General features: G+C 57.3%; 64 protein-coding genes (1 of these 64 running past the window's edge). 15 read left to right on the top strand and 49 right to left on the bottom strand.

The genetic code is table 11. From position 1 onward, the window contains the following. A protein-coding gene (locus A3H92_02925) for a fumarate hydratase (GenBank protein ID OHC75753.1) crosses the window boundary here: on the top strand, nucleotides 1-925 show its 3' portion. 707 nt of this gene lie to the left of the window's left edge; only the last 925 of its 1632 coding nucleotides appear in the window; its start codon lies beyond the left edge, outside the window; its stop codon occupies nucleotides 923-925. A 312-nt stretch (nucleotides 926-1237) separates the two neighbouring features. Beyond that, nucleotides 1238-1567 (top strand): Fis family transcriptional regulator, encoded by a 330-nt coding sequence (locus A3H92_02920; GenBank protein OHC75640.1) that lies wholly within the window; start codon nucleotides 1238-1240, stop codon nucleotides 1565-1567. 293 nt (nucleotides 1568-1860) lie between these two features. Here the strand turns inward: A3H92_02920 and A3H92_02915 are convergent, their stop codons facing one another. The 35 genes from A3H92_02915 to A3H92_02745 all read right to left on the bottom strand — a co-directional run bounded on the left by A3H92_02915 (nucleotide 1861) and on the right by A3H92_02745 (nucleotide 34904). Next, on the bottom strand, nucleotides 1861-2049 hold the full coding sequence (locus A3H92_02915; protein OHC75639.1) for a hypothetical protein: 189 nt from the start codon (nucleotides 2047-2049) through the stop codon (nucleotides 1861-1863). Between the two features lie 10 nt (nucleotides 2050-2059). Then, complete coding sequence (locus A3H92_02910; GenBank protein ID OHC75752.1) at nucleotides 2060-3106, bottom strand: N-acetyl-gamma-glutamyl-phosphate reductase; 1047 nt, start codon at nucleotides 3104-3106, stop codon at nucleotides 2060-2062. A gap of 91 nt (nucleotides 3107-3197) precedes the next feature. After that, on the bottom strand, nucleotides 3198-3716 hold the full coding sequence (locus A3H92_02905; GenBank protein OHC75638.1) for a 30S ribosomal protein S9: 519 nt from the start codon (nucleotides 3714-3716) through the stop codon (nucleotides 3198-3200). Between the two features lie 3 nt (nucleotides 3717-3719). Further along, the gene (locus tag A3H92_02900; protein OHC75637.1) at nucleotides 3720-4184 is read right to left on the bottom strand and encodes a 50S ribosomal protein L13; all 465 of its coding nucleotides are present in this window, start codon (nucleotides 4182-4184) and stop codon (nucleotides 3720-3722) included. Between the two features lie 106 nt (nucleotides 4185-4290). Then, complete coding sequence (locus A3H92_02895) at nucleotides 4291-5676, bottom strand: protoporphyrinogen oxidase (GenBank protein OHC75636.1); 1386 nt, start codon at nucleotides 5674-5676, stop codon at nucleotides 4291-4293. Beyond that, on the bottom strand, nucleotides 5666-6952 hold the full coding sequence (locus tag A3H92_02890; protein ID OHC75635.1) for a hypothetical protein: 1287 nt from the start codon (nucleotides 6950-6952) through the stop codon (nucleotides 5666-5668). The genes A3H92_02895 and A3H92_02890 overlap by 11 nt, the downstream gene beginning before the upstream one ends. After that, complete coding sequence (locus tag A3H92_02885; GenBank protein ID OHC75634.1) at nucleotides 6949-8409, bottom strand: hypothetical protein; 1461 nt, start codon at nucleotides 8407-8409, stop codon at nucleotides 6949-6951. The genes A3H92_02890 and A3H92_02885 overlap by 4 nt, the downstream gene beginning before the upstream one ends. Nucleotides 8410-8411: 2 nt before the next feature. Then, a complete protein-coding gene (locus tag A3H92_02880; protein ID OHC75633.1) occupies nucleotides 8412-9935 on the bottom strand; it encodes a hypothetical protein in 1524 nt (507 codons plus the stop codon). Between the two features lie 37 nt (nucleotides 9936-9972). Next, nucleotides 9973-10737: a hypothetical protein gene (locus A3H92_02875; GenBank protein ID OHC75632.1), complete on the bottom strand. Its 765-nt coding sequence runs from the start codon at nucleotides 10735-10737 to the stop codon at nucleotides 9973-9975. Between the two features lie 13 nt (nucleotides 10738-10750). Next, complete coding sequence (locus A3H92_02870; GenBank protein OHC75631.1) at nucleotides 10751-11566, bottom strand: hypothetical protein; 816 nt, start codon at nucleotides 11564-11566, stop codon at nucleotides 10751-10753. A gap of 4 nt (nucleotides 11567-11570) precedes the next feature. Continuing rightward, complete coding sequence (locus tag A3H92_02865; protein ID OHC75630.1) at nucleotides 11571-13490, bottom strand: hypothetical protein; 1920 nt, start codon at nucleotides 13488-13490, stop codon at nucleotides 11571-11573. A 525-nt stretch (nucleotides 13491-14015) separates the two neighbouring features. Then, nucleotides 14016-14387: a hypothetical protein gene (locus A3H92_02860; protein ID OHC75629.1), complete on the bottom strand. Its 372-nt coding sequence runs from the start codon at nucleotides 14385-14387 to the stop codon at nucleotides 14016-14018. 14 nt (nucleotides 14388-14401) lie between these two features. Continuing rightward, the gene (locus A3H92_02855) at nucleotides 14402-15022 is read right to left on the bottom strand and encodes a hypothetical protein (protein OHC75628.1); all 621 of its coding nucleotides are present in this window, start codon (nucleotides 15020-15022) and stop codon (nucleotides 14402-14404) included. Between the two features lie 332 nt (nucleotides 15023-15354). Next, nucleotides 15355-16524 carry a hypothetical protein gene (locus A3H92_02850; GenBank protein ID OHC75627.1) on the bottom strand — a complete coding sequence of 390 codons (1170 nt, stop codon included), beginning with the start codon at nucleotides 16522-16524 and terminating at the stop codon, nucleotides 15355-15357. 8 nt (nucleotides 16525-16532) lie between these two features. After that, nucleotides 16533-17834, bottom strand: a complete 1302-nt coding sequence (locus A3H92_02845) for a hypothetical protein (protein ID OHC75626.1) — start codon at nucleotides 17832-17834, stop codon at nucleotides 16533-16535. Between the two features lie 13 nt (nucleotides 17835-17847). Further along, the gene (locus tag A3H92_02840; GenBank protein OHC75625.1) at nucleotides 17848-18810 is read right to left on the bottom strand and encodes a hypothetical protein; all 963 of its coding nucleotides are present in this window, start codon (nucleotides 18808-18810) and stop codon (nucleotides 17848-17850) included. Beyond that, on the bottom strand, nucleotides 18798-20420 hold the full coding sequence (locus tag A3H92_02835; GenBank protein OHC75624.1) for a hypothetical protein: 1623 nt from the start codon (nucleotides 20418-20420) through the stop codon (nucleotides 18798-18800). The genes A3H92_02840 and A3H92_02835 overlap by 13 nt, the downstream gene beginning before the upstream one ends. Beyond that, entirely contained in the window at nucleotides 20417-21196 is a 780-nt protein-coding gene (locus tag A3H92_02830) for a hypothetical protein (GenBank protein OHC75623.1), read from the bottom strand. The genes A3H92_02835 and A3H92_02830 overlap by 4 nt, the downstream gene beginning before the upstream one ends. A 2-nt stretch (nucleotides 21197-21198) precedes the next feature. After that, the gene (locus tag A3H92_02825) at nucleotides 21199-22131 is read right to left on the bottom strand and encodes an MFS transporter (protein OHC75622.1); all 933 of its coding nucleotides are present in this window, start codon (nucleotides 22129-22131) and stop codon (nucleotides 21199-21201) included. Continuing rightward, nucleotides 22128-22694 (bottom strand): hypothetical protein, encoded by a 567-nt coding sequence (locus tag A3H92_02820; GenBank protein OHC75621.1) that lies wholly within the window; start codon nucleotides 22692-22694, stop codon nucleotides 22128-22130. Before A3H92_02820 ends, A3H92_02825 begins: the two co-directional genes overlap by 4 nt. A 354-nt stretch (nucleotides 22695-23048) precedes the next feature. Next, nucleotides 23049-23978, bottom strand: a complete 930-nt coding sequence (locus A3H92_02815) for a hypothetical protein (GenBank protein ID OHC75620.1) — start codon at nucleotides 23976-23978, stop codon at nucleotides 23049-23051. A gap of 60 nt (nucleotides 23979-24038) precedes the next feature. Continuing rightward, on the bottom strand, nucleotides 24039-25031 hold the full coding sequence (locus A3H92_02810) for a hypothetical protein (GenBank protein OHC75619.1): 993 nt from the start codon (nucleotides 25029-25031) through the stop codon (nucleotides 24039-24041). Next, a complete protein-coding gene (locus tag A3H92_02805) occupies nucleotides 25028-26254 on the bottom strand; it encodes a hypothetical protein (protein OHC75618.1) in 1227 nt (408 codons plus the stop codon). The genes A3H92_02810 and A3H92_02805 overlap by 4 nt, the downstream gene beginning before the upstream one ends. A gap of 19 nt (nucleotides 26255-26273) precedes the next feature. Further along, a complete protein-coding gene (locus tag A3H92_02800; protein ID OHC75617.1) occupies nucleotides 26274-26948 on the bottom strand; it encodes a hypothetical protein in 675 nt (224 codons plus the stop codon). 20 nt (nucleotides 26949-26968) lie between these two features. Then, nucleotides 26969-27601, bottom strand: a complete 633-nt coding sequence (locus A3H92_02795; protein ID OHC75616.1) for a hypothetical protein — start codon at nucleotides 27599-27601, stop codon at nucleotides 26969-26971. A 3-nt stretch (nucleotides 27602-27604) separates the two neighbouring features. After that, nucleotides 27605-28120 (bottom strand): hypothetical protein, encoded by a 516-nt coding sequence (locus tag A3H92_02790; GenBank protein OHC75615.1) that lies wholly within the window; start codon nucleotides 28118-28120, stop codon nucleotides 27605-27607. Nucleotides 28121-28216: 96 nt separating this feature from the next. Then, on the bottom strand, nucleotides 28217-29998 hold the full coding sequence (locus tag A3H92_02785; protein ID OHC75614.1) for a hypothetical protein: 1782 nt from the start codon (nucleotides 29996-29998) through the stop codon (nucleotides 28217-28219). 395 nt (nucleotides 29999-30393) lie between these two features. Continuing rightward, entirely contained in the window at nucleotides 30394-30597 is a 204-nt protein-coding gene (locus A3H92_02780) for a hypothetical protein (protein OHC75613.1), read from the bottom strand. Further along, nucleotides 30598-31302, bottom strand: coding sequence for a hypothetical protein (locus A3H92_02775; GenBank protein OHC75612.1), 705 nt, complete (start codon nucleotides 31300-31302; stop codon nucleotides 30598-30600). Continuing rightward, a complete protein-coding gene (locus tag A3H92_02770; GenBank protein ID OHC75611.1) occupies nucleotides 31302-31820 on the bottom strand; it encodes a hypothetical protein in 519 nt (172 codons plus the stop codon). The genes A3H92_02775 and A3H92_02770 overlap by 1 nt, the downstream gene beginning before the upstream one ends. Beyond that, nucleotides 31795-32316 (bottom strand): hypothetical protein, encoded by a 522-nt coding sequence (locus A3H92_02765; GenBank protein ID OHC75610.1) that lies wholly within the window; start codon nucleotides 32314-32316, stop codon nucleotides 31795-31797. The genes A3H92_02770 and A3H92_02765 overlap by 26 nt, the downstream gene beginning before the upstream one ends. After that, entirely contained in the window at nucleotides 32313-32807 is a 495-nt protein-coding gene (locus A3H92_02760) for a hypothetical protein (protein OHC75609.1), read from the bottom strand. The genes A3H92_02765 and A3H92_02760 overlap by 4 nt, the downstream gene beginning before the upstream one ends. After that, the gene (locus tag A3H92_02755; GenBank protein OHC75608.1) at nucleotides 32804-33622 is read right to left on the bottom strand and encodes a hypothetical protein; all 819 of its coding nucleotides are present in this window, start codon (nucleotides 33620-33622) and stop codon (nucleotides 32804-32806) included. The genes A3H92_02760 and A3H92_02755 overlap by 4 nt, the downstream gene beginning before the upstream one ends. 41 nt (nucleotides 33623-33663) lie before the next feature. Continuing rightward, on the bottom strand, nucleotides 33664-34098 hold the full coding sequence (locus A3H92_02750; protein OHC75607.1) for a hypothetical protein: 435 nt from the start codon (nucleotides 34096-34098) through the stop codon (nucleotides 33664-33666). Then, entirely contained in the window at nucleotides 34095-34904 is an 810-nt protein-coding gene (locus A3H92_02745; GenBank protein OHC75606.1) for a hypothetical protein, read from the bottom strand. Before A3H92_02745 ends, A3H92_02750 begins: the two co-directional genes overlap by 4 nt. A 296-nt stretch (nucleotides 34905-35200) precedes the next feature. Here A3H92_02745 and A3H92_02740 point away from each other — a divergent pair, with 296 nt between their 5' ends. The 3 genes from A3H92_02740 to A3H92_02730 are packed head-to-tail and all read left to right on the top strand — an operon-like array spanning nucleotide 35201 to nucleotide 36845. Next, nucleotides 35201-35803 carry a hypothetical protein gene (locus tag A3H92_02740; GenBank protein ID OHC75605.1) on the top strand — a complete coding sequence of 201 codons (603 nt, stop codon included), beginning with the start codon at nucleotides 35201-35203 and terminating at the stop codon, nucleotides 35801-35803. Between the two features lie 16 nt (nucleotides 35804-35819). Beyond that, a complete protein-coding gene (locus A3H92_02735; GenBank protein ID OHC75604.1) occupies nucleotides 35820-36335 on the top strand; it encodes a hypothetical protein in 516 nt (171 codons plus the stop codon). A 36-nt stretch (nucleotides 36336-36371) separates the two neighbouring features. Next, on the top strand, nucleotides 36372-36845 hold the full coding sequence (locus A3H92_02730; protein OHC75603.1) for a hypothetical protein: 474 nt from the start codon (nucleotides 36372-36374) through the stop codon (nucleotides 36843-36845). A 716-nt stretch (nucleotides 36846-37561) separates the two neighbouring features. On the opposite strand, the gene A3H92_02725 is transcribed toward A3H92_02730, so the two are convergent. From A3H92_02725 to A3H92_02695, 7 genes are read right to left on the bottom strand one after another with little or no spacing between them, the layout of a single operon-like run. Next, nucleotides 37562-37921 (bottom strand): histidine triad nucleotide-binding protein, encoded by a 360-nt coding sequence (locus tag A3H92_02725; GenBank protein ID OHC75602.1) that lies wholly within the window; start codon nucleotides 37919-37921, stop codon nucleotides 37562-37564. Nucleotides 37922-37935: 14 nt separating this feature from the next. Further along, nucleotides 37936-38283, bottom strand: a complete 348-nt coding sequence (locus A3H92_02720) for a phosphoribosyl-ATP diphosphatase (protein ID OHC75601.1) — start codon at nucleotides 38281-38283, stop codon at nucleotides 37936-37938. A gap of 3 nt (nucleotides 38284-38286) precedes the next feature. Further along, nucleotides 38287-39057, bottom strand: coding sequence for an imidazole glycerol phosphate synthase subunit HisF (locus A3H92_02715; protein OHC75600.1), 771 nt, complete (start codon nucleotides 39055-39057; stop codon nucleotides 38287-38289). Beyond that, nucleotides 39051-39779 carry a 1-(5-phosphoribosyl)-5-[(5-phosphoribosylamino)methylideneamino]imidazole-4-carboxamide isomerase gene (locus A3H92_02710; protein ID OHC75751.1) on the bottom strand — a complete coding sequence of 243 codons (729 nt, stop codon included), beginning with the start codon at nucleotides 39777-39779 and terminating at the stop codon, nucleotides 39051-39053. The genes A3H92_02715 and A3H92_02710 overlap by 7 nt, the downstream gene beginning before the upstream one ends. Next, the gene (locus tag A3H92_02705) at nucleotides 39779-40420 is read right to left on the bottom strand and encodes an imidazole glycerol phosphate synthase, glutamine amidotransferase subunit (GenBank protein ID OHC75599.1); all 642 of its coding nucleotides are present in this window, start codon (nucleotides 40418-40420) and stop codon (nucleotides 39779-39781) included. Before A3H92_02705 ends, A3H92_02710 begins: the two co-directional genes overlap by 1 nt. Then, nucleotides 40417-40815, bottom strand: a complete 399-nt coding sequence (locus tag A3H92_02700) for a hypothetical protein (GenBank protein ID OHC75598.1) — start codon at nucleotides 40813-40815, stop codon at nucleotides 40417-40419. Before A3H92_02700 ends, A3H92_02705 begins: the two co-directional genes overlap by 4 nt. Before the next feature lie 7 nt (nucleotides 40816-40822). After that, the gene (locus A3H92_02695; GenBank protein OHC75597.1) at nucleotides 40823-41422 is read right to left on the bottom strand and encodes an imidazoleglycerol-phosphate dehydratase; all 600 of its coding nucleotides are present in this window, start codon (nucleotides 41420-41422) and stop codon (nucleotides 40823-40825) included. Between the two features lie 79 nt (nucleotides 41423-41501). Here A3H92_02695 and A3H92_02690 point away from each other — a divergent pair, with 79 nt between their 5' ends. The 3 genes from A3H92_02690 to A3H92_02680 all read left to right on the top strand — a co-directional run bounded on the left by A3H92_02690 (nucleotide 41502) and on the right by A3H92_02680 (nucleotide 44030). Beyond that, nucleotides 41502-42050 (top strand): HslU--HslV peptidase proteolytic subunit, encoded by a 549-nt coding sequence (locus A3H92_02690; GenBank protein ID OHC75596.1) that lies wholly within the window; start codon nucleotides 41502-41504, stop codon nucleotides 42048-42050. Further along, complete coding sequence (locus A3H92_02685) at nucleotides 42047-43381, top strand: HslU--HslV peptidase ATPase subunit (protein ID OHC75595.1); 1335 nt, start codon at nucleotides 42047-42049, stop codon at nucleotides 43379-43381. The genes A3H92_02690 and A3H92_02685 overlap by 4 nt, the downstream gene beginning before the upstream one ends. A gap of 373 nt (nucleotides 43382-43754) precedes the next feature. Then, on the top strand, nucleotides 43755-44030 hold the full coding sequence (locus tag A3H92_02680) for a prevent-host-death protein (protein OHC75750.1): 276 nt from the start codon (nucleotides 43755-43757) through the stop codon (nucleotides 44028-44030). 146 nt (nucleotides 44031-44176) lie between these two features. On the opposite strand, the gene A3H92_02675 is transcribed toward A3H92_02680, so the two are convergent. The 3 genes from A3H92_02675 to A3H92_02665 are packed head-to-tail and all read right to left on the bottom strand — an operon-like array spanning nucleotide 44177 to nucleotide 46528. Then, a complete protein-coding gene (locus A3H92_02675) occupies nucleotides 44177-44710 on the bottom strand; it encodes a hypothetical protein (protein OHC75594.1) in 534 nt (177 codons plus the stop codon). Further along, nucleotides 44707-45795, bottom strand: a complete 1089-nt coding sequence (locus tag A3H92_02670) for a murein transglycosylase (protein ID OHC75749.1) — start codon at nucleotides 45793-45795, stop codon at nucleotides 44707-44709. The genes A3H92_02675 and A3H92_02670 overlap by 4 nt, the downstream gene beginning before the upstream one ends. After that, on the bottom strand, nucleotides 45791-46528 hold the full coding sequence (locus A3H92_02665; protein OHC75748.1) for a hypothetical protein: 738 nt from the start codon (nucleotides 46526-46528) through the stop codon (nucleotides 45791-45793). Before A3H92_02665 ends, A3H92_02670 begins: the two co-directional genes overlap by 5 nt. Before the next feature lie 164 nt (nucleotides 46529-46692). Between A3H92_02665 and A3H92_02660 the strand changes: the two genes are divergently transcribed. The 3 genes from A3H92_02660 (at nucleotide 46693) to A3H92_02650 (ending at nucleotide 47976) form a co-directional block, all read left to right on the top strand. Next, on the top strand, nucleotides 46693-46938 hold the full coding sequence (locus A3H92_02660; GenBank protein ID OHC75593.1) for a prevent-host-death family protein: 246 nt from the start codon (nucleotides 46693-46695) through the stop codon (nucleotides 46936-46938). After that, nucleotides 46938-47336: a twitching motility protein PilT gene (locus A3H92_02655; protein ID OHC75592.1), complete on the top strand. Its 399-nt coding sequence runs from the start codon at nucleotides 46938-46940 to the stop codon at nucleotides 47334-47336. Before A3H92_02660 ends, A3H92_02655 begins: the two co-directional genes overlap by 1 nt. 205 nt (nucleotides 47337-47541) lie before the next feature. Next, nucleotides 47542-47976 carry a protein-export chaperone SecB gene (locus tag A3H92_02650; GenBank protein ID OHC75747.1) on the top strand — a complete coding sequence of 145 codons (435 nt, stop codon included), beginning with the start codon at nucleotides 47542-47544 and terminating at the stop codon, nucleotides 47974-47976. Between the two features lie 266 nt (nucleotides 47977-48242). Here A3H92_02650 and A3H92_02645 read toward each other — a convergent pair whose 3' ends face one another. The 4 genes from A3H92_02645 to A3H92_02630 are packed head-to-tail and all read right to left on the bottom strand — an operon-like array spanning nucleotide 48243 to nucleotide 51186. Then, nucleotides 48243-48911: a DNA polymerase III subunit epsilon gene (locus tag A3H92_02645; GenBank protein ID OHC75591.1), complete on the bottom strand. Its 669-nt coding sequence runs from the start codon at nucleotides 48909-48911 to the stop codon at nucleotides 48243-48245. Continuing rightward, nucleotides 48904-49533, bottom strand: a complete 630-nt coding sequence (locus A3H92_02640) for a dephospho-CoA kinase (GenBank protein OHC75590.1) — start codon at nucleotides 49531-49533, stop codon at nucleotides 48904-48906. Before A3H92_02640 ends, A3H92_02645 begins: the two co-directional genes overlap by 8 nt. Then, nucleotides 49533-50372 (bottom strand): shikimate dehydrogenase, encoded by an 840-nt coding sequence (locus A3H92_02635; GenBank protein OHC75589.1) that lies wholly within the window; start codon nucleotides 50370-50372, stop codon nucleotides 49533-49535. Before A3H92_02635 ends, A3H92_02640 begins: the two co-directional genes overlap by 1 nt. Continuing rightward, nucleotides 50365-51186: a phosphoenolpyruvate synthase regulatory protein gene (locus A3H92_02630; GenBank protein ID OHC75588.1), complete on the bottom strand. Its 822-nt coding sequence runs from the start codon at nucleotides 51184-51186 to the stop codon at nucleotides 50365-50367. Before A3H92_02630 ends, A3H92_02635 begins: the two co-directional genes overlap by 8 nt. 399 nt (nucleotides 51187-51585) lie before the next feature. Here A3H92_02630 and A3H92_02625 point away from each other — a divergent pair, with 399 nt between their 5' ends. The 4 genes from A3H92_02625 to A3H92_02610 all read left to right on the top strand — a co-directional run bounded on the left by A3H92_02625 (nucleotide 51586) and on the right by A3H92_02610 (nucleotide 55983). Further along, a complete protein-coding gene (locus A3H92_02625; protein ID OHC75587.1) occupies nucleotides 51586-52656 on the top strand; it encodes a uroporphyrinogen decarboxylase in 1071 nt (356 codons plus the stop codon). Between the two features lie 4 nt (nucleotides 52657-52660). Continuing rightward, nucleotides 52661-53689: a ferrochelatase gene (locus A3H92_02620; GenBank protein OHC75586.1), complete on the top strand. Its 1029-nt coding sequence runs from the start codon at nucleotides 52661-52663 to the stop codon at nucleotides 53687-53689. A 413-nt stretch (nucleotides 53690-54102) separates the two neighbouring features. After that, the gene (locus A3H92_02615) at nucleotides 54103-54549 is read left to right on the top strand and encodes a TIGR00701 family protein (protein OHC75585.1); all 447 of its coding nucleotides are present in this window, start codon (nucleotides 54103-54105) and stop codon (nucleotides 54547-54549) included. A 177-nt stretch (nucleotides 54550-54726) separates the two neighbouring features. Further along, nucleotides 54727-55983 (top strand): transcription termination factor Rho, encoded by a 1257-nt coding sequence (locus A3H92_02610; protein OHC75584.1) that lies wholly within the window; start codon nucleotides 54727-54729, stop codon nucleotides 55981-55983. Nucleotides 55984-56099 lie beyond the last annotated feature (116 nt).

The following is a 56099-nucleotide window of genomic DNA, read 5'->3' as shown; positions in this document are numbered from 1 at the left end:
GGAAATGACCCTGAAAACGGTCAAGCTGGCCAGCGCCCGCTGTCTGGACGGCCTGCCGACCGACGGCGACAAGCATGGTCGGGCCTTCCGCGACCCGGAAATGGAGCAGGCGGTGCTGAAGCTGACCCAGGATATGGGCATCGGCGCCCAGTTCGGCGGCAAGTACTTCTGCCTTGATGTCCGCGTCATCCGCCTGCCCCGGCACGGCGCCTCGTGTCCGGTGGGGATCGGCGTTTCATGTTCGGCGGATCGCCAGATTATGGGCAAGATCACCGCCGAGGGCGTTTTCCTGGAACAGTTGGAAACCGACCCGGCCAAACACATGCCGGATATCAGCGGCAAACAACTGAGCGGCGCGGCGGTCAGCATCGACCTCGGCCGCCCGATGGCCGAGATTCTGGCCGCTCTTTCCAAACACCCGATCAAGACGCGACTCAGCCTGAACGGGCCGCTGATCGTCGCCCGCGACATCGCTCACGCCAAGCTGAAGGAACGCCTCGACGCCGGCCGGGGCCTGCCCCAATACTTCAAGGACCACGCCGTTTACTACGCCGGTCCGGCCAAGACGCCCAAAGGCTATGCCTCAGGCTCCTTCGGGCCGACCACGGCGGGGCGCATGGATTCCTATGTCGATCTGTTCCAGCAGGCCGGAGGCTCCATGGTGATGCTGGCCAAGGGCAATCGCTCCGCCGCCGTCACCCGCGCCTGCAAGAAACACGGCGGATTTTATTTAGGGTCAATCGGCGGCCCGGCGGCGAAACTGGCCAGGGACTGCATCAGGAAAGTGGAATGCGTCGAATACGAAGAACTGGGCATGGAAGCGGTGTGGAAAATCGAGGTCGAGAACTTCCCCGCCTTCATCGTCGTCGATGACAAGGGCAACGACTTCTTCCTGGAATTCGCCGCCCCCATCCATAACGGGTGAAGGGCGAGGACTTATTGCGTCATAAGCGCGTTAAATGACGTTTTAACCACGTTAAATGATGTTTTAATCACGTTTATAGCGGTCTTAACCATGGCGAATCGGCCTTAACCCATTGATATTAAACAAAACCACCCCTAAAAAAGCCGTAAAATGTTATTGGGGTTAATCACCACAGAGGCGCAGAGGCGCAGAGAAGATTTAAGTGCGCTTCCTACAATTTAAAAATTTATTCTTTCTCTTTCTTCTCTGTGCCTCTGTGGTCCAAAAAACCATGTTTTCCAAGTCAATGCGCCGGAAGAAGGAGATTGGATAATGACAAAGGCAAAACAGAAAACAAAAACCGCCGCCAAAGGCAAGGTCGGCTCCTCCTTTGAGGGCTTTCTCAAGAATGAAGGAACCTACGAAGAAACCACCTCATTAGCTATCAAGCGGGTTCTGGCGTGGCAGATCGAACAGGCCATGAGCGATCAGGGCGTAACCAAGGCAAAAATGGCCGCCCGCATGAAAACCAGCCTAAGCCAGCTCGACCGCCTGCTCGACCCCTGTAACGACAAGGTTCAGCTTGATACCCTGCACCGGGCGGCGCTGGCGCTCGGCAAACGGATGATGATCAGTCTGGAGGATGCCGGCAATGTCCGGTAGGTTTATGGAATTAAATACTGCGTCCCTTTAATTCTCCTTCGTAATAAAAAGGAGATATGGGGATGCAAGGGAGATAAGGGGGGCAGGGGAATTTTTTTGTCGGCGTTAACCGCAGAGGCACAGAGAAGATTTAAATGCGCTTCTTACAATTCAAAAACTTATTTTTCCCTTTCTTCTCTGTGTCTCTGCGTCTCTGTTGTCCAAAAACAATTCCCGACACGACGACAGCCGGACGTTTTTTGGCGGCAAATCTGTCTGAAAACGGGAAAGGAACGACCACCACGTCGAACGGTTCATAGGTCACGCCAGGCTTCCTCATCCTCAGGGTCGGTCCATTCGGTCAGCGTGGCGTGAACGGCCCTGACGTAATCGTCGCCCGACGTCACCTTGCGCAGGGAGACCCGGTCCCCCTCGACATCCACGGCGACTACGTCGCCGGCCGACAAGTGAATCGCTTCGCGAACTTTCTTCGGGATCGTCATCTGCCCCCCCTCACGGGAACAGCGGTTGTTGTTCCAGGCCCATGGTTTCCGGCAGGCCGAACATGATGTTCATGTTCTGCACCGCCTGGCCGGAGGCTCCCTTAACCAGATTGTCGATGACGGAGACGATCACGGCCCGCCCCGCCGGCCGGTCGGCGAAGACGCCGATCAGGCAGTAGTTGGAACCGCGAACATGACGGGTGGAGGGGATAACGCCCATAGCCGTAATCCGCACGAAAGGCTCGCCCCGGTAGCATTCGACCAGAGCGTCCCGCAGGTCGGAGGCCTCCTTGCCCTTGGCCATCTTGACATAGATGGTGGAAAGGATGCCCCGGTTCATCGGCGTCAGATGGGGAGTAAAACTGATCGCCACCGGCCTTCCCCGCGCCCGCCCCAGGCCCTGTTCGATCTCGGGAATATGCCGATGGCCGGCGATGCCGTAGGCGCTGATGCCCTCCGCCGCCTCGGCATATAACGAAGTCTCCTTGAGCGCCCGGCCCGCGCCGCTGACGCCCGACTTGGCGTCGATAATAATGTCGTCGGCGTCGATCAGGCCGGCCTTTACAAGCGGAATCAGCGGCAACTGAGCCGAAGTCGGATAGCAGCCGGGACAGGCCACCAGCCGCGCCCCGGCGATCTCGGCGCGGGCCAGTTCGCTCAACCCGTACACCGCTTCTTTCTGCAATTTCATGGCCTTGTGTTTTGCGCCGTACCATTGGGCGTACAGGTCCCCGTCGGCGAGACGGAAATCCGCCGAAAGGTCGATCACCCTGACCCGCTCCGGCAGGGCGGCGATAATCTCTTGCGAGGCGCCGTGAGGCAGGCAACAAAAGGCCGCGTCAACCCCGGTCCAGTCCACCCGGTCAAGCGAAACCAGATCGGGAACAGCCGCCCCGGCAAGGTGAGGAAACGCCTCGCCGAAGGCCGTCCCCGCCTTGCGGTCGGCGGTCGCGGCGACGATCCGGACGGCGCCGTGCCCGGCCAGAATCCGCGCCAGTTCGGCGCCGGTGTAACCGCTGGCGCCGACAATAACCGCCTTGATGACTTTTTTGGATATGCTCATGGCCGGTGACTCCGCATGGCTGAAATGAAAAGGGCGCCCCGCAAGGGACGCCCTATCATAAAACAGAAGCGGCTTCTTGCGAAGTTTATCGCTTGGAGAACTGGAAGCTGCGGCGGGCCTTGCGCTTGCCGTACTTCTTGCGCTCGACGACGCGGGAGTCGCGGGTCAGGAAGCCGCCGGCCTTCAACGGCGGGCGCAATCCCGGCTCGAACAGGGTCAACGCCTTGCTGATGCCCTGACGAACGGCGCCGGCCTGACCGGACAAACCGCCGCCCTTGACCGTGCAAAACACGTCAAACTGGCCTTCGCGGCCGGCGCAGGCGAACGGCTGGTTGATCAGCATCCGCAGCACCGGGCGGGCGAAATAACTTTTAGAGTCCCGTCCGTTCACCGTGATCTTGCCGGGTCCGGGCTTGATCCATACGCGGGCGACGGCGTTTTTGCGCTTTCCGGTCGCCCGTGAGCGGCCCTGGGCGTCTTTTACCGGCTCTTTGCGCGCCGCCGCAGGTTCTTCCGCCGCAGCGACGACGCCCTTGGCGACAACGGGAGTAACGAGAGTCTTAAGGCCCTTAAGATCACCCAAGGTTTTTGTTCCCTCAGCCATGCCTTATGCGCTCCTTTTATTTTTCGGGTTCATCGCCGCCACGTCGAGAACTTCCGGACTTTGCGCCGTGTGCGGATGCTCGCTCCCGGCGTAGACATGCAATTTGCGCATCTGCCGGCGGCCGAGAGGTATGCGCGAGATCATCCGTTCGACGGCCTTGATCACCACTCTTTCCGGATGCTTGCCGCCGAGGATCGTTTCCACGCGACGTTCCTTGATGCCGCCGGGATATCCGGTATGCCAGTGGAACACCTTGTCCTTGCGCTTGTTTCCGGTCAACTTGACCTTTTCGGCGTTGATCACGATGACATTGTCGCCGCAATCAATGTGCGGCGTGTAAATGGTTTTGTCCTTGCCGCGCAGGCGTGCGGCGATAACGGCGGAAAGACGCCCGAGAACGACATCCTCGGCATCAATAACGTACCATTTTCTCACAACTTCGGAAGGCTTGGCGGAATAGGTCTTCATCGCGCATCATATCCTGATTCATCTTCGCGGGGGGCGGAGTATGCCACAGAATATCTGCAAGTCAACGTGAAATACCACAGGATTATCGCGCCTTGCCGGAGCGGTATTATAATACCGCGCTCCGGTCGGCGGGCCGGATTTCGTCAAGAAAGCCGTGAACGCCGGAGGCGGTTTCCCTCGACATGGCCAAACAGGAGGCGACCGAGGGGCCGTGAAAATAATTTCCGGTAACGAACAGGCCGGGCCGGCGCTGACCGGCATTTTTCAGACAAGTCGTGCGCTCCTGGTGGCCGATCCTGTATTGCGGCAGGCCCAGCGGCCAGTGCCGCACCTGGGCAACCACAGGCTCTCCCTTGACGCCGATCAGCTTGCGGAAATCTTCGAGCGCCAGATCGAGCAGTTCCTCTCTCGGCAGTCTCGCCAGTTCCGGCGACCTGGCGCCGCCGAGATATCCGGCGACGCCGACATGTCCCTCCGGGGCGCGTCCGGGAAACATGGTGGAGCAAAATTGAGCGCCGCTCAACGAGCGCCCTTCCTTGCGGGACGTCAGGAAGCCGAGGCCGTCAAGCGGATGATCCACCTGCCGGCGTTCAAAGCCGAAAAAGGCTACGGCCAACGGCGGCGCGTCAATTTCTCCGGCGGCGCAGGCGGCGTCATTGTCGACGCCTTCCAGCAGCCGCGCCGCCACATGAGGCTGGGTGGCGATAATCACCGACCTTGCGGCGAACGCCCCCGCCGGACCCGCATCCACCTTGAATCCGCCGGAAACCGCCTGAAGCCCGCGCACCGTGATCCCGGCGCGCACCGCCTCGCCGAGGTCGGCGGCGAGGGCGCGGGGAAGAGAAGCAATGCCGTCCTGCCAGGAAAACAGACGGCTGCTCGGCATCCTGACGCCGCGCTTGTGACGGCGCAGCAACCCGCGTGAAACGGCGCCGTACTTCTGCTCCAGTTCGACCAGCTTGGGAAACACGGCGGAGACGGAAAGCTCGTCGGCGCGTCCGGCATAAATGCCGGCGACCATGGGATCAATAATCCGTTCCAGAAACTCCGGGCCGAACCGGCGAACGCAGAACTCCGCCACCGTTTCTTCCTTGCCGTCGGCGGCGGCGGGAACCGCAAACTCGCCGAGCAGACGCAGCTTTCCCCTAAGGGACATGTATCCGGAAAGGAAAAAGCCCATGGAACTTACCGACAGGCCGCGAAGGACGCCGCCGCCGACCAGATAGCGCCGCCGCACGCCGCCGCCGAGGTTGCAGCGTTCGCCGTTAAGCCCAAGCATCCCGGAGAAATCATTGGCGATGTCGGAACCGGCGTTGACCGTGCTCGGCCCGTGCTCCATCAGGAAGCCGCCGCCGAGGCGCTCCGAACAGGCGCTGCCGCCGGGATCGGCCTGGCGCTCCAGCACCACCACCCGCCGGCCGCGACGCTTCAGGTCCCAGGCGCAGGCCAGCCCGGAGATGCCTCCTCCGATAATCGCCGCATCAACCGTCAACGCCCGTCCTCCCCGGTATTTTCATACGCGGCCCGGCATTTCCGAAACGCCGCTTCATCAGCTTTTGCATATCGTCAACGGTCACCATAGCATGTCCGTTGTCGCGGGCGTAGTCCTCGGTGCGCTTGCGGATCATCCGGCGCAGGAAGGAAGGCGCCCTTTTCAACCGCGCCTCGGCCTCCACAGACCACGGAAGCGCCGCCGCCCCCTCCTGCTGCGGCTCGATCACCGCGCCGCCTTTTGGTTGGTAGTCGCACAGGAAGTCCTCCTCCATAAGCCCGCCGCTCCGCGCCTGGGGACGCGCCCGGCAGCCGCCGCAAATTTTCATATACTCGCATTTCCCGCAGCGGCCCTCCAGCTTCGGCGTCCGCAGCGCCTTGAACAGCGGCGCATTGCGCCATATTTCGGCGAAACCCCGGTCGCGGACGGAGCCGGCGGAGTTCTCCATATAGGGACAGGGCGTTACTTCGCCTTCCGGCGTGACCCGGCAATAGCGGGTTCCGGCCAGACATCCTCCCGCCTCATAGCCGTGGGCCAGGGTAATCGGCCATGCCGGGTCCAGTTCCATCGCCATGCGCTTGAAGTGCGGAGCGCATTTGGCCCGCACGATCAATTCCTGTTCATCATGAGCGGCCCTGGTGACCTTTCTCAGAACCCGCTCGTAGACATCATGGGAGATATTGGTCGCCTTCTCGCCGCGTCCGGTGCATACCAGAAAAAAGACATTCAGAACCAACGCGCCGGACGACTTGGCGAAGGCGATCATATCGTCCAGTTCGTCGGCGTTGTCGTCGGTGACCGAAAAATGAATCTGAAACCCGAGGCCGCCGCGCCGGCAGGCTTCGATGGACGCCATCGTCTTGTCCCAGGCGCCGGACAGGCCGCGAAAAGCGTCATGATGCCCGGGATTGAGAGAATCCAGGCTGACCCCGACGCCCTGCACCCCCGATTCTTTCAGCTCCGCCACCCGCCCGTCATCCAGCATCGTGCCGTTGGTTCCCACCACCGCCATCAGGCCCAGGCTATGGGCGTGACGGGCCAGTTCAGGAACATCGGCCCGCATCATCGGCTCGCCGCCGGTCAACACGACCATGGTTTCGTCGCTCAACGAGGCGATGCCGTCAAGAACCGCCTTCACCTCGGCGGTGGAAAGTTCATTATCGCCGCGCCTGCGGACGCCGGCGTCGAGATAGCAATGGCCGCAATTCAGGTTACAGCGCCGCGTCAGGTTCAGGGCCACCAGAAAAGGATGTTTTGCGGTCGCCACGGCCTCTATTCCCCGCCGCCGTCAAGAAACTTCAGGACATCAACGGCCTTTACTTTCTCCCTCCCCTCGCGATGGGCCGACTTTTCAGCGCGCAGGCGGATATTGCCGGCCAGGGCCTTGTCATTCAGCCCCTCGACCAGAGCCGTCGCCTCATCGGTCCAGGTAAGTTCCTGCTTTGCCTTCTCCTTGTCTTGGCCTGAATAAGGACACTTTCCGCCGCCGCCTCCCGGCATTAATTTTTTGGCGACCTCTTCCACCATGCTCCTGGTAATGAAGGTGTGGCCGCTGTCCTGGGCCAGCCTCATCACCGCCGTGCGCGCCATGCCGCGAGCGAATTCCGGCGCCCGGTTGAGCATCTCTTCGGCTTCGTTGCTCCAGGTCATGGTTTCCTCGGCGACTACGTCCAGCGGCGGGACATAAGTCGTCCGCCCGAGCCATACATGGCAGGGCGCCGTCCGCAGCAGGTTCTCGGCGTTGCCGCCGATATCAAGGTAGGAATCGGCGTGAATGCCGATCTTGCCGATTATCAGCAGGCTTGCCCCGACTTTTCCCAGGTAATCGGCAATCGCCCGGTACGGCTTGCCGTCAAGCAATTCAAGGGTAAGTTTAACGCCTTCTTCCTCGGCCATGACGCGGGCGACTTCCAGATGCGCCTGATAAATCTTGGCGAGGCCGTCGTCGATAAGCTCCTCGTGAAGTTTTTCCTGCTCCTTGAAGCGGAACACCTTGCCGGCCTCGTCGCTGAGCACGCCGGCGATCTTGTTGAAGGCCACATAATGGTAATAAGGATCGTAAGCCGCCACCGCGTGAAGCGGAATCCCCAGCCGACGGCTGATCGCAAAGCCGGTTTTCAGCGCCCCGAAGGACTGCGCCGAGCCGTCCACGCCGACGACGACGGGGCCGTCGCCGATAGCCCTTTCCGGATCGCGGATGACCAACACATCAATGGCGCTGCGCCGGACCACCCGCTCACAGACGGAGCCGATCACGCTGCCCGGAATGCCGCCCAGGCCCAGGGCGCCGAGCGCCAAAAGGCTGTAGTCGCCGTTTTCCACGGCTTCCACAATCCGCCGGTAATTCTTTCCTTCCGGGCTGAGGCGTTGGTAAGGCCGGCCGGCTTCCTTGCAGGAACGTTCGGCGGCGTCGTGATAACTGTCGCTGATGATGTCAAGGCCACGGGTGATCAGGCTGTCATGAACCTCGCGCTGGCGCTCCATCTCCTGTTCTTCGAGATAGCGCTCCGGCAGACCGCCTTCCATCTGGCGGAAGCGACGGTCATGAAGTTTAGCGGCGTAGGCATGGATGCCGATGATGACGCCATCGGACGTATTGACCAGCCTCAGCGCCTCCGCCAGCGCCCGGTCGGCATGGTCGGAAGCGTCCAACGCCACCAGAATGCGTTTGAACCGACCGGACTCGTCCTCCGGCGGCGCCTCGACAAAAGAAGCCTGCGGCGCTATGGCCATGCTTAAGCGTCTTTGTTTTTACCGGCTGAACGCGCCCACATTATTTCGGCGGCGAACACCAACAAGGCCAGAATCAGGCCGACAATCAGCGGTTTGTTGCTGGAGGCCGGTTTCAGCAGAATCCAGTACCATGTGGTCAGCGTGTGCTTGCTTCCGATTTCGCTGCTCGATCCGTCCCAACTCTGGAAAGCGATGGGAATAAAGCGGCCTTCCTGGAACTGAATGTCGGTCTCCGCGTTGCCTGCGGTCAGCGGGCGTTTCATCATCACCCGCCAGGTGCCGTCCTTGTAGACGCCCTTGGCGGTCAGGCCGACTGCCGCCGCGTCACGTTCTTCGACGGCGTCAACGCCGGTTCCGTTGCCGAGGCCGACGCTTTCCGCAGCCTCGGCGGTTCCCGAACTCCACGACCACAGATTAACCGGGTTGGCGGTATCGCCCTTGATGAAGTAGGGCTTTTTCATGCCTTCCGGGATGGCGATCGGCAACTGCACGGCCACCCGATCCGGTCCCATTTCGGGATTGGCGATCTTGACGGCGTCCTTGTCGCCGGGAATGCTTTTGGTGCGGTCGTCCCATTCCAGCAGGATGGCCACTTCCTTGTCGTTAAACATGGCGCGGGCCGTGATGGTGTCGTTGGCCGACGAGAAAACGCGATCCTTGTAGATAACCTGCGGCACCAGCAGGAAAGTCGAGGGCGTCGGTTTGTCCCACGCCGGATCAGCGGTATCGGCGGGCAGGTCGCCGGCGACCTTGTCGGCCTTGACCACCGTGTTCTCGGCCTTCACCGTCTTGTCGGTCTTGGCCAGCGAGTTGACGTAGTTGGCGACATGCCAGCGTTCCTCGACCGTCAACTTTTTGTTGCTCTTGGGATCGTCAAACGACGGCATCTGGGTGCCGGAAATGCCGGTCGAAACGCGGGTAAAGATTTCCTTGGGATCGTTGGAGGCGCGGAACGTCCACGGCTTGGTCAGATTCCTCGGCCAGGTGCGCTCGCCGTTATCGCCTTTCAGCGCTTTGATGGCGTTACCCTTGCCCTCGGCGCCGTGGCATTCGGAGCAACGATCACCGTCATGGAACAGCTTGGACCCCTTTTCGATGCTTTCGGGAGAGGTCTTGACCTGGGTTCCGTAATCCACCGTCTTGCCGGGTTCGGCTTCCAGTTCGGCGAAGGTCTTGATATAGGCCACCAGGTCCCACATCTCCGGCTCTTTGAGGATCGACTTCCATCCCGGCATCACCGTTCCCGGCATGCCGTCGCTGATCATGCGGTAGATGTCGGCGTCATTGGGAAAATCCGAGCCGAACGGCGAGGTCTTGATCTTGAACATGCCCGACGTGAAATCCCGAGGCGGCGGGTTAATTATCTTGGTCATCTCGCCCCCGGCGCCGGCGCCGTCGCCCTCTTCGCCATGGCACCACACGCACCGCTTTTTATAGACGATTTCGCCGTTGCCCTTGTCTCCCTTGGCTGACGCCGGCGGCGCCATAAGCAACAGACCCAACGCCGTCAGCGCCACGATCCTCATCGGATTACCACCCCTGTGCATGAAACTTATCATCCGCTTACTCACTTTTTTCCCATGATCTCGGGCTGTAGCCGGTGTACTCATAAAGATACAGAATCACCTTCCATACTTCTTCCTCGCTCAGGAAGTCCTGCCATACGGGCATCGCCGAAATCCACGGCGTCGCCTCGGACGGAAGTCCGGGACCGCCGGTGGTGATGCGCCAGAACAAGTACGCCTCCTGAAGCTGGGCGATGGTGCCGACGTCCTGGAAGTTGGCCGGCGTCGGGTTCAGGCCCTCGGCATACGGCCCGCGACCGTCCAGTTTGTCGCCATGGCAATACTGGCAATTCTTGACATAGACCATGCCGCCCTCGGCGACCAAAGCCTCGAACTTTTTCGGGTCGTCCTTTTTGAGCTTGCGGAACGGATTAGCCAGAGTCAGCAGGTTATAGCGCTTGCCGTAAGCCTTCACCGCCGCCGGCGGCGCCGGATGGATGGTCCTCAACTCCACCGGAGCCTCAAAGCTGGGAACCATCTTGGAGTAGGTGTAATAACCCACCGCCAACGGAACCAGCAGGAACACCACGTTGCGCACCATTTTCTTGGACGGGTCCTCGACCAGCGCCTTGATCGGCGCCGTCAGTTGGTTCATGCTTTCTTCGGTGAAGGTGAACACCATGAACACGCCGGCGCACACAAAGAACATGTACATCAGCAGCAGACTCGACGGGATCACCTGACCGAGCAGATGGTCAAAGACCACGACAAAGCCCAGGTAGACGCCGAAGACGGTAAGGACAAGTTGGATCAGTCTTTTCATCGCTCCCGTCCTCCTACTTCAATCCGGCCAGATAATCGAGAACCACCTCGATTTCGGACGCATACATTTTACCGCCCAGATCGGCGGGCATGGTGTCAGGCTCAAAACCTTTTGCAATATCCGCATTGGGATTAAGCAGCGAACGCCTGAGATATTCACGGTCGCTGCGGGCGCCTACCTTGGACAGGTCGGGACCGATATCCCCGGCGTTCTCGCCGATGATGTGACAGGCTCCGCAACCGAATTCGGCGATAATGTCATCAGCCGACGTCAACGCCTCGCGGACCTCGCCGCCGCCGCCGGCGTCAGCCGCCGTCCCGCCGGCATCGGTGGGGATTTCAACGGTAATCTCGACGCCGCTGGATTCCTGGAGATAGGCGATCACCGCCGCAAACTCCGCTTTTGACAGGCTGATCGCGCCGGAAGTAACGTCGGGCATCGGGCTTTCCTTGTCGTTGGTGCCCTTCTTGCCGAAGCCGGGAACCACATAGGCCGAAGTCAGGGTCATCGACTCTTCCAGGTAGCCCTGAAAGTCCTTGGCCTTGCCCTTGTATTCGGGATCGGCCAGCCGCTTGGGAACGTTGGCCCCCAGTTGGTCCAGCATCGGCGCCCGGCCCAGGTTGTTATGACACAGCTTGCAGGTGCCCTTGCCGTCAATAACCTTTTCGCCCAAGGCCACGAATTGCTCCATGGTCATGGCCCCCAGGTCGAGCTTCTCCGCCACCGGCGGCGGCGCCGGCTCGATCTGCGGAATGCCGAAGTTGGAGAACCCGGCGAAAAAGCTGATTACAAAAAGACTGAATGCGATAACCGTAAGGAACTGTCTCATCGGTCTATTCCTTCCAGTAGCCGGTCGGGACCGTCTTCTTGACGCTGAGTTTGCTCAGCCAGAAGACAAAAATCACCATCGACATGAAAATGATAGTCGCCACCGAAATGACGTTGGTGGCGTAGCCCAGCGACGGAGTGAACGCATTCTCTGAATTGTCGCGGAAAATGTTCACTACATGCCAGTGCTGACGAATGCCGGAGCGGATGTAGCCCATCAGCCCCATCAACCAGGTAAAGGCCACCGCCAGCATGAACATCGCGTACTGGGAACGGTTGGAGACCCGGCCCCAACGCTGGGGCGCGACCTCTTTGGCGCCTTTGTACATAAAGCTGTCCATGATCGAACTGACGGCGATCAGGGTCAGCGTAGTCAACACCTGGGGCACCGAAGCGGCGACCTTGGTCACCGTATCGGTAAAGTAGCCGTGATAAACGCCGAGAATGACGATGTTGATGATGCCCGCCGAAAACAGCGCAAACTGGGCGGCGTTGCCCGCCTTCACCCACGACACCACCGGGATCATGTTGGCCCGGCGATAGATGATAAAGCTCATCGCCGTAACCAGAATCATGATGTTCACCGCCGTATTCTTCGCCGGCATGATGCCCAACGGACCAAGGTACTTGTGGTATGGTCCGCCCAGCGCTTTCAGTTCCTCGTTGGTCAACACCAGGGTATGAGGCGTGAACCACACCAGGAAGGCGCCGACGATGGCGATGGCCAGATATTTCATATATTTATTGTAGCGCACCGCGCCGTCGCTGCGACCCATGCCGCACCAAAGGTAATAGTTGGCCGACAGGAACAGGGTGCCGATCAAAACCGCCTGGATGATGAACAGCCAGGCGAAGATGCCGCCCATCAGGGTGATGCCCATCTGCTGGCTGTAGGCGTAAATCTCGGCGACCAGATAGTAGCCGGCGAACGGCAGCGGCAACAGCGCCGAAACGGCGATGAAGTTGGCCGTATATCCCATCCAGTCGTAGTGGGCCTTGGCCTCGGCGGTGCGGGCGCTGAGAAAGTTGTACGCTGCGTAGGCGCCGACTACCGAGCCGCCGTAAGCGACGTTGGCCACCACCCGATGCAGGTTGACCGGGTTCCACAGGTAATTATGGATGGCCAGCCAGGCATCGCCGCCGAAGGTGCCTACGGCGTCAACGATCTGGCCTTCCACCCCATGGGCGGGAACCGGACTCATGGTGAAGGTTATCCAGGCGTTGGCCAGGAACATCAAAACCGTGCCGACGACGTTGAGCAACAGACCCAGAGTCAAATGTATCCACTTTTTGTTGCCGCCCTGCAACCAGTGCCAACCGTAATAGTAAATATAAAGGCAGGCGCTCTCGGCGAAGAACAACAGCGCGTAGTAGAACATGGTCTCTTTGAAGATGTTGGCCAGATAGGCGAACACCGCCGGGTAGAACAGGATCAAACTGAACGCCGTCAGGCCTCCGAGAATCGCCGTCAGCGAATAAGCGGTGATCGAGACCTTGATGAATTCATAAGCCATATCGTCATAACGCTTGTCCCGCGTCTTCATGCCGATGGCTTCGATAATGAAAACGAAGATGGGAACCGCCAGCACGAAGGCGGCGAACCAGAGATGCAACTGAGCCGCCATCCACACCATGATCCGCCCGTTGACGCCGGCTATCGTCGGATAGTCGGCCTTGGTCAACATCGGCGCAGGCTTGTTGGCCGATGCTTCCGGCGCCTCGGCGGGCGCCGCCGTCCCGGCCTCTTCTCCTCCGGGAGCGCCCTTTACTTCGGCGACCGCCGCCTTACCGCTTTCGGCAGCCGCCTGCTCGGCGGCTGAAGCGGATGAGGCGCCAAGCCCCGAAACAGCGACAGAAAGCAAAAACAGAAAGGCGGCCGACAGTAACAGCGCCCCCCCCCTTCTCGCCGTAAAACACGACCTCATGCTCGCTCCCCTCAAAGATAAAGACTTAAACGAACCCTGCTCACTTATGGAAAAACAGATTGGTGCCCTGGGCGCTCATCAAGGCGTAATCCAGGCCGAAAAGACCGACGCCGAAAACAACAAACGCCAGGACAAAAACAACGAAAGAGTTTTTCATAATGCGTCCGCCCCCTGCTTAATACCTCAAAAACCATATAAAAAATGCGATGCTGCCGATCAGAGTCGCCAAAAAAACAAGCTTCCCCGGCAGCGTGCTGCCCGTACAGGCACATTCGGTAATTTGTTCGGAAGCCATTCGGCGCACCCTTTCTTAAATCAAAGCTTCTGTTATCATCATCCCATCAGGCAACTTATTCAAGCCGTCGGAATTTTAAAATCATGAATCCGTTTAAAAAAGAAAACCTCTTTCACACTGTCGTCTTCGCCGGGGCGCTCATTAACGGGATCGTTATCGTTCTGATCCTGGTCTTATACGTTTTCTGACCTCCCCGGCGCCCGATGAGGAACGCCGGGGAAATCATCATCTTATTTAGCCGCAGGCCCCGTACACTTGCAGAAAGCGCGCAGCTTGACGATCAAGCCGTCGATCTCGCCGTCGGTAAGGGTCTTGCCCCATGGCGGCATCATCGGCGATTTGCTGACCGACGGGCCGCCTTCCTTGATTACGTTCTTGATGTCGAGGTCCGTCAGCTTGCCCATCTCGTCGGCCTTGTTGAAATTCCTCGGCGTTACCGGGAAATCGGGGCTGACGTTGGGGCCGTCGCCGTTGCCGGCGGCGCCGTGGCACTGGACGCAGTAGAACTTGAAAATCGTCTCGGTGTCCGCAGCCTTGGCTGCGCCGGCGGACAAAAGGACGACGGCGAATGTAAGTACGATTGCCGATCTGATCATTTTCATATCTCCCTTTTGTCCTAGTTGGCGTCCGCCGCCGTAAACGAGGCGACGTGAGCTGCTACCTTCTCCATATCCGGCTTGCTGAGGATGCCGTCAAAATTAGGCATATCCTTAACCGGCTTGAAGACCTGCGCGTTGGCCAGATAGGCCAAAATCCAGTCCGGATTCAACCTGACCCCGGCGTCAACCAGCGACGGGCCGGTATTCCCGCCGACGAGCTTTCCGCCGGTCTGGTACTTGTGACAACCGCTGCACGGCATCTTCTTGATAAAGATCAGTTTGCCCTGGGGGTTGCTCTTTGGCGTCACCACGCCGGCCGGAACATCCTTCGAAACCAGGCCCATCAGGAAATCCTTGACTTCGCCCGCTTCGGCGGCGGCGAGTTTGGGATGATCCCCGGCATTCTTGTCGGTCAGGGAATTGTACTTCATCGGACGAATCGGCTGGGGATCGGCGAGCCACGCGCCCAGCCATTCACCCTTGAATTTGGACCCGGCGTACCAAAGCTCGGGGCCTTTCTTCGCCAATTGATCCTCGATCGTCTTCTCCTTGGCGGGACCGTCGGTGTAATGACATCCGCCGCAACCCTTGTCGGCGAAAACCTTGGCGCCGTCCGCAAAGCCGGCCGACGCCGACATCACAACCAACCCGACTCCAAGGGAAAAAGCTAATACAAACCTCATCCTAATCTCCTGTAGGCCGCCCCGGACGCAAAGACATGCCGAATAAAGGCTGTCTCTTGACCGGAGACCCTATTCATTAATTTTTCATCAGCCGATTTAAAGAAACGCAGCCTTGTAAAAGAAAAGCACGGACATAACCGGCCACGCCCTTCTTTAAGTTCCCCCCCCTAATAAACTTCAGCGCCTTACGCGCAGCTTTTTACAAGCCCAGCGGTTAGCTATCAAACAAATGTCCGCCCTGTCAACCCCATACAAAGTGGGTGATTATGCTTTGAGGTATTTTCCGCCTACCACGCCTGCTGCGGATAGAACCAATGTTCGATCATCCATACCGAATTATCAAGTTTCGGTTCTTTGCTTCTGTCCTTGAAATTATCGGGAGGCGAGCCGATTCCGGACCCCATGGCGATGTTGTGACACGAGTTGCATCCCAATGTGGGAGAGGCGTAGGTCTCGTAATAAAGAAACCCGAACAACGTCCCCGCCGCCAGAAAAACGGTGAGAAACCCGACCAGTTTCCTCATAAACCCGATCTTGAGCATATTCCCCAGAACATGCCGGAATTCCTTGAAAACGATGTCGCCGCCGGGTTCGTGCTTTTCCGTCTTCTCTGCGGATCGTTTGAAAAAATAAGGCAGGAAGGTCAGGCCTAAATACAGCGCGAACGCCAGATAAATGCCGAGAAAAGAGGCCATGGCGTCCTTGAAATGCATGAACGGAACAAAAAAGATCAGCAGGAACCATTCCGGCATCGGTATCTTCTCGCCTTCCAGCGGCGTCGGAATCATTTCCGGGTCGGCGGTCGGCATGGGGAGGTAAACGGCGAGGGCGGCAATGATGATGATAAAGGGAACTGAAAGCAGCATATGCCTGAGAAGATACCTGGGAATGCCGCCTTTGCGCTTGCGCACCTTGGAAAAGATATGAAGGTCCAGCAGCACGATGGAAATAACGGGAAGGATCACCACATGGGCGACAAAGTTCCTGTTCATGGTGAAGGCGTCGATAAGGAACTGCTGGAGGGAAGGGCCGATATAAGGAATGAACCCGAAATAATTGGCGATCATTTCCATCCACCAGTAACCCTTCCACTCCCACGGCAGGATAAATCCGGTCAACAGCAACGCCCCCATCGGCAACAGCAGCAGCCCGCCGGTTATCCAGATGATCCGCGAGCGCGCCTCAAAATTAAGAAAATCCTTTCTCAACAAACTCCTGACTACATGAATAACCAGCACGAAAAATAAAAAGAAGGCGCCCCAGCGATGGCCGTCCCTGAGCCATGCGCCGACGGGAACATCCCAGTTTTTATAAAAGCCCTGTACGCTGAGATAAGCCTCGGCCAGGTGAGGCTGATAAAACAGCGTCAGGAAAATGCCGATCAGCAATTGAAGGCAAAGCAAAAGAAGGGCGATGCCGCCGAAATAATAGCGCCAGTGAAATTTCTCAAATCTCATACCGATTCCTATCTTTTTACCGGAACGAATTTCTCTCCGCCCTTGCCCGCCTCGACCCGGTAAATGAACGGATGCTTGACCGCGACGCCGTCGGCGTCCCAGCCGGTCGCCCCGGTGACGCCGTGGGATTCTTTGCCGCCCAGCAACGCCTTCTTTACCTTCGAGCTTTTCAGCGAGTCGGCGGCCTTGACCGAGTCGGCGACAACATTGAAGGCGTCATAAGCCAGAGCGGTGAAGCGGTCGGGAGCGCCGGAATTTTTCTCGGCGTGGCTTTTCATGAATTCAGCCGTTTCGGGAGCGCCGTTATCGGGAGAAAAAGTGGCGTAAACCAGAGAACCGCGCACCGCCTCGCCTCCCTTCAGAAATCCGTCGTTGAACAGGTCCTCGCCGCCGATGATCGGCAGTTTCAGGCCGGCCTCGGCAATCGCCTGGGCGATAACCGCCCCCTCTTTTGCGCCGCCGGTATAGATAACGGCCTGCGGCATGGTCGGGTTGTTCTTCAGGACCTGAACGACGGCGGAGATATTATTTTCGCCGGTAAAAGTGTCGTAAGTATCCGTTTCAACCGCAATAGCCCCGCCCTGGGCGGAAATCGTCCGCTTGAAATGGGAGCTGAGATCGAGAGAGTAATCATAGGCCGAGGATGTCACCACGGCGTATATCTTGTATCCCAACTCGCCGGCGGCAAACTTCATCAGATCGTCAACGGCGATGTTCTCGGATAAGGAATACTGAAAAACATAATCGCCGCTACGGCCGATTTGCCTTCGGGAGCCGACCGACATCAGAATGGTCCCGGATGAATTAGCCAAATGGGTCGCCGCGAAAGTGGACCATCCGGTAGGCGCCGCAAAGACGGCGATGGCGCCCTGGCCTACAAGATTATTAAAAATCTCGCGGGTCAGCGCATCGCCGCCCTTGTTGTCAAAGTGGAGAACCTCAAATTTTTTGCCGCCGAGGCCGCCGCCGGCATTGAACCGCTCGGCCGCCATCATGACGCCGTCGACTACGGCCAGGCCGTAAGCCGCCTCGTCGCCGCTCTCGGGGCCGATGACGCCGACCTTAAGGCTCCTCTCCCTTTCTTCCGGCGCGGAAGCAGGCGCGCCCATCGCTTTGGGCCTGGCCGCAAGATCAAGGGCCTTCACGGCTTCCTCCGGCGCCATCCAGTCGGGCCGGCCCGCCGGTTTCGACTTGGCCGTTTCGGCGGACGGCTTGTCTCCGCCCGCCGTCAGCAAACCGAGAAGATAAGAAGACGCCGCGCCGCCAAGGGCGAAGGCAATCAAAAATATGACCAGTGTTTTCTTGTTCATAAGCCGCCCATCCCTAATCGGCCTCGACCCAGTTATCCGAATTGGCGAGAAGCGCCTTCACCAGGTCTTCCTCGACAAGGAATACCCGTTCGGCGTCGTCGTTCTTGGCGAAGTATCCCCGCCTTACCTTGTCCCGTATCCCGATGTTAAGAGCCGAAGGCTTGTCCTGGTCCACGCCGAGAACGGACACCTTGATTTTAGGAGCGTCCAGGCCGTAGGTCCCGAGTTCGGAAGGCTCCTCGTCCAGGAATTCCTTGACCTCGGCGTTCTTCAGATCAAACAGGGTTTGCAGCACCTTGGCCTGATCGGCCCGCGCCTCCTGCGGCTCGACCATGCCCCATTTGCCCTGGTCATGAACGATCACCACCTTGTCCGTTTTTTCGCGCTCCAGTTCAAGGCGGCGCAGCTTCGACGGATCGAGGGCAAGCACGGCCTTGTCCCTCAGCGAATAGACGGTGGCGCCCACTTCCTTGCGCACGTCGGAATGAATGCGGAAAACACGGGTTTCCCCTTCGAATCTGGCGTAGGCGATGTTGAGAGTCGGCCCCTTGTCTCCCAGTTGGATGATCGTGTCCTTGCCGTTGACCTTGATGCCGAACGCCCGCTTGGGATCGTCCAGGCCCAGTTCCTTCTGCTTCTCGATGCTCGGCATTTCAAACAACACCGCGTCTTTCCTGGAATTGACGATATTCTTCAAAAGTTTGGAGATGGCTTCCTGATCGCCCTTCGCCCTCAGCGGCGCGGTCAGCCACCATCCGTCCTTTTCCTTAACCGCCCTGACCTGGATTTCCTTATCGTCGCTCCTTGTCCAGAATTCATCCACGTCATCGGCGCCGTAAGGCAACAGTTTGAGATTGGCTTCCTCGACTTTTTTGGCCACGTCGGATCGCTCGTCAATCAGCGAAAAAGCGCCGGCGACGGCGACCAGCATGACAATCCAGAAAGCGGTTTTCCTGAACAGCTTCAAGCCGCCCACCTCCTGCGGGCGACGACGGCGCCGCCGACGGCGAGAATCAGCGACGGCGCAATCACCACCGACAGCCAGAAGACAAGTTTGCTTTGAGTGTCGGAAAGAGGCATCGGCGTTACCCCCACCGTTTTACGCCTGACGGAAATAAGGGAGGTTTCCTCGGCCAGCCAACTGATCATATTCAAAAAGTAATCCTTGTTGCCCATAAGGCCGATGTGGGCGTTGCCGACAAAGTCGGAATCGCCGACGACGACGATCTTGCCCCACGAGCTGAGTCCTTCCTCCTGCGATCCCTTAAGCGCCTTTCTGGTGGTCTCGTCCATGCCCGCCGTTTCGTCGGCTGCCGAGTCAACGGGGGGCTTGCTTTCTTCGCCCTCGACCTTAACCGTAGTCACCGAAACGATGTTGATGGGGCCGCGCCGATCCAAAGCCGGATTGAACTTGATATCGTCCTCGTTCAGCTTGCCCTCGGTCATCGACCAACTGTTGGCGCCGGTCTTGGCCAGATTGTAGCTGCCCTTGGTCGGGTCTTCCGTAATCTCCACCGAACGGGACACGGGGTAGAAGGTGGCGACGCTGAAATCGCGGCCCAGAGGATGATCCTTGTGATACTCGGTAACCACCGGCGTCAGATAATTGGCGCCGATCATCTGGCCGCGTTTGTCGATAACGATATCGTTGCCGACGACAAATCCGTAATCGGCCAAATACTTGGCGAGAACGGGGGTCGGGCTGGGATCGAGCATAAAAAGCGCTTTGCCGCCCTTGCCGATATAATCGGCGAGTTTTTTCAATTCGCCTTCCAGAAAATCCTTCTTGGGACCGCCGACCACCACAACGGCGGCGTCCTCGGGAACAGCCCCCTCGCCGACCAGCAAAAGGTCCTTGACCTTGAAGTTATCCTTTTCCAGGGCTTCCTTGGCCGTCTTGTATCCGGGCTTTTCGGCGTCATCAAGAGGATGCTCGCCATGCCCGTTAACGAAGTAAATGGTCTTCACCTCGTCCTTGAGAACCCTCAACAGGGAATTGGTGACCTTTTCCTCGGATTCAAAGCCGACGATTTCTTCGCGGTCGCCGCTGCGGATCAAGGTGGTGCGATATGAGGTCACCCCGTACTTGGCGGTCTCGACCGGCCTCTTGTCGGGATCGACGAACCAGTACTTGAACTTCGGCGAATGGTAGGAATACTCCTGCAACAGGTCGTTCATCGCCTGTCTGGTCCTTTCATCGGATCGATAAAAGGCAATGGCGTCCACGTCCCGCTCCAGCGTCTTCAGTATCTTCACAGTCTGCGGCGACAGGGAGTACCTTTTGGTCGCGGTAAGATCGATCCGGTACTTGTACCTCATGGACGTGGCGCCGATCATGCCGATAATAACGGCGAAAATACCGATCATCAGCAGCATGTTGGCGCCGAATTTGGTGGAGCGTCTGGCGATAAGGCCCCTGACCCCGGCGAAGTTGACGTAAAGAGAAACCATTGTCAGCAGCAGGCCGCCCCAGACCAGCAGCAGGGGAACGGCGCTGAACTCGCCGGTAATCGCGTAGGTGACGCCGCCGGCGAGAAGGGAAACAACCCCCAGCAGTCCGAGAAAAACAGGCTTGGAGTTATTCATCCCCGCCACCTGTGCGTTTCAATCGAGCGCAGGGTCAAAAACAGGAACATGACGATAAAGCCTATGTAGTAAAGGATATCCTCGGTATCGAGCACGCCCTTGGCCAGGCCGGCGAAGTGATCGTTGATGGAAAGATAGCCGATGACCCGGCCAAGACCCGGCGAAACATACATTACCGACATGCTCATCAGATAAAACAGGAACAGCAGCCCCAGCGCCAGAGAGGCGGCGATAATCTGGTTCTCGGTTACCGAAGAGGTGAAAAGCCCCAGCGAGATGAAGGCCGCCCCCATCAAAAAAAGACCGAAATAGCCGGTGATGACAGGCACTATTTCAGGCTCGCCCAGGTTAATCAGCAAAATGGGGTAGGTGACGGTGGACGCCAGCATGGCGGCAAACACCGTCAGGCAGGCCAGAAACTTGCCGATAACCAGCTCCCAGTCCCGAATCGGGTAGGTGAGAATGAGTTCCATGGTGCCGCTCTTTTTCTCGTCGGCCAGCAGCTTCATCGACAGCAGCGGCATCATCAGCAGCATCACCATCGACATTTGGCCGAACATCGGCCTCACCACCGTTTCGGTGACGTTCAACAGGTTGTACTGCTTGGCCAGCATGGGGTCTCCCTGCGCCTTGAAACTCAGCAGGGAGTAGTAATCGACCAACTGGTTGAACATAAAGCCGGTTATCACCAAAAAGATGGCGATAACCGCATAGGCGATAATGGAATTAAAGTATGAACTAAGTTCTTTTTTGTAAATAAGCCCGATGTTCCGCATACTTAGGCGCCTTCCTCTTTCGTCACCAGATGGAGAAAGACGTCCTCCAGACTCGCCTGAACGGCGCGCATCTCCACCAGGTCCCAGTTGTTATTGACGATCACCGGCGGAATGCTTTGACGCGCATCGGCGCCTTTCTTGATGCTGACGATGAAAACATTGGAGTCCTTGTCATGTTCCACCTTGGCGACCCCTTTAACCTGGCGGATTTCCTTCATTATCGCCTGGGAAGGGCCGTTAATGATCATGTGCATTTTAGTGGCTTCATGAAGGTTCGACACCAGATTTTCCGGAGTATCCACCGCCACCAGCTTGCCTTTGTCGATAATCACGATCTTCTTGCAGACCATGCTGACTTCGGGAAGGATGTGGCTGGAAAGAATCACCGTGCGTTGCCCGGCCAATTCGATGATCAGCTTCCTGATTTCCTTGATCTGGCGCGGATCAAGACCGTTGGTCGGCTCGTCAAGGACAAGAATCTCCGGATCATTTACCAGCGCCTGGGCCAGCCCCACCCTTTGCCGGTAGCCCTTGGACAGTTCGCCGATCATCCGCTTGGCATATTCGGCGAGACCGCACTCGCTCACCACCTTGCCGACGCGCCTCTTGACGTCCTTGGCGTCCACGCCCTTAACGCCGGCGACGAAGTTCAGGTAATCCTCGACCGCTATGTCCTTGTACAGCGGCACGTTCTCCGGCAGATAGCCCAGCCGCTTGCGGACCTCCAAAGAGTCCTCAAAACAGTCAAATCCGGCGACTACGGCCTTTCCGCCGGTGGCGGGGAAAAAGCAGGTGAGAATCCGCATGGTGGTCGTCTTCCCGGCCCCGTTAGGGCCGAGAAACCCCAACAGCTCGCCTTTTTCCGCCGAGAAGGTAAGTCCGTCGATGCCGAGATGTGTGCCGTAATCTTTCGTCAGGTTCTCAACTTCGATCATGACGGTTCTTTTTCTTTTTTCTGTTGTCCCGCGCCGGTTTTTTCTTTGTTTTCCATGCCCAGACCGTCTCTCATATAAACCCCCGGAACGCTTTTGTCTTTCAGCGCCGCTTCAATCGGCCTGTCTTTTTCCGGCGTTTCCAAAAGAGTGATCAGCGCCCTGTCGCCCTCAAGAAGCTTTTTGATATCCTTTTGCGGCCAATCATTTTCCCAGTTGCCGATTATGCCGTTCCACGCCTGCGCGATGGCGACGACTTCGGCATCCCTGAGCTGTTCGATATCCACTCCCTGCGCCCTGGCGATATCTATATATCTTTTCATGAAATGCGTCACAACGATAAACGGGGGGCCGCATCGCGAACAGTACTTGAGTATTTTTTCTTCCGGGTGACAGGCGGAACACCGCTTGAACGCCAGCTCCATCGCCTCGGCGGCGGAGTAAGAAAGATATCCCCTCGCCTTCGCCTGACTGATGACCCTGTCGCCCATCGGGTTAGGCACGACGACGACCAGACCCGCCATCGCAGCGATAACAAATCCCGTAAGGAAAAATTTCTTTTTCATCGCTTTCGTTTGTGATCGTGGGTTATTCCGGCGGTCGTAAAAAATTACTCCAAAAAATCCTCCCCCTTGCTTCAAGGGAGAGTTAGAGGGGGTCGTTGCGGCAACCTCCCCTGCCCCCTCCCTGGTAAGGAGGGGAAAGCGCGAGGGCCGCCATAGGCCAATAATTAAGGCCGCCGGTATTACACATAACACCAAAGGCCTAAATCAAGAAGAGGCCGACGGCGATTCAATCGCCTCCGGCCCCCCCTTAAAATCTAACCCCGTCAAGAACCTGCAAACCAGCCGCTCACAAGCCCTTGTTTCGCCCGTTTCCGGGTTCCGGCGGCGAAGCCGGAACCCTTCAACGGCATATAGTTATTCCTTCGCCTTGATTCCAACGTTTTCCGGCGTCTTGCGCAGACCGCCTTCAACGTATCCGCTGCCCTTGAGAGCGCCTTCGGCGGCACGGCCTGGAATGGCGCCGCCGCCTTCGAGCATTCCGTTGACCTCGGCAAAAGCCTTGCTCTTGGAAGCGTTCAAAGCCGTAACGTCATCCTTGAGCGGCTTGAAGGTCGACTTGGGATTCAAGTACTCTTCGATGGTCTTGGGCGCGCCGACGTCGGCCATCGCCCGCACAAAGGCGATCAGGTTCCAGATGTCCTGGTCCTGAAGGATGTTGCCCCAGACCGGCATGGCCGAGGACAGATTAGCGGCCTCGCCGCCGCCCTTGATGACTTCAAAGAGCTGCAGGTTGGACTTCTTGTTCATGTAGTCGCCCTTGGTCAGGATGCGCGGGCGCGGTTCGACGGACAGCGCGTTCGGACCATCGCCCTGGAGACCCCAGCCGTGACAGGCGACGCAATAGAAGTAGTACCACTGCTTGCCGGCGTTAGGATCGGCGCCGGGAACCAGCGTTTCCTTGAAAGTCGGCGACCAGTTATGCGTCCACTGGTTATAGATGCCTTCGCCTTCGGTGGGCTTCCTGACGCGGTCCCACAACTCGGTCTTGCCCGAGGCGGCACCGTAGCCGCTGATGTTTTTAATGTCGGATTTCTTGTCTTTGTTGCTGAAAGCCTTGCCGACGCCGGTCAGGCGATCAAACGGCGCGACGCCGTAGGTGCTGCCGGCGGTGCCGGTGCCCATGGATTGGGATTCCTTGGCGTAGGCGTCTGTCGCCGCCTTCAGGTCCGCGTCCGTATGGACGGGGCAAACCACTTTCGCGCCATCACTGAGCGTACACCTGGCTTCTTCCGCCTTGGCGCCCGTAGACGCCGAAACCAGCAAAAATGTGCCGAGAGCCGCCATCCACGCTGTTTTAATCTCAAGCCGCATAATTATATCCCCCTTGCCTAGAAAAAACTTTTATTACAGCCACAATTTAGAAATTTCTTCACCGTTTACTTTAACCAATGAATTCCGGGTTATGTCGGTGAACCAAATATCCCCATGGCCATCAACATCAAGTCCGTCAGGCTCGCTGGACCCCAGCGTCACCTTAACCTCCAGAAAACTCTTGGACCCAGTATCAAACACGCCTAGCCTACCCACATGCCCGAGAGAAAACAAGATATTTCCTCTCTTGTCTACCGCCATTCCTTCAATAACCCCCCTGACCGGCAGATCATACCCTTCAAACTTGCCGTCAGCGGGATTAAACATCCCTAATTTGCTCCTGGTGCGGGCGCCGAACCAGATGACGCCGGACGCATCCATGATGATATCCTTGGGGCTGAGAAACGCCTCGACGAACGGAAATTCCTTAATGGCGCCGCCGTTCGGATCAAGTACGCCGAACTTGTCGCCCTCGGTTTCGACAAACCATACCTGACCGTCCTTATCCAGCAGTATTCCGGTCGGACGGCTGTTTTTGGTCGGAACGGCATACTCGATAAATTTCTCGGTTTTCGGATCAAATCGCCCGATCGCGTTGCCGTAGAACTCGGTAAACCAGACAATGCCCTTGCCGTCGACGATCAGCCGACGCGGAAAGCTGTCAATCGTCGGGATATCATATTCCTTGAACGTCTTGGCGACGGGATCAAACACGCCTAACTGATTGGCGTCCTGTTCGGTGAACCACAACCTGCCCGAAGGATCAAAGGCAAAATCGGTGGGAAAGCTGTTCGACGTCGGAATGTCATATTCGGCGAAGGTTTCCTTGTCGGGCTGAAACACGGCGATCTTGCCGGCATTGGCTTCAAGAACCCAAACCGAGCCGTCTGCGGCGGCGATCACCCTTGACGGCAAGGCATTGTCCGTCGGCAAGGGATAATTCTTGAAGGCGCCCCCCCACTCCTGGGCATGTGTGGGCGAGAACCCGACAAGGCAGAGCAGCGCCGCAAATAAAAAAAATTTCACTTCCCGGCGCCTCGTCTTGAAATAAAGACGAACGCCGCCCCGACCGCCAGCAGCATTCCGAAGGCGAGAATTAAATTAAGATAGCCGCCGTCGGCGGACTTGTTCTTTTCCGAGGCGGCCTTCTTGATCGAAGCGGAATCATCGTTATTCCCGGCCATGGCCGTCCCGCCGATATCCAGCATTCCCAACCGCCTGGCCTCAGTATTGGATTCAGAGAACCACAGCCGCGACCGCCCGACGTCAATAGCGATGCCGCCGGGCAGGCTGCCGGGAGTGGGGATGACATATTCCTTGAACAACGCCTGTTCGGGATCAAACATGCCGACCTTGTTCTCAAGATACTCCAGAAACCATATTTTGCCGGAGGCATCGACGACCAGATCGCTGGGCAGGCTTCGCGCCGCAGGAAGCATCGCCTCGTCAAAACGCTCGCTGTCGGGGGAGAAAACGCCGAGCCTGTTGTTTCTCACCTCGACGAACCAGATTTTCCCCTTTGCATCGACGGCAAGCTCGCCGACGCCGGAAAAAAGCGCCGGTATTTCATATTCGTTGAATGTCGCGCTCTTCGGGTCAAACCCGGCGATTTTATTGGCGTTGGCCTCGCCGAACCAGATGATCCCCTTGCCGTCAATGACAATCCCCCTGGGATAGCAATCGACGGTCGGAATCGGATAGCCCTTCAACGTTCCATCCGCCGGATCATACCGGTAAAGCGCGTTTTCGCCGGGAACCAGGAACCACACGTTCCCCTTGCCGTCCACCAGCAGGTCCTCGGGGATCACCCTGTCCTGATCGACCAGCAATTCCCCGGCGCCGGCCTTGAAGTACAGGTCATGTTTTTTGAAAGAGCCGTCGGCAGGCGATAATTCGCCGAGGATATTCGTTCGATCGACGGTATCCGCCCACCTCTGCACGGTAATCCAGATTTTGCCCTGCGGCCCGACGGCGATCCTGGACGGTCCGACATTGCCCCACGACGCGGGAACGGCAAAGGAACGAAAAGTTTTTGCCTCGGGATCGTACGCCGCTATTTTTTTGCCGATCTTCTCGGCGAACCATACCTTGCCGGCGTCATCGACGATGATCGCGTTGGGCGCGCTAAGATCGTCAGGCAGCAGGACTTCCTGAATCGACGGAGCGGCGGCGCCTGCCCCGCCCGACGCCGACAGGCATGCAACCACCGCGAGGACGGTAAAAAACTTCAGGCAAGCTCCATATTGCATCTTGTCTTGCCGCTCTCGCTTACCAGGTCATCGTCGGCTCGTAAAAGTGCCTGAGCTGCCAGTTGGCGTCCTTGTAGGACTGGCCGACGCCGGCGGTATCGCCGATCTTGTACTTGCCGACCTTGATCTGCTGCTCGCGCTCTTCCCGATAAAACTTGCCGATGTTGGCCGGCGGCAAGGCCTGGCGCGTCCCCATCATGAAATTATGGCAGGACAGGCACCCCGTGGACTTGGCCGGATAGCCGCTGCCGACAACGCCGCCGATCAGCCCGCACCAAACGAGCAAAGCGCCCCCCCACATAAGAAGCTTCTTGCTGCGGGACGCTCTTTCCCCGGACCATCTCTTCCTGCCGAACAGCAGCGGCATCGCCAGGAAAAAAACGACAAGTCCGACCGGCAGCCAAAACGTAAAGACAGGCCGCAACGCGACATTATCCCCGGCCAGATACCAGAAGGGCTGAAAGATGGCGAAAAGATACCACTCGGGGGCCGGAATAAACATGCCCTCGTCGGGCAAAGGCGGCATGGCGGGATCGGTCGGCACCATATAGTAAACAGACAAGGCGACAATCGCCGCCAGCGTCAAAACAACGCAGACGCCGGCCTTGATCACATGCCTCGGCCAGAAACGATAAAACTCCTGAGGATAGGGCGGATCGTACTTGGGATCGCGGAACATCTCGGTATCTGCCATGTCTTAAATCCTCCCCTGCCCTACAACGGCTCTGAAATGCCGTGACGCCTCACCATTGCAAAATGGAAACGTAACAGCAGAACCAGAACGATAGGTAAAATCAACACATGAATGACGAACGCCCGGTTGATCGTAAAGGTATCGAGCAGGAGATTTTTCAAAAAGTCGCCGACGACGGGCCATGTTTCAAAATAATCGACCCATAACGCAAAGGACCAATAGGCCCGCCAGTCCCAGGGCAGGATGATCCCCGTCGCCAGCAACAGGACAACCACCAGAAACTGCAAAACTCCGGACGTCCAATTTAATTCGCGGGGGCGACGATAAGCCTTCTGGTAAAAAACGGTGACCACATGGGTAAGGATGGCGGCGAGCAGCACGGTGGCGCCCCAACGATGCATGTTCCTGAAAAACCAGCCGAAAGAACCGTCGTTGCTCATCGCCTCGATGCTTTTCAGCGCCAGCTCGGGATGAGGAGTATAAAAGAAAAGCATGTAGACGCCGGTCAACGCCTGAAGCGCGATAATGAACAACGATATCCCGCCGAAACAGTAAAAAAACATATGGGCGGGAACGGCCTGTCCCATTTTCCGTCTGGAATTGTCCCTCAGCCCGACCCTTTCGTCCAGCCATTCGCTAATTTTTGCCAGCATTCCTTATTTTTCCCCCGTCTCAGGCTTTTTGGCCGGCGCCGGCGGCGTATCCATTTTTTTTATCGCCGCCACGTCCTGGCCGTCGGTTTCCCCCGTAAAATCTATTTTCCAGGTATTGGTTTCCTCATCGACATTCAGCGGAATCCCGGTGCGCACGGCCATCATATCGCCGAAAGCAGAAGGTACTTTATATTCGATGGTCACATCGGCATGTCGGCCCTTGACGACGCTGCCGACGATTTCGACCTTAAACCCGGAAGGATACTTGTCAATGATCTCAATGAATTTCGGCTGACCGAGATTGGACTGTTTGGAACTGATCAGCTTGTAGGCCTCGCGAATCAGAAGATTCCCCCCCCTGATCTTGGCTTCGGAAATGTATTCATAAAATTTTTTAACGACGGCCTCGGCTTTTTCCTCAGGCAGCGGCCGATCCTCGCCGCATCCGGCCGCAAAGCCGCCGACTGCCGAAATCAAGGCAATCGCAAATGTTCTTTTAATGAAAGAAACCATTTTCATTTTTCCCGAACGCCGTCCCCTGAAAACTCTCATCCCCCCTTCTTATGGAAGGGGGGATGAGTTTTCAAGCCGTATCAACAAGCCTGAGCGAACAACCTAGAGGCTGTCAACCACCTTGTTGATCGTGATTTCACCCGGCTCAAGCAGACCCGGAAGAGTCTGGGCCTTGTCGTAGTCGCCTACCGACAGGTTGGACGGTCCCTTCGCCGTATCGTCCACGAAGAACTCCGCCCGCATTTCCAGGTGCAGAGGACCGCAGAAGTGCTGACAGAAGACGCTGTACTCGCCGGCGATGTCGGCGACGAACTCGGTCACCGCAGTGATGCCGCGCGGCAGGCTAAGGTTGGTCTTAAGCCCATACGGCCCATAGATCAAAAAGCCCATGGTGACGTCAGGGTTCTTGGTGATGCCCGCCGCCTGGTCGATGTTGGTGACGAAGATGCGAACCTTGTCGCCCTTGTTCACCCTCAACATACGCGGGATATAGCCGTAAGAGAACGCCTTGACGTGGAGTTCCTTTACGCCGTCCACGGTGCGAACGCCGGGCTTTTCAGTGGACTTCGGCAGATAAGTGATCTTCGCGCCGGAGCGGTGAGCAGGAGCCAGCATCGGGGTCGAGGCGCTGATAAGCCCGCCCTTTTCGGCTTGGCCCATGGTCCAGTCCTTGACCTGATCGCCGAAGATGGACTTGGAGTTATGAGGCTCGCCGTCCACGGGGATGATTTTCAGGGTCTTGCCGTAGGTCGGACTGGCTTCCCTGGCGTCCCACATCTCGAAGTTAACCGGGTAAACAACGCCCGTCGGAGTGAACAGGCCGGTCGAGAACTTGTTCAGCGCGAAAACGTAGCTGTTGTCGGCGCTGATCATGATGTGGCCCGTGCGATAGTGCGTCGGGATTTCGTCAACCACCTCAAGTTTGTTAAGGTCGATTTTCACGTTGGCGTCGGCGACGAAGCAGCTTTCATAAGCGTACTTCGAGGTCAGGCCGTCGTGAGAGTCCTTGCCGGGATGGTAGGGACCGCCGTCCTTGTTGTAAACGTCCATCACCGAGTGAAGCGGACCGGCGCAGGTGGGGAACACCTTCATCACCGCCAGCTTTTCAACATCGATAACCGTCATCGTCGCCGACAGCTTGTCGCTGACGATAACCTTGGTGCTCTCTGGGATCACGTCGGTGCCGTGCGGATTCTTGCCGACCGGAATTTCCTTGATGTACTTGAACGGGTTGGTGGAGAAAACGCCGACCGTCGAGTGGTAGTAGTTGCCGGAGAAGATGTAACGGCCCTTCTTGTCGGCGTCCAGATAGTCGGGAGCGCTGGGCGAAGGACCCCAATCGATGATCTGGGTCTTGCCGGACTTGATCTCGACCTTCGCCATCTTGCCGGTGTACTCGCCGGAGCCGTACAGGTACTCACCCTTGGGATCCATCGTAATATGGTGAAGACCGAACGGGAACGGCATGGCCATTATCCGCTGCAACATGCCGGTCTGCAAATTGATTTCGCAGATGGTGTTGGCGCCCTTGTCGTTGACGTAGGCGAACGTTCCGTTGGATGAGAAATTCTTGTTGCCGGCGTTGGAGCCGCCGAACAGGATTTCATGAAGATCGACGCCGCAATCGATGTGACGGTACGTCCTCATCGACGGAATGCCGATGACGGCGACTTTGCCGTCAAGACCGCCGGCGTTGTACATGATCATCGGATCGATGGTCGGCGAGTCGGTCGTCGACGTGCCGCCGTCATAGTTCAACCAGTCGCGGTCGCCGCCCTGGCTGGCCAATTCGGCGCTTGCAGTCCCCGAAGCGGCGATGCCGACTGAAAAAAGCATCCCCGGAAGAAGACCCTTATAAATGAACTTGCTTAACTTTCCATGCATGTTCTTACCCCCTTTGTATTGCACAGTAATTCCCTTTACTTCCTGTGAAGCCGCAGTCCCGGAATTAATCAAGCCGACCGGAAAAACGCCCTCGTAAATCGATCATCAGAATTGTCTAAACCCCAGTTATCAGCAAAATAATCAAAACCCGAACTACAGGGCGCTTGACGCCCTGTACACTTCAATAACTTGCCGGCAGAAAAATACCGGCCCGATTAATGTGGAACTACTTACGATTATTTAAGAACCTAGTTCCGCAATCTAATATAAATCGGGCGATTTCTCCCCCCAGTTCACGCGATTGTGATTTTCCAGTTGTCCCCCTCCCTTGTCAAGATTTTTCGCCTGATCGCCTGAATTTTCATATCCCTAATGAATCAAGGGGCTTTCGCCGCTTATGATTCCCGCTCGTTTTTCCGCCTCTGGACGGAACCGAAAACAAACACGCCGACACCGGCGGCGATAAAAAACAGATCAATGCCGTCCGTCTGATCATACATAAAGCGGGTAACGACAATATCAATCAGCCCAATAATGACAAGAATAACGCCGAAGAACTGTTTTTTAAGCCCCTTGGGCGGCTTGAGGCCGTCGCGCATTTATTTGACAAAAAAGCCGAGAACGAAAGCTTTATACAAAATCATCGTGCCGCTGATGTTGAGGAAGGCGAGAACGCAGAGAATTGCGCCGCAACTGTCCTTGACCCTGCCGGGATTGCGCCTCATGACGCCGACCGAGGATAACAGGCGCACCAGGACGACGCCGGTGATCAGAAAAGCTACGCATATGCCGACGGCGTAGAAAAAGGCAAGGATCGCTCCCGTCATCGCCGTTTTCGGCTGCGAGGCGATGCCCATAATCTTGGACAAGGTCGGGGTGATGCACGGCGAATAGACAAGGGCGAAGGCGATCCCCAGCAGCAGCGACATAAAAGCAATATAAAGAGGAGTGTCCAGCTTTGTGATAAAGGCAACGCGGCCATAAAGCGTCATAAACAAGCCGATGAGCAGGATAACGATGCCGGCGATAACGGAAAGGGTTCCGCTGTGATAGGCCATCAAGCGCCCGACGGGCAGCCCTGTCGCCGTCATCAGGGCGTAGGGCGCGCTGAACCCGGCCATGTAAATCACGGACGGAAACACCGTGCGCCGAACCATGGACGGAGGCGCTCCCCTGCGCCAGGCCATGAAGTAAAGGCCGATGATAAAAGCCATGAAAAACGGGCTGATCTGGGCGATACAGGCCTGCCAGATCGAAAAGAAAGAAGCAAACCCCTGTAGGCCGGCCTCGAAAAATCCGACCACTAGACCAGCCCCTCAAGCCATTTATAGAAATCTTCCTCGACATCCTTGATATTGCCGTAGAAAAACTTCTTCACCTTGCCGTCCTTATCAATAAAGACGGTGGTCGGCGGTTGCTTGACGCCGTAAGTCCTGGCGATCTTGTTGCCCGCGTCAAAACCGGCGGGAAAGGGAATGTCCCATTTACCGACCGTTTCCGCGAACTTGTCGCGGGAATCCTGGATGCCGATCATCAGGAAAGCGAGGCGTTGGTTCTCGCCGTGAAGCTTGAAGGCTTTCTTGAACATCGGAATCGAATCATTGGAGCACGGGCACCATGACGACATGAAAGTGACGACCTGACCCCTGCCGGGATGATCGGTCACTTCCCTGGTCTCGCCGTTGAGCAGGGTGAGCGTCGCCTTGGGCGCTGCGACGCCTTCCGCCAGCGGCTTGATGTCGTCGCCCAGACACCCGAACAGCGCCGGGATCAGGAAAACAACAAGAGCGGGGAAATTAAAAACGTATCTTGTCCAGTTCATTGCTCAACAATACCTCGGTCATTCCCCCGGCGAACGTGTAACTGACGATGCCCTTCCCATCGACGAAAAAAGTGGTGGGCAAGCCATACACGCCGAAGGCCTCCTTGATTTTATCATCGGCGTCAAGCCCCGCCGGAAAAGTTATCCCCGCCGCCTTGACGAAGCCCATGGCCGCGTCCTCCGTGTCCTGGATGGCGACGCCGAGAAAGACGACCTTGCGGGCCGGATCGTCCTGTTTAATATTGAACTCCCGGTAGGCCTTTTCAAGATGCGGCGCTTCAACCTTGCACGGAAGGCACCATGAGGCGAAGAAATTAACCACCATCGCCTTGCCCTTGTGATCGGCGCTGTTGAACTCCCCGCCGTCAAACAGTTTGAGGACAAAGTCGGGCGCAGGCTCTCTTTTGACGATTACCTCTTCCTCGCAGCCGATAACCGGCGGCAACAGCAGCGCCGACCATAAAACGACCGCAAGAACCCGCCCCGTCAATCTCATTCAAGAACCTTTTCCAGATCATTTCTGAGCATCGCCGCCGTAATGCCGCCGGCGCGAATACGACTGATAACGCCCTTGCCGTCGATAACGAAGGTGACAGGCATGCCGTGAACCCCATATGACCGCCCGATCTTGCCGTCCCTATCAAAGCCGGCGGCAAAGGTGTAGCCGTGGGTTTTAGCGAACTCCTCGGCTTTCTTCTCGGTATCCTGAACGGCGACGCCGACGAAAACCGTCTTGCGGGCGGCGAACTCCTGATGCGCGGCCTCGATATCGGAAGCCTCGACGCCGCAGACCAGACACCACGAAGCAAAAAAATTAACGACCACCGCCTCTCCCCTGTGTTCGCCGAGGCGAAAAACGCCGCCGTCGAAAAGGCGGAGGATGAAATCAGGCGCCGGCCCTTTCTCGACGGCTCCGGCCCCTGAACCCCCATCACACCCCGACAGGAAAAGCAGGCACAACAACGCCGGCAAAATCCCTTTGCTCATTTACCCGCCTCGACATAATCGGGGACCGGCAGGGTCCACTGGAAAATCCTTTCCTTCATTCCCTCGGGCTTGATCGTCAACGTCAGGGCGTCCCCCTCCTTGCCGATTTCCGGAAAGGTAAGAATGCCCTGGCGATGATGCTTGTCCACGTCTTCAAACAGAATCTGCCAGCCGACGGCCTTCGTCTCGCGGCCCTCGCCGTTGGTAATCGTGGTGATCCTGCTCATGTCCCACGAGGGAATAATCCCCGTGTGGGTATTCACATAGACGATAAAAACCGCCTCATCGCCGTTCGTCGGCTGCGCCTTCAGCGCCAGATACGGCATAAAGCGGCGGTGCTTGAGCGGCATATATATAATGTCGAAGTAAAGATCGCTCTCGCCGAAATCCAGCCGCCACAAATGCTTTTTGAGAAACCGCATGGTGTGGTCGGGCAGGATGGTCGGCACGTTGGACAGATAGTTCCTTTGCAGATGCTCGATAATCGTCTTTTTTTCATTGAAGGCGAGATCGGCGCGATCGCCGGCCCCCATGCGCTCGACGATCTGCCCCCATTCCATGGCGGTGCGCGGCTTGTCCTCGATGACGGCCTTGCCGTGGCATTTCCTTGTGCAGGAGCTTTCATAAAGACGCCTGATCTCCCTCGGCTTCAGGCTGTCGATCAGGGCGTATTTATAGAGCAGCAGCCTGCCCGTGGCCTTGAGGAAACCGATTCGTCCCTCCGGCCCCGGCTCCACCACATAGATAAACCCGGCCACGGAGACCGTCCCCAACAGGAGCATAAAGATTACAAAACTGAGCAAGATTGATTTCACAGACTATTGATATTCGCTTGAATGCCCATATGGCAAGCCGGTCACGCTGCGTACGCCTTGGAGCGCAGTTTCCTGACCCCCAGATAAATCCCGAAAAACAGAACCAAAACCCAGAAGCCGACGCCCGCCCACAACATCGTCCATTCCATAACGCCGAAGCTCCTGGTGAACTGATATGTCTTGCCTTGTAGCTTTTGCAAGGCGGTCAAGCGGGCGTCTTCGCCGTATGTGCGTACAAAATGGTCGATGATTTCCTGCTTGGTCATGCCCTTCTTGATCAGGTTCCCCACCTCGTCCTTCCACTCCAGCCCGCAGGTCATGTTGCAGTCTTCAAGCACCAGAGGGCAGACGCAGGGACAAGCCAAATCCTTCACCACCTCGCCGACGGTAAGGGCAAAAGCGCCGCCCGGCGCCATAAGCATGACGACCAACAACGCCGACAAGAAAAAGCCGAAACGCTTGCCGAGCATATTCATGACGATGATTTCTTTCTTCTTCTCGCGACGACGATCCAGGCAAGGCCGCTCACCGCCGCCGCCAAGCCGCCGGCAAAGATCACATAAACAAGCGTCTTCGCCTTCCTCTGGGCCTCATAGGGCGATCCCCACACCCTGGGGCTGCTCATCGACGCGAATTTGAGATCGACGGAGGGTTCGCGGTCCTTCTTGATGTAGTTGATCCTGATCAGCTTCTCGTCGCCCCTGGCGATGTCGTTCAGGACATACTTGAAATGATTAAAGCCTTTTTTCTCGATCACCTCGCCGCCGGCCGGGGAAATATTGAATTCGCTTGAACGCAGGGGCTGCTGGATATCAATCTCCAGATTGCGGATCGCATGATTCGCTTTCAGCCTGAAATCGAATTGCCTTTTCGCGGAATCGACGTCAAGGGCGGGGGTATGGAAGCTGAGATAAAAATTGGCGAACGGCAACGACAGATGCGCCGTGTCCTCAACCTGCCCCTTCTCGACGGCGTAAAGCTGGCAGAAATGCTGGCCGGTCGGCGACAGGCTGCACATGTCGTTGATAACCACGTCCTTGGGGATAAAGAAGCTTGTCTTGGCGGGAAATTCGGCGTCCTCGACGAATCTGCCGTCATAGACAACCAGAACCCCGGAATCATCATGCTCGGGCCAGATCATCAGCCGCATCCTGCCGATGGACAGGTCCTCCCCGGCCACGGCGGGCGGCGGCGCCGGCAACATCAGGGAAAAGACCAGCAGCCCCCCGGCAATGAGCCGTTTTTTCAAAGAAACTCTCCCCTCTTCGTCCATGAGCGCCATTGGGATATATAATATTGGTTTAATTATGGCATGCGCAGCGGCAAGATTGTCTCATCCCGGATGGTTAAAATCCGCACTATCCAACAAAAGACTTTTTAACACAGAGGCACAGAGAAGATTAAGCGAGGTCTTTTTCCTGCTTTTTCTTTTTTCTCTATCCTCCTCTGTGTCTCTGAGCCTCTGTGGTCCATAAAACCATATTTTCTTCAGGCAGAGATCACGGCACATCGCCGCCATGATTTCGCCGCAAACCCGCATCATATGCTGCGAACGAACCTCTCAAAAGGATATTCGGTTTGACGACCGCGAAAGCCCGCAACAAGTCATCTACGGCGACTGTCATCCTTGCCTTCGGGGGAGGAGCGCTGGCGCTGGGGGCATTGGCCTATGTGATTCTTGCCGGCATCCCCGACGGCAAAGCCTTTTCACTGGTCGATCATACCGGGCGCGCGGTAACCGACAAGGATTATCGGGGCCGCTATATTCTCGCCTTCTTCGGCTACACATCCTGTCCGGATATCTGTCCCACCGAGCTGACGGCAATCGCCGAGGCGCTGAACATCCTGGGCGAGGCCGGCGCCGAGGTAGTCCCCATTTTCATCACCGTCGATCCCGAACGCGACACCCCCGAACATCTGAAAGGCTATGTGGAGAACTTCCATCCCCGGATGGTCGGCCTTACCGGAACGCAGGGACAAATTGCCGCCGCCGCCAAAGCCTATCGGGCGCAATACGTCAAACTGGGCGATGAAGATAACGACCCCGATACCTATTACATGGGCCACACCTCGACCATCTATCTGTCCGGCCCCGACGGCAAGGCGTTGTTCAGCTTTGAACGCGGCTCCGGACCCGAGAAAATAGCCGCCGAAATTCAAAAGTTTATCGGCCATTCATAAACCAGGGAGTACGAATATGAAGTATGGATTTTTAGCATTGATACTGACCGCGACGCTGCTGCCGGTCGCCCCGGCCTCGGCGGAAGATTTCAAAATCGGCGACCTGACGATCAGCAATCCCTGGGCGCGGGCCTCGGCCGGCAACGCCAGGAACGGCGCCGCCTACCTGATGCAGATAGTCAATAACGGCCACGACGTTGATCGCCTGATCGCCGCCGCCGCTCCAACCGCCAAGAAGACCGAACTGCACAACAACATAACGGAAGACGGCATAGCCAAGATGCGGCCGGTCAAAGCCATCGAGATCAACCCCGGCGAGCCTTCGATGCTGAAGCCCGGCGGACTCCACATCATGATGATGGACCTCGAAAAACCCCTCGTTCCGGGAACAATCTTTCCGATGACTCTCACCTTCGAGAAAGCCGGTCAGGTCGAAGTGCGGGTCACGGTGATGGAAGTCGGCTCGATGGGCCATTCACCGATGATGGACCACGACAAGATGCACGAAACAATGCACGGCCCCAAGCAATAATTCACGGCAACATGACTGAAGAAAGGAATGCCCCCTATGAACAAGAAACTTGTTGAAGACGGCCTGGTAAACAGAAGAAACGTGCTGGCCGGGGCCGGCGCCCTGATCGCCGCCGCGACGATATCCGGGAAGGCCGCAGCGGCGGAACCGGCGATGGGCCATATGGACCACAGCGCCAACAAATACCAGGCGCTGGCCGACGCCGCCCTGCACTGCGTGAGCATGGGGCAGGCCTGCATCAACCACTGTCTCATCACCTTCAAGAAAGGGGACGCAAGCCTCGCCGATTGCGCCAGACTGGTCGAGCAGACGATTGCCATAAGCCAAACGCTGGCCCAATTCGCCGCCCTCGAATCGCCCTATATCGCCGCGCTGGCCAAGCTGTGCATCGATGTATGCTCCGCCTGCGAAGCGGAATGCCGCAAACATGCCGATCTTCATGTCGCCTGCAGGAACTGCGCGGAATCCTGCCTGATGTGCATAAAGGAATGCAAAAAGATCGCCGCTTAAGGTCTCAATGCCGGCCGCCGCGCTTACCCCCCGGCGACCGGCAAGGGGGAGAGGGAAACAGCCGCCCTCTCCCCCCCCTTTTTTTTTATTGACGATTCATTTCCTTTTTGTGCACTGATCAAATGGCTTGAGCTATGGATAGATCAGGTTAACCACAGAGGCGCAGAGGCACAGAAAAGAAAGAAAAAACTTTTCTCAAATTGCACGAAACGCGCTTAAATTTTCTCTTGCCTTCTCCGTGCCTCTGCGCCTCTGTGGTTAAAAAATCTTTATTGACCCTACCGCGCCGGCATCGCCCCCAGGTTGCGGTCGGCGAAGATGTGGACATGAAAATGGGGGACTTCCCGGTTGGCGTCGCGCCTTTGCGCCTTCGCGTGACCGACCATGTTTCACGCAAAGACGCGAAGTCATGATGGAGGGTAATGCCAATGGTCGCCGGCATTATCCGCGTTGATCCGTGTCCATCTGCGGCATGTTAATTCTTCTCCACCCGCTTGATACACACTCGGTCGGCGTCACCCGAATAACGATATTCTGCGGTTGGACTTTTTGTTCGTCCGGGCTTATATTCGGGGCATGAGTACAATGATCACTGAACTGAAATGCGACAATCGTCTTATCAAATGGATGGTAGGCTTTAACCTGACTCTGACCGCCGCCGTATTTGCCAAGCTGTTTTTGAACTGATATCGGTTTAGTAGGCGGCGCCCCATACCCTACCGCGTCAGCATCGGCCCCAGGTTGCGGCCGGCGAAGATATGGACATGAAAATGGGGGACTTCCTGGTTGGCGTCGCGCCCGTTGTTGGCGAGGATGCGGTAACCGCCCTTGTTCAGGCCCAATTCCCGCGCCGTCGTTGCGACGGCGCGCCAGAAACCGGCGGCCTCGGCCTCGGTTGCGTCGGCTGAAAAATCATCCATGGACGCATAAGGCCCCTTGGGAATCACCAGCACATGCACAGGGGCCTGGGGATTGATGTCGTTGAAGGCCAGCGCGAAGTCATCCTCGTAAACCTTGGCGCAGGGGATTTCGCCGCGAAGAATTTTGGCAAAAATGTTTTTTGCGTCATATGCCATAACCTTCAGGCCCCCTATTTTTCATGTTTCCCGCCTTTTATCTTTTTCTCGTCCAGGCCCGAAAAGCCCTCGCGGCGCGCCAGTTCCGCCCAGACCTCTTTGGGCTTGACGCCGACATCGACCCACAGCAGCAGCAAATGAAACAGCAGATCGACGCTTTCGCTGACCACCTCCTCGGATGATCCTTCCAGCGCCGCGATGATGGTTTCCACCGCCTCCTCGCCCAGCTTCTGGGCGATCTTTCCCCTTCCCCTGGCGAACAACTTGGCCGAATAGGATACTTTGGGATCGCCGCCGCGACGGCTCTTTACTACCTCGAACACACGCTCCACAACGGTAATATCGACCGGTTTATCCGCCATCTGTTATCCTTCAGGTTCATAGCGCACGGGGACTCCCGCCGCCTTCATATAAGCCTTGGCCTGACCGATGGTAAAGGTTCCGAAATGAAAAATCGAGGCCGCCAGAACCGCCGAAGCATGACCGTCAACCACGCCTTCGACCAGATGATCCAGGGTCCCGACGCCGCCGGAAGCGATCACAGGCACGGGCACGGCGTCGGCTATAGCCCGAGTCAACCCGATATTGAAACCTTTTTTGGCGCCGTCATGATCTATGGAGGTCAGTAAAATCTCCCCGGCGCCGTACTCGGCCATGCGTTTTGACCACAAAATGGCGTCAATGCCGGTCGGGTTGCGTCCGCCGTGGGTAAAAATCTCGTGACGCCCGTCGCCGACGGTCCTGGCGTCGATGGAAACGACGATGCACTGACTGCCGAATTTTTCCGCCGCCTCGCGCACGAACTCGGGACGCTTCACCGCCGCCGTATTGATGGAAACCTTGTCGGCGCCGGCGAGCAGCAGCCTGCGGATATCGTCCAGGGCGCGCACCCCGCCGCCGACCGTCAACGGCATGAAACATTCCTCGGCGGTGCGCCCCACCACGTCAAAGATCGTTTCGCGGTTCTCGTGACTGGCGGTGATGTCGAGGAAAGTCAGCTCGTCGGCCCCTTCGCGGTCGTAGATGCGGGCCTGTTCCACCGGATCGCCGGCGTCGGCCAGATCGACAAAGTTGACGCCTTTGACGACGCGGCCCCCCTTAACGTCCAGACAAGGGATGATCCTGACCTTCAGCATGACCCCTCCAGCGCGGCGACGGCGGCCGCCGGATCGATCCGCCCGTCATAAACGGCGCGGCCGCTGATCACCCCCTCGATCATCGGCGCTTCATCCTTGAGCTTTTTCAGGTCATCCATCGAAGACACCCCCCCCGAAGCGATCACCGGCGTTGAAATCGCCCCGGCCAGCGCCGCAACGGCGGCGATATTGGGGCCTTCCATGGCGCCGTCGCGACCGATGTCGGTATAGATGATGGCGGCGACGCCGGCGTCTTCGAATTTCAACGCCAGATCGAGAACCTTGATCGTCGAAACCTCGGCCCAGCCCTCGACGGCGACCAGGCCCTCCCTGGCGTCAATGCCGACCGCCACCCGCCCCGGATAGCGGCGGCAGGCTTCCTTGACCAGTCCGGGATCGCGCAGAGCCGCCGTCCCCAGAATCACCCGGCTTACCCCCTTGTCCAGCCAGAACGCAACCGTCGCCAGATCGCGAATGCCGCCGCCGAGCTGCACCTTGATCTTTACCGTTGCCAGGATGGACTTCACCGCTCCGTCGTTGACCGGACGCCCGGCGAAAGCGCCGTCAAGATCGACCATGTGCAGCCAGCGACAGCCGGCCGAAGAAAAAACAGCGGCCTGTCCGGCGGGATCGTCGCTGAACACCGTGGCCTGTTCCATATCGCCGCGAACCAGCCGCACGCACTGTCCGTTCTTGAGATCAATGGCGGGAAAAAAAATCATTATGGCCGCCATTCAAGAAAGTTGGTGATCAGTTTAAGCCCCGTCGCCTGACTTTTTTCCGGGTGAAACTGGACGCCGATCATGTTGTCGCGTCCGATAACGGCGCTGACTTCCCCGCCGTAATCGGTATGCGCCAACACCATCGCCGGATCGGCGGCGACGAATCCGTAGCCGTGAACGAAATAGACATGCACTCCCGGCGCCGCCCCCTTGAAAAACGGATGATTCGAAGAAAAATTCAATTCATTCCAGCCCATGTGAGGGATTTTTAATGTCGCGTCCGCCAGCTTAAGCGGGACGACCTCGCCTTTAATCCACCCCAGACCGTCATGCCGTCCATGTTCAAGGCCGACCGTCGCCATCAGTTGCATGCCGACGCAAATGCCGAGAAACGGCCTGCCGTTCCTGATAACAGCCCGCTCCAGGGCTTCGATCATGCCGGGCAGGGCCGTCAGGCCTTTCTTGCAGTCGGCGAAAGCGCCGACGCCGGGCAGCACGATATGATCGGCGGCGTCAAGATCGGCGGCGGCGCCGGTCACGACAATCCCGGTTTTCAGACCGGCCTCGGCGGCGGCGCGCTCGAAGGCCTTGGCGGCGGAGCGCAAATTACCCGAGCCGTAGTCGATAATGGCGACGTTCACGACCGGGCTTTCGCCGCCGGCGTAATTAACAACTCCGGCGATCCGTCGAGGAAGCGCCGCTCGGCATCCTCAAGACTTTGCCCGGAAACCACCGCCTCAATGACATATCCACTACGTTTCAGCGTCCACCGCCGAAGATCGTTGGCGATGAAGCCGACCGCTGCGGCGAAGCCCAGCGACATCGCCGCCTGGGCAAACGGATTCAAATCCGGCATTGACGACAGCAGGCTCACCGCCAGATTCGCCGCCGCCAGCATCAGCGCCGCCCACCACAAACGATGCCATAACGCCCACAGCGCCGACAGGAAAAAGCCGGGCCAACTGAACCCTTCCTTGACCAGCACAAAATCGGCCAGCGGGTCGAAACGCTTTAAGTGAACGGTGTAAATCTGCATGACGGACTCATAGCGAGCCGCCAAGGACGCCCTTGGTGGAAGGCGCCTCGTCGGGCTTGCGCGGATCAATCTCCACCGCCTGGCGCAGGGCGCGCGCCAAGCCCTTGAAACAGGACTCGACAATATGATGGTTATTGTCGCCGTACAGGGTTTCCACATGCAGGGTAATCCCCGCCGCCTGGGTGAACGCCCGGAACCATTCCTTGAACAGTTCGGTGTCCATTCCGCCCAGTTTGTCGCGGACAAACACAACCTTCCACACCAGATAAGGGCGCATGGAAGCGTCCAGCGCCACTCGCGTCAGGGCCTCGTCCATGGGCGCCATGGCGCTTCCGTAACGGGTGATTCCCTTGCGGTCGCCCAGCGCCTTGGCCACCGCCTCGCCGATGGCGATGCCCACGTCCTCGGTAGTGTGATGGGAATCGATGTGAAGATCGCCTTCGGCTTTTACCTCAAGGTCAATCAGGCTGTGGCGCGAAAGCTGTTCCAGCATATGGTCAAGGAAGCCGACGCCCGTTGCGATGTCATAGCTCCCCGAGCCGTCCAGATTGACGGCGACCTTGATTTTGGTCTCGTTAGTATTACGTTCAACGCCGGCCCTGCGCATGACGGCCTCCTTTGAAGGAACTTGTAGCAGGATGTTTTTTGATTCGCCAGATATCAATGCTGGGGTATAGTCGGCGATCATGACCAAAGACAATGAACAGAGCTGGCACGGCACCACCATTCTGGCCGTACGCAAAGATAAAAAGGTAGTCATCGCCGGCGACGGTCAGGTGAGTCTGGGCAACACCATCATCAAGGCCAACGCCAGGAAAGTGCGCCGTCTTTCCAATGATTCGGTGATCGTCGGTTTCGCCGGCGCCACCGCCGACGCCTTCACCCTGCTGGAGCGCCTGGAAGGAAAGCTTGAACAGTATCCCGGCCAGCTTACCCGCGCCTGCGTGGAAATGGCCAAGGACTGGCGCACCGACCGCTATCTGCGCCGCCTTGAAGCGATGATGGCGGTCGCCGACAAAGACATCTCCCTGGTGCTTACCGGCACCGGCGACGTTCTGGAGCCGGAGGACGGACTGATCGGCATCGGCTCCGGCGGCAATTACGCGCTGGCGGCGGCGCGCGCCCTGTTCGGCCAAAAAGGCCTGGACGCCGAGCAGATCGCCCGTCAGGCCATGGCCGTCGCCGCCGGAATCTGCGTTTACACCAACACCTCCGTCACCATTGAGTCCTTATGAGCATCCCCGACGCCACCAGCTTCACGCCGCGTGAGATCGTCTCCGAACTGGACCGCTACATCGTCGGCCAGGACGACGCCAAACGCGCCGTCGCCATCGCCCTTCGCAACCGCTGGCGGCGCCAGCAGCTTGACGATAACATGCGCGAAGAAGTGCTGCCCAAGAATATCCTGATGATCGGACCCACCGGCGTCGGCAAAACCGAGATTGCGCGTCGCCTCGCCAACCTTGCCCAGGCGCCGTTTATCAAGGTGGAAGCCACCAAGTTTACCGAAATCGGCTACGTCGGCCGCGATGTCGAACAGATCATCCGCGATCTGGTGGAAATCGCCGTTCATCTGGTCAACGAGCGCATGCGCAAGCAAATGACGGCGAAGGCGGAGCTGCTGGCCGAGGAAAGAGTGCTTGACGCCCTGGTCGGCGACAGCGCCGGCAAAGACACCCGCGAAAAATTCCGCAAGAAATTACGCGCCGGCGACCTCAACGACAAGGAAATCGAAATCCCCATCGCCGATTCCGGCTCCGGCGCCATGGGCATGCCGACCATCGACATCCCCGGCATGCCGGGTTCGCAGATGAGCATGATCAACCTCAACGAGATCATGAGCAAGGCCTTCGGACAAGGCTCGTTAAAGCCCAAGCGCATGACCGTCGCCGAATCCTATAACGTGCTGACCACCGAGGAAGCCGACAAGTTGCTGGACAAGGAAAAGGTGATCCGCGTCGCCATCGAGGAGGTGGAAAACAACGGCATCGTCTTTATTGACGAAATCGACAAGATTACCGGACGCTCCGAGAGAATCGGCGCCGACGTCAGCCGCGAAGGCGTGCAACGCGACCTGCTGCCGCTGATCGAAGGCACGACGGTCTCGACCAAGCGCGGCTCCGTCAGGACGGACCATATCCTGTTCATCGCCTCCGGCGCTTTTCATCTGGCCAAGCCTTCGGACATGCTGCCCGAATTGCAGGGACGCCTGCCTATCCGCGTCGAGTTGAAGGCGCTGACCCGCGATGACTTCATCCGCATCCTCACCGAGCCGGAGGCCAGCCTGATCAAGCAATATATCGCCCTGATGGGCGTGGAGGACGTGACCCTGGAATTCACCGACGACGCCGTCACCGAGATCGCCGATCTGGCGGCGAAAATCAACGGCAGCGTCGAAAACATCGGCGCCCGCCGCCTGCAAACGGTAATGGAAAAGCTGGTCGAGGACATCAGCTTCAACGCCTCCGAACGCAGCGGCGAATCTCTCGCCATCAACGCCGAATATGTGCGCGATAAAGTCAGCAAACTGGCCGAAAACTCCGACCTCAGCAAATTCATTCTTTGATCACGCATAGAACGCCCCATCGCCGCCGTCGCGAGATATTGCTCTGATTAAATAAAACACCATTTCATGAAACACAGAGGCTCAGAGACACAGAGAAGAATTAAAAAAAAGCGGAAAGAAAACTTCGCTTGATCTTCTCTGCGCCTCTGTGCCTCTGTGGCCAAAACACATAAAATACCACGTCGCCGACCGCGCCCAACGGTAGACTACCAAGGCGGAGAGACGCCGGTTCTTCATGTTCATCTTGCCGCAGTCATCCGAAAGGCGCATTATCTGACCAGCTGGTCCGTTTATGGAGACGGTTATGAGCGTCAAGGAAAAGGCCCTTGCCGGACGCAAGAGAGCGCAAAAAGATCAGGGAGTCCGCTTCAGCATTGAAAGGACGGCGGTTCGCAGTCTCCACGCCTGGAAGCTGGAAGACGCCAAGGCGCGATTCAGCGAGGTCGTCAGGCTGGCCCGCGAGGAGGGTCCCCAACGGGTGACCTGTCGCGGCAAGGACGCCGTTGTGGTCATCGCCGTGGATGAACTGAAACGGCTGCTGCCGGCGGAGCGCCCCGAACAGTCTCTGGTCGATTTCCTGCAGGGCACGGCGCTCGCCGAGATCGACATCCGCCGCGAGCCGGATCGCGGTCGCGAGATCGCCCTGTGATCGGGGGACTGCCGGACACCAACGTGATCTCCGAACTCGCCCGTCCCGGCTGTGACCCGAAGGTCGCGGTCTGGGGCCGGATCAGCGGCGTCGCCGTCTTCAATCCGTGGAACGACGATCCGGCGGGTTTTGTCCTCTCGCGTTGATCACCGCTTTTTCTTTAACAGCACATAAAGCGCGCCGTCGCCGCCGTCGCGGGAGGCGGCCTGGGTGAGGCTGATGATCTTTTCGCGGTTGGGCGACTGATTAAGCCATCTCGGAACCCCTGAACGCAACACGCCCGCCGACAAGCCGCCTCGCCCCTTGCCGGTGATCACCAGCACGCAACGCCGCCCCGAATCGTAAGATTTTGCGATAAAATCCGCCAGTGCGCCATGAGCCTGATGTTGGGTCATGCCGTGCAGGTCAACCCGCGCCTCGATGGAGGTCTTGCCCTTTTTCAGGCGGCGGGCGGTGCGCCAATCGGCGGCGGGCGGCGCATCGCCGCCGGGAGCGGGGGGATTCGGCGGCAGTTTAATGATCGCAGGCGAAACACACGGGGGTTTTGTCCGCTTGATCGCCGCCACATCCGCAGTTACGGCCTTTTTTCGACCGCAAAGCGGCTTAACGCCGGCGGTCACCCTTTGCCATAAATCATCATCTTCAGGGCCGGCGGTTGTTTTCGACTTTTTCCCCGTCATGGGGCCGCGCTTTTCGGAAGCAACAGGAAATAACGACCGGATTGTTTCATCTCCCCGGCTTTTTCAGCGGCGGCGGCGCCGAATCCCCAAAACAGATCGCCGCGCACCGGCCCCTTGATGGCGCCGCCGGTATCCTGGGCGACGACCAGACGACGCAACGGCTTGGCCGGATTCATCGGATCGGTGGTGTCCAGCCACACCGGCAATCCGAAGGGGATGAATTGCTTGTCAACGGCAAGGCTGCGCCCCGGCGTCAAGGCGACCCCCTGGGCGCCGATCGGCCCCTCGCCCTTGATCTCCCTGAAAAAAATGTAAGACGGATTGCGAGCCATCATTTCGGCGCTCTGTTGCGGATGGGCATACAGCCAGGCGCGAATGGCCTGCATGGAAACCTGATCCTTGGGCATGACGCCGCTTTTCACAAACTCATGGCCGATGGACACATAGGCATGGCCGTTACGCCCGGCGAATCCCAGGCGCACCGTTTGGCCGTCTTCCATAACCACGCGCCCGGACCCCTGCACATGGAGAAAGAAAACATCCACCGGGTCGTCCGCCCACAGCAGTTCCAGGCCCTTGCCCGCCAACGCCCCCCCTTCGATCCCGGCGCGGGTTTCCGTCGTCGCTTTTGCCGGCAAGGAATAAACGGGCGTTTGATAACGTCCGTGCCGGGTCCGCGAACCATGCAGTTCCGCCTCGTAATAGCCCGTGAACAATCCTTGCGGATTCTCCCTGTCCGCCGCCAGAAAAGGCGTAAACCAGGTCTCGAAATATGAACGGGCCGCCCGGCTGTCCCCCTCGGGAACCCGCCCGGCGGCGGCGCACGCCTGCTTCCAGTCGGCTACCGTTTCCCCCGACCCGCCGACGTTGAACCGGCGGCCGTCCGGCAACGTCGCCGGCAAGGCGCAGGAACGAACCAGCGCCGGCAGCGCCGCAAAATGAGCATCCTCCGCCCATCCGGGAAGCATGGAAAAGGTTGAGCGGGTCAGATTAAGCCTGGCTTCGCCGGGAGGGGGCGGCGGCGCGACGGGAGCGCACGCGGCAACGGCGGCGATAACGACGGCGGCGGACGGCAACCGTCTAATCAAGGCTGCGGGTGGCGACCAGCAACCAGTTGGGATCACGGGACTTTGTATCACGGGCAAAGGTCCAGAAATCGGTTATCTCGGCGACATAGTCGGGGTTGCCGCTGATGACTTCGCCTTTTTCGTCACGGGTCGCGTTGATCTGGTCGCTGACGAACTTGATGGTTATATGGGCGACCGAGTCTTCCATATACGCTTCCAGGGCCTCCGCCTTCTTGATGCCGACAAGCGTTTCCTCAAGAGTCTCCTTGGCCTGTTCACGATCCTTGATCGACTGGGTGAAATTGCCGAAGACCTCGGCATTGAGCATCGGTTTCAGAACCTTGATTTCTCCGGCGGCATAGGCGTTGAGAATTATTTCAAAGGCAATCTTGGCGCCGGAAACAAATTCCTCCTGATCAAATCGGGAATCGGCCTTTTTGATTTTTTTGAACCCGGCGGCCAAAGGGCTTTCTTCCGCAGCGGCTTCTTCATCGATTTCCGACGCGAGGTCATCATCAGCGCCGAAAGCTCCGCGAGCAGGCAACTTGACCACATTATCCCGTGACTGTTTTTTCGGCTGTCCCTTGGGCGGCGCCTTGGGCTGCGCCTTGGAGCGCGCCGCCGGAAAGACGCCGCGATTGCCTTCTTCATAGCCGTCGCGACGACCGAGGACGCTCCGCAACCGCAGGACCAGAAAGACCGCAATCATGGCAAAAAAAACGATGTCTATTATCTGAAAGCCGTCGCCCACGACTTGCTGATCCACGTCATCCCCCGACCGGAGTTAAAAGGTTCTCAGGCTTAGATAGGCCTTCTTGACCAAGAGAGCAAGCGCGGCGGTTTTTTCGTCATTGACATATCGATATATTCAAGACGATTATTAACCGGTTAATTTAACCGGTTAAAGTTTCAGCCATGCGTGAAATCCAGGCGTCCGAGGCCAAAGCCCATCTTTCCCAACTGCTTGATGACGTCGAGCACGGCGAAACCCTGATCATCACCCGGCACGGTCGCTCTATCGCCAGACTGGTTCCGGAACACGACCGCCGGCAAGAGGAAGTTGACAAAGCCATTGCCGACATTGCGGCGCGCCGCCGCTGCGCCGCCTCGATCACGACGGAAGAAATACTGTCAGCCCGCAATGAAGGCCGGAAACCCTGATGCCCTTCGTCATCGACGCCTCGATCACAGCCTGCTGGGCTTTTCATGACGAAGATCATCCACAGGCCGATCTTGCTCTTGTCCGCATCCGCACGGACGAAGCGACAGCGCCGAGCCTGTGGTGGTTTGAAGTGCGTAATATTCTGGTGGTGAATGAGCGCCGCAAAAGGCTGACCGAGGCCGACAGCGCCGCCTTTCTGCGTGATCTGTCCCGCCTGGGAGTAATCTTGGATAGATCGCCGCAGGAAGGAGAGGTTCTTCGCCTGGCGCGAACGCACCGTCTGTCGGTATATGATGCCGCTTACCTGGAATTGGCGCGGCGAAAAGGCCTCGCCCTGGCGACGCTTGACGCCGCCCTTGTCCGCGCCGCTCGCTCTGAATCAGTCTCCCTGGTTTGAAATAGTTGTTTTGAACGACAATCCATGATAGCTCACCATACGCTTATGCACCGGAAGACGAATGATGACTGAAAAGAAACCAAAAAAACCCGCCAAAAAGAAACCGGACGAAAAGAAGCCGGTCGCCGCCGCCGCAGTTACGGCAGAAGTTCCCGGCAGGAATGTTTCCAACGTTTCCGCCAAGAGCGACGCGCCGCCGCCGGTCATTATTAATGCCCAGTATATCAAGGACCTTTCGTTTGAGGCCCCTAACGCTCCTCATATTTTTACGGATATGCAAAAACAGCAGCCGGACATTTCCATCAATATCGATGTCAGGGCGCAGCCGCTTCATAACAACGCCTTTGAAGTCGTTTTGCATATCACTTCCGAATGCAAGGTCGGAGAAAAAATCGCCTTCATCCAGGAACTGGTCTATGGCGGCGTTTTCAGCCTCAATGTGCCGCCCGAACATATCCAGGCCGTTCTTCTGATCGAATGTCCGCGCCTGTTGTTCCCGTTCGCCCGCAACATCATCGCCGATTCTTCACGCGACGGCGGTTTCCCGCCGCTTATGCTGGGGCCGATCGACTTCGTTAATATGTTCAAAAACCGCCAGGAAACGCCGGCGCGTAAAGAAGGCTCACCTTCCGTAAATTAGAGCATTATCCGACCAAATTAAACCGCCTGCGCCGGAGGTATTTTTTGGCGCGGGCAGGAAAAGGGCGCGGCTCGTAGCGTACACTACGGGCAAGCCCTTTGACAAACCCACGCCGAAAAAGACCCCGGCCCTTCGGGTTACGCATTGGCGGACGCCCGCTTCGTTGCGCCGTTCGACCGATGCTTTTGCATCGCTCTTCACGGCGCGTCTTGCGGATCGCCTCGCCAATGCGCAACGCAGATGATTCAATTTGGTCGGATAGTGCTCTAACGCCGCCAAACAGGCGAATCCAGTTTTTCGAGAAAGTTCGCATGCGCCGCCTCTTCTTCGGGCGTGGGAGCATACAAACGCGGCGGACGCGGCGTCTGCCGCCCGGCAATGACTTCGGCGGTCTGTCTGATCGCCGCCAGCTCCAGGTCCGGTTGCCGTCCGCCGACAAGCTCCAGATAAACCGCCGCCAGCAACCGGGCGTCCTTGAGAGCGCCGTGCAACTCGCGGTCACTGACATCAATGGCAAAGCGGCGGCATAACGCATCCAGATTGGCCTGGGCGCCCGGAAACTTGTTGCGGGCAAGTTTCACGGTGTCAATGACCCGTTCCATCGGCAGTTCCGCCCGCCCGAGGCGTTTCAGTTCGGCGTTTATGAACCCCAGGTCAAATCCGGCATTGTGAATCACCAGCACGGAATCTCCGATAAACTCCAGAAATCCGTCGGCGACATCGGCGAAGGCCGAGTGTTTCGACAAAAATTCCCGGGACAGGCCATGCACCCTGAAGGCGCCCTCCGGCACGTCCCGTTCGGGATTCACATAACATTGAAAGGTGCGCCCGGTGGCTATGTGATTAAGCAACTCGACGCCGCCGATTTCGACGATCCGGTCATCGCCGCCGTAGTTCAATCCCGTAGTTTCCGTATCGAGAGCTATTTCACGCATTGATTTTCCCCGAAAACAACCACTTCGACCCGCGCACCCCCCGCATCATTTTGACGATCTTCTTCACCTCGCGCCAGGTGAAAGCGCGACCCGCTCCGGTGGCGATGACAAAATCGGCTTTTTGCCGTTTAACGGCATCCGGCATTTGGCGCGAGCGAAAAAACGCCAGCCGTTCGCGGGTCATGCCGGGTCTCGCCAGAACCCTCGCCTCCTGAACAAAAGACGGCGCCGACACGACGATAACCGCGTCACAGCGCGTCTGGCCGCCGGTTTCAAACAGCAACGGTATTTCAAGAACCACCAGAGGACATTTCCGCAAGGCGGCGTCGCGCAGAAACTGCCGCTCACGGCGGCGAACCACCGGATGGAGAATGTCTTCAAGCCGTTTCAACGCCGCTTCGTCCCCGATCACCCGCTCGGCCAGGGCTTGGCGGTCAATTATTCCATTTTGCGCGACGCCGGGAAAAGCCGCCTCAATCGCCGCCGCCGCCGCCCCGCCGCCGGCCTGCGCCTCGTGAACCGCTTTGTCGGCGTCGTACACCAAAACGCCCAGCCGCCGAAAAATGCCGGAAACCGCGCTCTTTCCCATGCCGATGGATCCGGTGAGGCCCAGGATAACCATTAAAGACCCTGCAATACATGGGCGCGCAGGCCGGCGGTGACTTGCGGCTCGACGCCGAACCAGGCGGCAAAGCCCGGCCGCGCCTGATGCAGCAGCATTCCAAGACCGTCAACCGCAAGATTGCCGCGCCTGTTCGCGCTTTCCAGCAAGGGCGTCGCTAAAGGGGAATAAACAATATCGTTGACGACGGCCTTGACCGGCAGCCGCGAAAGATCAAGCTCCAGCGGAGGTTTGCCGGTCATCCCCATCGTTGTCGCATTGACGAGAAGGGCGGCGCCGTCAAGAGCCGTCGCTCTTTCTTCCCATGAATAAATCCTGATCGGGCCGCCGATATGTTCAGCCGTCGTCTCCGCCCGCAAACGGGTGCGATTGATCAACCGCAGTTCGGGAACTCCGGAATCGATCAAAGCCGCGCACACCGCGCGGGCGGCGCCGCCGGCGCCGATGACGACCGCCGGTCCTTGCGCCGGCGACCACGAAGGGGCGTTTGATTTCAAGTTCTCCAGAAACCCGAAGCCATCCGTGTTGCGGCCTAAAAGACGACCGTCGGCTTGAACGATAATCGTATTAACCGCGCCTGTCCGCCGCGCCTGACCATCGATTTCATCGATATATTTCAGGGCTTCTTCTTTGTAAGGCACGGTGACATTGGCGCCGGCGAAGCCGTCATCAGACAGCATCCGCATCATTCGGGCAAAATTTTCCGGCGGCGCCGCCAGCGGCTCATACGAGCCGTTGACGCCATATTCATTCAGCCAATATCCGTGCAGGCGCGGCGAAAGAGAATGACTGACAGGCCACCCCAAGACCCCGGATCGTATGGTTTTTTCATCAACCAGTTAAATGATTCCTGTGTTGTTTATGCAACTGAATGATCATGGCGGCGACTTCCTCAATGGACCTGCGGGTAACATCGATTACCGGCCAGTTATATCTGGTGAACAATTTACGGGATTCGTTGATTTCTTTTATCACCGTATCGATATCGATATAATCCGTTGACTCATCCTGTTTGAGAAACCGTAACCGATTCCGGCGAATCTGCACGAGACGCTTGGGATCATTGACAAGTCCGATAATTATCGGCGTCGTCGCCTCGATCACTTCCGGCGGCAACAAACTGCCGGGAACAAGCGGAATGTTCGCCGCTTTGATCCCGCGATTGGCAAGATAAATGCAGGTCGGCGTTTTCGAAGTGCGCGAAACGCCGAGAATGATGACATCAGCCTGATTGATGGTCGATGTCGATTGTCCGTCGTCATGATTCAAGGCGAAGTGAACCGCTTCTATGCGGCTGAAATACTCCGCGTCCATGACATGTTGTTTTCCGGGACGGGTATGGGTTTCCGCATCAAGAAAATTTCCCAGATTGGCGATAATCGGATCAAGCAGAGAAACGCAGGGCATGTCTATTTTACGACATTCGTCTTCCAGAATTTTCCTCAATTCACTGTTAACAAAGGTAAAAATAACAAATCCCGGATTTTTATTTATGCCGTCAACAACCTTTTGCATCTGAATTTTATTGCGAACCATCGACCAGATATGTTCGACGCTGTTTACGCTTTTAAATCGCGCCAGACTGGCGCGGGTCGCAGTCAAAACCGTCTCCCCCGTTGAATCGGAAATCAAGTGAAAATGGTATTCTTTCATAATATTACTATTCTCTCATAACTTCGGGAAGAATTGTGGATAACTTTTGATTTTAAAAATTGCCTCGATTCGATCTCCATAATCTTATATTTTTTTCATTTTTTATACCGAGGCAAAAAATATAATACATAAACCTGTAATATTCTGAACATACCGGAAGCGCCGTTATTTTTTCCCCACCTTTCACATTATTATATAATATGAAACAAAGCGGGGTTTTCATGATTAAATTTGCCTGACATGACCGAAATAATCACCTTAAAAAAATTCCGGTTTTAATAATTATTTTATGTCTTGATAATCTATGGATAACTTGTAATCCCCGTTTTTTACCGCATTACAACATCTACTAATCTTTTATATATAATAAGATTCTTTTAGAAGAAGGCCTGTATAAATATGTCGCCTGTTTCCCTTTGTCGCAATGATGAAAAAACGGACAAGCTTTTTTTACGCGCTTTGAAAGGCGAGGTCCTTTCCCGTCCGCCTTTCTGGCTGATGCGTCAGGCTGGTCGTTATCTTCCTGAATATCGGGAAATAAGGAAAAATGCGAAAGATTTTCTCCATTTTTGTTATACCCCCGATCTTGCCGTTGAAGTGACTCTCCAACCGTTGCGTCGTTACCATATGGATGCGGCGATTCTTTTCAGCGATATTCTGGTAATACCCGACGCCCTGGGGCAGAAGGTGAATTTTATCGAAGGGCAAGGCCCGGCGCTTGAACCTATTCGTTCCGTCGAAGGGTTAAATAGGCTTGATATCAACCGAGTGAACGATCATTTAGCGCCGGTGTTTGAGACCGTAAACCGTCTTTCCCGTGAAATTCCGAAGGAAACGACTTTGATCGGATTTGCCGGATCGCCGTGGACGGTTGCCGTTTACATGGTGGAAGGCTGTGGCGGAACCGATTGCGGCAACGCCAAAACATGGGCCTATAAGTCACCTGATGATTTTCAAAAACTCATCGATTTACTGGTTGAGGCCACTGCCGGGTATTTAATCGAGCAAATTAAAAACGGCGCCGAAGCGATTCAATTATTTGACAGTTGGTCCGGCGTTCTCGGCGAAATCCAGTTTCATCGTTGGGTGATCAAACCGACCGCTGAAATCGTCAGGCGGATTAAATCGGTTTATCCGAAGACACCGATCATCGGCTTTCCCCGCCACGCCGGGGTTCTCTACAAAGACTTTGTTGATGAAACCGGCGTTGACGGCGTAAGCCTGGATGACACAATTCCCCTGCAATGGGCCAAGAAAGAACTGCAAAGCCGTTGCGCCGTGCAGGGTAACCTGGATAACCACCTGCTGGTCATGGGCGGCGTTGAAATGGAAACGGAAATAAAGCGGATTATTGAAACATTTTCAAAGGGACCGTTCATCTTCAACCTCGGCCATGGAATTTTACAATTCACGCCGCCGGAAAATGTGGCGCGATTGGCGGAATTGATCCATGGGTGGAAAAGCCGGTAAATGGATGACGAAACTGGCTGTCGTTCTGTTCAACATGGGCGGCCCGGATCGGCCGGAGTCCGTCAGGCCGTTTCTCTTTAATCTTTTTAACGATCCGGCGATCATCGGCGCTCCGCAGCCGATACGCCGGGTTCTGGCCGAATTTATTTCACGCAAAAGAGCGCCGACGGCGCGCCGGATCTATGAAAAGATCAACGGGCGCTCGCCGCTTCTCGAACTGACGAAGAACCAGGCCGCAGCGCTGGAGGAGCGTTTACGCTCCAAAGGCGAGGCGCGGGTGTTCATCGCCATGCGCTATTGGCATCCGTTCAGCGACGAGGCCGCCGCCGAGGTGGCGTCGTACCATCCGGATGAAATTGTCCTCTTGCCGCTCTATCCCCAATTTTCCACCGCCACTACCGGCTCATCGCTGAAGGACTGGCGCCGGGCCGCCGCCGCCGCCGGCATCGCCGCGCCGACATACGCGGTCTGCTGCTATCCGGATGATCCGGGATTTATCGAGGCGCAAAGAAAGCCGGTTCTCGCCGGGATCGAGGAAGCTTCCCGCTTCGGCGCACCGAGGGTTCTGTTTTCGGCGCACGGCCTGCCGAAAAAAGTTGTTGAACGGGGCGATCCGTACGCCCGGCAGGTGGAGCGCACCGCCGAAGCCGTGGTCAAAGCCCTGAATATTCCGGCATTGGACCGGGTGGTCTGTTACCAAAGCAAGGTGGGGCCGATGGAGTGGATCGGACCGGCGACGACAGACGAACTGAAGCGCGCCGCCGTCGAGCAAAAGCCTGTGGTCGTGGTCCCGATCGCTTTTGTTTCCGAGCATTCGGAAACCCTGGTCGAACTGGATATCGAATACCGCGAATTGGCCCTGGAATGGGGCGTCTCGGCCTATGTCAGGGTGGCGACGGTGGGGACTGCGGCGGAATTCATCGACGGCCTCGCCGGGATGGTCGAGCGGGCGGCAATGAAAAAACAAGAGTTGATTTCAGGGACCAATGGTCGTTTATGTCCGGCCGAGTGTGGGCGTTGCCCTCATGAATAATGCCGGCGGTCGTAAAAAATGACTCTGAAAAAATCCGCCCCCTTTTGAAGAGGGAATTATCGGCTTCTGTGTTTTGACACAGAGGCGCAGAGAAGATTAAGCGAAGTTTTCTTCCTGCTTTTTCTTTATTTCTCTCTATCCTCCTCTGTGTCTCTGAGCCTCTGTGGTCCATAAAACAGTATAGGCGGCAACCTCCCCTTGCCCCTCCTTGGTAAGGAGGGGAAAAGAAGCGGGCGGCCTCCTTGGCAAGGAGGGGAAAGCGCCGGGAATGATTATTCGCGTTAATCCGTGGATCAAAACCCAGTTCGAGGGTCAGGCGGAAGTAAGCGCGGCGACGGGGAGTCAATAATATTCGTGGCCTTGGCCCCCGCAGTCATTTATGAACTCGATGAGTGATTATCACGGATTAGCCGATGTTTGAATTATCCGGAACCGCCTATTTATGGATAAAGGCCCTGCATATAATCAGCGTCATCGCGTGGATGGCGGGCCTTCTCTACCTGCCGAGGCTGTTTGTTTATCATACCCAGGTTGAGCCTGATTCTCCGTCGTCGGCGCTGTTCAAGGTGATGGAGCGGCGGCTGCTGAAGGCGATAATGCACCCCGCCATGGCGTCGTCGGTTTTGTTCGGCGGCTTGTTATCGGCCGATCTCGCCGCCGCCGCCTGGGCCATGGGCTGGCTGCACGCCAAACTGCTATGCGTGGCGGGGCTGTTGGCGACACATGCGTATCTGGCCCGCTGCGTCGCCGACTTCGCCGCCGACAACAACAAATGTTCGGAAAAGTTTTATCGGTTCATCAATGAAGTTCCCACGGCATTGATGATCGGCATTGTCATCCTCGCCGTCGTAAAGCCGTAATTTACGGCTTTTTGGGAATTCTTTATTTGACTTGTGAAAAGGTTTAGTTGATCCTGCGCCCGTCGGAAATAATAATATAATCACAGCACTCCGGCTTTTCCTGTCTTGAAGAACGATCCGAACGGGCGTCGCGCCCCGCCTTTTTTCTCCATTTCCCCCAACCGATAAGACCGCATCATGAGACTCCATGAATTAAAGACCAAGCCCGCCGCCGAGCTTCTCGCCTATGCCGAGGAGCTGGATATCGAGAACGCAAGTTCGCTGCGCAAGCAGGAAATGCTGTTCGCCATCCTCAAGAAAATGGCCGAGAACGATATCGCTATTTTCGGGGACGGCGTTCTGGAAGTGCTCCAGGACGGGTTCGGGTTCCTGCGCTCTCCCGAGGCCAATTATTTGCCCGGACCCGATGATATCTATGTATCGCCCAGCCAGGTGCGGCGCTTCAGCCTGAGGACCGGAGACACGGTCGAAGGGCAGATCCGGTCGCCGAAAGACGGCGAGCGTTATTTCGCCCTGCTCAAACTAAACTCCATTAATTTTGAGGATCCGGGCAAGGTGCGCCACCGCACCAACTTTGACAATTTGACGCCTCTTTACCCCGACGAGCGGCTGGTGATGGAAGTCGAAGACCCGACGATCAAGGACTGGACCTTGCGGGTTATTGATCTGGTCACCCCCATCGGCAAGGGGCAACGGGCGCTGATCGTAGCGCCGCCGCGCACCGGCAAGACGATGATGCTTCAAAGCATCGCCCACGCCATCGCCGCCAATCATCCGGAATGTTATCTGATCGTGCTTCTTATCGACGAGCGGCCCGAAGAGGTCACGGACATGGAGCGCTCGGTTAAAGGCGAGGTGATCAGTTCAACGTTTGATGAGCCGGCTTCGCGCCATGTGCAGGTGGCGGAGATGGTGATCGCCAAGGCCAAGCGTCTGGTCGAGCACAAACGCGACGTCGTTATTCTCCTCGATTCGATTACCCGTCTGGCCCGCGCCTACAACACGGTCGTTCCTTCTTCCGGCAAGGTTCTCACCGGCGGCGTCGACGCCAATGCCCTGCAAAAGCCCAAGCGCTTCTTCGGCGCCGCCCGCAACATCGAGGAAGGCGGCTCGTTGACCATCGTCGCCACGGCGCTGGTCGATACCGGATCGCGCATGGACGAGGTTATTTTCGAGGAATTCAAGGGAACCGGCAATTCGGAAATCATTCTCGACAGGAAACTGGTCGACAAGCGTATTTTCCCGAGCATCGACATCACCAAGTCGGGCACCCGCAAGGAAGAACTGCTGGTCGATAAGGGCACCTTGTCCAAAATGTGGGTGTTGCGCCGCATTCTTAATCCGATGGGTGTGGTTGACGCCCTGGAATTCCTGGGCGGCAAAATTAAAGACACCAAGTGTAACAACGACTTCTTCGATTCTATGAACAGTTAGGGCCAAGACTCATTAAATTCATGAATTCTGCGCGAAGCAGAAAAGGCGATCCGGCTATGAAAAGGCCGAAAAGCGTAGTATTCGCTACGGTTGAGGCCTTTGAAGACGTCCGGTCG

Source organism: Rhodospirillales bacterium RIFCSPLOWO2_02_FULL_58_16, from assembly GCA_001830425.1.
Taxonomy (GTDB): Bacteria; Pseudomonadota; Alphaproteobacteria; order Rhodospirillales; family 2-02-FULL-58-16; genus 2-02-FULL-58-16.
This window is presented reverse-complemented; position numbering and strand designations above follow the sequence as displayed.

Bases quoted from the DNA above. Each gene is read 5' to 3' on its own strand.
- A3H92_02920 (OHC75640.1), top strand. From the start codon at position 1,238: ATGACAAAGGCAAAACAGAAAACAAAAACCGCCGCCAAAGGCAAGGTC.
- A3H92_02915 (OHC75639.1), bottom strand. From the start codon at position 2,049: ATGACGATCCCGAAGAAAGTTCGCGAAGCGATTCACTTGTCGGCCGGC.
- A3H92_02905 (OHC75638.1), bottom strand. From the start codon at position 3,716: ATGGCTGAGGGAACAAAAACCTTGGGTGATCTTAAGGGCCTTAAGACT.
- A3H92_02900 (OHC75637.1), bottom strand. From the start codon at position 4,184: ATGAAGACCTATTCCGCCAAGCCTTCCGAAGTTGTGAGAAAATGGTAC.
- A3H92_02885 (OHC75634.1), bottom strand. From the start codon at position 8,409: ATGGCCATAGCGCCGCAGGCTTCTTTTGTCGAGGCGCCGCCGGAGGAC.
- A3H92_02880 (OHC75633.1), bottom strand. From the start codon at position 9,935: ATGAGGATCGTGGCGCTGACGGCGTTGGGTCTGTTGCTTATGGCGCCG.
- A3H92_02875 (OHC75632.1), bottom strand. From the start codon at position 10,737: ATGAAAAGACTGATCCAACTTGTCCTTACCGTCTTCGGCGTCTACCTG.
- A3H92_02870 (OHC75631.1), bottom strand. From the start codon at position 11,566: ATGAGACAGTTCCTTACGGTTATCGCATTCAGTCTTTTTGTAATCAGC.
- A3H92_02865 (OHC75630.1), bottom strand. From the start codon at position 13,490: ATGAGGTCGTGTTTTACGGCGAGAAGGGGGGGGGCGCTGTTACTGTCG.
- A3H92_02860 (OHC75629.1), bottom strand. From the start codon at position 14,387: ATGAAAATGATCAGATCGGCAATCGTACTTACATTCGCCGTCGTCCTT.
- A3H92_02855 (OHC75628.1), bottom strand. From the start codon at position 15,022: ATGTCGGCGTCGGCCGGCTTTGCGGACGGCGCCAAGGTTTTCGCCGAC.
- A3H92_02850 (OHC75627.1), bottom strand. From the start codon at position 16,524: ATGAGATTTGAGAAATTTCACTGGCGCTATTATTTCGGCGGCATCGCC.
- A3H92_02845 (OHC75626.1), bottom strand. From the start codon at position 17,834: ATGAACAAGAAAACACTGGTCATATTTTTGATTGCCTTCGCCCTTGGC.
- A3H92_02835 (OHC75624.1), bottom strand. From the start codon at position 20,420: ATGAATAACTCCAAGCCTGTTTTTCTCGGACTGCTGGGGGTTGTTTCC.
- A3H92_02830 (OHC75623.1), bottom strand. From the start codon at position 21,196: ATGCGGAACATCGGGCTTATTTACAAAAAAGAACTTAGTTCATACTTT.
- A3H92_02825 (OHC75622.1), bottom strand. From the start codon at position 22,131: ATGATCGAAGTTGAGAACCTGACGAAAGATTACGGCACACATCTCGGC.
- A3H92_02820 (OHC75621.1), bottom strand. From the start codon at position 22,694: ATGAAAAAGAAATTTTTCCTTACGGGATTTGTTATCGCTGCGATGGCG.
- A3H92_02815 (OHC75620.1), bottom strand. From the start codon at position 23,978: ATGGCGGCTCTCGGCACATTTTTGCTGGTTTCGGCGTCTACGGGCGCC.
- A3H92_02805 (OHC75618.1), bottom strand. From the start codon at position 26,254: ATGCAATATGGAGCTTGCCTGAAGTTTTTTACCGTCCTCGCGGTGGTT.
- A3H92_02800 (OHC75617.1), bottom strand. From the start codon at position 26,948: ATGGCAGATACCGAGATGTTCCGCGATCCCAAGTACGATCCGCCCTAT.
- A3H92_02795 (OHC75616.1), bottom strand. From the start codon at position 27,601: ATGCTGGCAAAAATTAGCGAATGGCTGGACGAAAGGGTCGGGCTGAGG.
- A3H92_02790 (OHC75615.1), bottom strand. From the start codon at position 28,120: ATGAAAATGGTTTCTTTCATTAAAAGAACATTTGCGATTGCCTTGATT.
- A3H92_02785 (OHC75614.1), bottom strand. From the start codon at position 29,998: ATGCATGGAAAGTTAAGCAAGTTCATTTATAAGGGTCTTCTTCCGGGG.
- A3H92_02780 (OHC75613.1), bottom strand. From the start codon at position 30,597: ATGCGCGACGGCCTCAAGCCGCCCAAGGGGCTTAAAAAACAGTTCTTC.
- A3H92_02770 (OHC75611.1), bottom strand. From the start codon at position 31,820: ATGAACTGGACAAGATACGTTTTTAATTTCCCCGCTCTTGTTGTTTTC.
- A3H92_02765 (OHC75610.1), bottom strand. From the start codon at position 32,316: ATGAGATTGACGGGGCGGGTTCTTGCGGTCGTTTTATGGTCGGCGCTG.
- A3H92_02760 (OHC75609.1), bottom strand. From the start codon at position 32,807: ATGAGCAAAGGGATTTTGCCGGCGTTGTTGTGCCTGCTTTTCCTGTCG.
- A3H92_02750 (OHC75607.1), bottom strand. From the start codon at position 34,098: ATGAATATGCTCGGCAAGCGTTTCGGCTTTTTCTTGTCGGCGTTGTTG.
- A3H92_02745 (OHC75606.1), bottom strand. From the start codon at position 34,904: ATGGCGCTCATGGACGAAGAGGGGAGAGTTTCTTTGAAAAAACGGCTC.
- A3H92_02735 (OHC75604.1), top strand. From the start codon at position 35,820: ATGAAGTATGGATTTTTAGCATTGATACTGACCGCGACGCTGCTGCCG.
- A3H92_02730 (OHC75603.1), top strand. From the start codon at position 36,372: ATGAACAAGAAACTTGTTGAAGACGGCCTGGTAAACAGAAGAAACGTG.
- A3H92_02725 (OHC75602.1), bottom strand. From the start codon at position 37,921: ATGGCATATGACGCAAAAAACATTTTTGCCAAAATTCTTCGCGGCGAA.
- A3H92_02720 (OHC75601.1), bottom strand. From the start codon at position 38,283: ATGGCGGATAAACCGGTCGATATTACCGTTGTGGAGCGTGTGTTCGAG.
- A3H92_02715 (OHC75600.1), bottom strand. From the start codon at position 39,057: ATGCTGAAGGTCAGGATCATCCCTTGTCTGGACGTTAAGGGGGGCCGC.
- A3H92_02710 (OHC75751.1), bottom strand. From the start codon at position 39,779: ATGATTTTTTTTCCCGCCATTGATCTCAAGAACGGACAGTGCGTGCGG.
- A3H92_02700 (OHC75598.1), bottom strand. From the start codon at position 40,815: ATGCAGATTTACACCGTTCACTTAAAGCGTTTCGACCCGCTGGCCGAT.
- A3H92_02695 (OHC75597.1), bottom strand. From the start codon at position 41,422: ATGCGCAGGGCCGGCGTTGAACGTAATACTAACGAGACCAAAATCAAG.
- A3H92_02690 (OHC75596.1), top strand. From the start codon at position 41,502: ATGACCAAAGACAATGAACAGAGCTGGCACGGCACCACCATTCTGGCC.
- A3H92_02685 (OHC75595.1), top strand. From the start codon at position 42,047: ATGAGCATCCCCGACGCCACCAGCTTCACGCCGCGTGAGATCGTCTCC.
- A3H92_02675 (OHC75594.1), bottom strand. From the start codon at position 44,710: ATGACGGGGAAAAAGTCGAAAACAACCGCCGGCCCTGAAGATGATGAT.
- A3H92_02660 (OHC75593.1), top strand. From the start codon at position 46,693: ATGCGTGAAATCCAGGCGTCCGAGGCCAAAGCCCATCTTTCCCAACTG.
- A3H92_02655 (OHC75592.1), top strand. From the start codon at position 46,938: ATGCCCTTCGTCATCGACGCCTCGATCACAGCCTGCTGGGCTTTTCAT.
- A3H92_02645 (OHC75591.1), bottom strand. From the start codon at position 48,911: ATGCGTGAAATAGCTCTCGATACGGAAACTACGGGATTGAACTACGGC.
- A3H92_02640 (OHC75590.1), bottom strand. From the start codon at position 49,533: ATGGTTATCCTGGGCCTCACCGGATCCATCGGCATGGGAAAGAGCGCG.
- A3H92_02630 (OHC75588.1), bottom strand. From the start codon at position 51,186: ATGAAAGAATACCATTTTCACTTGATTTCCGATTCAACGGGGGAGACG.
- A3H92_02625 (OHC75587.1), top strand. From the start codon at position 51,586: ATGTCGCCTGTTTCCCTTTGTCGCAATGATGAAAAAACGGACAAGCTT.
- A3H92_02620 (OHC75586.1), top strand. From the start codon at position 52,661: ATGACGAAACTGGCTGTCGTTCTGTTCAACATGGGCGGCCCGGATCGG.
- A3H92_02615 (OHC75585.1), top strand. From the start codon at position 54,103: ATGTTTGAATTATCCGGAACCGCCTATTTATGGATAAAGGCCCTGCAT.
- A3H92_02610 (OHC75584.1), top strand. From the start codon at position 54,727: ATGAGACTCCATGAATTAAAGACCAAGCCCGCCGCCGAGCTTCTCGCC.